Annotated in this window: 53 protein-coding genes and 1 tRNA gene (1 of these 54 cut by a window edge); 29 read left to right on the top strand and 25 right to left on the bottom strand. The window is 66.9% G+C overall.

Features of this window, described 5'->3' with window-relative positions:
• Nucleotides 1-297, top strand: partial view of an amino acid permease gene (locus AL3_RS16705; RefSeq protein ID WP_246168389.1) — the end only. 1,173 nt of this gene lie to the left of the window's left edge; the window shows 297 of its 1,470 coding nt (coding positions 1,174-1,470); its start codon lies off the left edge, out of view; it ends in the stop codon at nt 295-297.
• A 6-nt stretch (nt 298-303) separates the two neighbouring features.
• Here the strand turns inward: AL3_RS16705 and AL3_RS16700 are convergent, their stop codons facing one another.
• The 3 genes from AL3_RS16700 to AL3_RS16690 are packed head-to-tail and all read right to left on the bottom strand — an operon-like array spanning nt 304 to nt 3,993.
• On the bottom strand, nt 304-1,902 hold the full coding sequence (locus AL3_RS16700; RefSeq protein WP_083521846.1) for a sensor histidine kinase: 1,599 nt from the start codon (nt 1,900-1,902) through the stop codon (nt 304-306).
• Nucleotides 1,899-2,642, bottom strand: coding sequence for a response regulator transcription factor (locus AL3_RS16695; RefSeq protein ID WP_066303215.1), 744 nt, complete (start codon nt 2,640-2,642; stop codon nt 1,899-1,901). Before AL3_RS16695 ends, AL3_RS16700 begins: the two co-directional genes overlap by 4 nt.
• 46 nt (nt 2,643-2,688) lie before the next feature.
• Nucleotides 2,689-3,993, bottom strand: a complete 1,305-nt coding sequence (locus tag AL3_RS16690) for an MFS transporter (protein ID WP_246168388.1) — start codon at nt 3,991-3,993, stop codon at nt 2,689-2,691.
• A 150-nt stretch (nt 3,994-4,143) separates the two neighbouring features.
• On the opposite strand from AL3_RS16690, the gene AL3_RS16685 reads away from it, so the two are divergent.
• The 3 genes from AL3_RS16685 (at nt 4,144) to AL3_RS16675 (ending at nt 5,514) form a co-directional block, all read left to right on the top strand.
• On the top strand, nt 4,144-4,584 hold the full coding sequence (locus tag AL3_RS16685) for a hypothetical protein (protein ID WP_151723865.1): 441 nt from the start codon (nt 4,144-4,146) through the stop codon (nt 4,582-4,584).
• A gap of 103 nt (nt 4,585-4,687) precedes the next feature.
• The gene (locus AL3_RS16680) at nt 4,688-5,005 is read left to right on the top strand and encodes a hypothetical protein (RefSeq protein ID WP_066303192.1); all 318 of its coding nucleotides are present in this window, start codon (nt 4,688-4,690) and stop codon (nt 5,003-5,005) included.
• Between the two features lie 98 nt (nt 5,006-5,103).
• Nucleotides 5,104-5,514, top strand: a complete 411-nt coding sequence (locus tag AL3_RS16675) for a DUF1622 domain-containing protein (protein ID WP_066303190.1) — start codon at nt 5,104-5,106, stop codon at nt 5,512-5,514.
• On the opposite strand, the gene AL3_RS16670 is transcribed toward AL3_RS16675, so the two are convergent.
• Complete coding sequence (locus AL3_RS16670; RefSeq protein ID WP_066303188.1) at nt 5,468-5,974, bottom strand: hypothetical protein; 507 nt, start codon at nt 5,972-5,974, stop codon at nt 5,468-5,470. The two genes, AL3_RS16675 and AL3_RS16670, sit on opposite strands and share 47 nt — an antisense overlap.
• A gap of 203 nt (nt 5,975-6,177) precedes the next feature.
• On the opposite strand from AL3_RS16670, the gene AL3_RS18695 reads away from it, so the two are divergent.
• Both AL3_RS18695 and AL3_RS16660 read left to right on the top strand, forming a co-directional pair.
• Nucleotides 6,178-6,426: a PLDc N-terminal domain-containing protein gene (locus tag AL3_RS18695; RefSeq protein WP_161599334.1), complete on the top strand. Its 249-nt coding sequence runs from the start codon at nt 6,178-6,180 to the stop codon at nt 6,424-6,426.
• Between the two features lie 128 nt (nt 6,427-6,554).
• On the top strand, nt 6,555-7,823 hold the full coding sequence (locus AL3_RS16660; RefSeq protein WP_066303180.1) for an Nramp family divalent metal transporter: 1,269 nt from the start codon (nt 6,555-6,557) through the stop codon (nt 7,821-7,823).
• Between the two features lie 9 nt (nt 7,824-7,832).
• Here AL3_RS16660 and trxB read toward each other — a convergent pair whose 3' ends face one another.
• The 4 genes from trxB to AL3_RS16640 form a co-directional block, all read right to left on the bottom strand.
• Nucleotides 7,833-8,810 (bottom strand): thioredoxin-disulfide reductase, encoded by a 978-nt coding sequence (trxB, locus tag AL3_RS16655; RefSeq protein WP_066303178.1) that lies wholly within the window; start codon nt 8,808-8,810, stop codon nt 7,833-7,835.
• An 87-nt stretch (nt 8,811-8,897) separates the two neighbouring features.
• A complete protein-coding gene (locus AL3_RS16650) occupies nt 8,898-9,785 on the bottom strand; it encodes an ABC transporter permease (RefSeq protein WP_066303176.1) in 888 nt (295 codons plus the stop codon).
• Nucleotides 9,782-10,723, bottom strand: a complete 942-nt coding sequence (locus tag AL3_RS16645; RefSeq protein ID WP_066303174.1) for an ABC transporter ATP-binding protein — start codon at nt 10,721-10,723, stop codon at nt 9,782-9,784. The genes AL3_RS16650 and AL3_RS16645 overlap by 4 nt, the downstream gene beginning before the upstream one ends.
• 177 nt (nt 10,724-10,900) lie before the next feature.
• Nucleotides 10,901-13,252 (bottom strand): transglycosylase domain-containing protein, encoded by a 2,352-nt coding sequence (locus tag AL3_RS16640; protein ID WP_066303172.1) that lies wholly within the window; start codon nt 13,250-13,252, stop codon nt 10,901-10,903.
• Nucleotides 13,253-13,598: 346 nt separating this feature from the next.
• On the opposite strand from AL3_RS16640, the gene AL3_RS16635 reads away from it, so the two are divergent.
• From AL3_RS16635 to AL3_RS16625, 3 genes are read left to right on the top strand one after another with little or no spacing between them, the layout of a single operon-like run.
• Nucleotides 13,599-14,192, top strand: a complete 594-nt coding sequence (locus AL3_RS16635) for a hypothetical protein (RefSeq protein WP_151723864.1) — start codon at nt 13,599-13,601, stop codon at nt 14,190-14,192.
• Nucleotides 14,189-14,773 (top strand): hypothetical protein, encoded by a 585-nt coding sequence (locus tag AL3_RS16630; protein WP_066303168.1) that lies wholly within the window; start codon nt 14,189-14,191, stop codon nt 14,771-14,773. Before AL3_RS16635 ends, AL3_RS16630 begins: the two co-directional genes overlap by 4 nt.
• A 40-nt stretch (nt 14,774-14,813) precedes the next feature.
• On the top strand, nt 14,814-15,212 hold the full coding sequence (locus AL3_RS16625) for a VOC family protein (protein WP_066303165.1): 399 nt from the start codon (nt 14,814-14,816) through the stop codon (nt 15,210-15,212).
• 586 nt (nt 15,213-15,798) lie between these two features.
• Here the strand turns inward: AL3_RS16625 and AL3_RS16620 are convergent.
• Nucleotides 15,799-15,871, bottom strand: a tRNA-Ala gene (locus AL3_RS16620).
• Between the two features lie 214 nt (nt 15,872-16,085).
• Here AL3_RS16620 and AL3_RS16615 point away from each other — a divergent pair.
• Nucleotides 16,086-16,493, top strand: a complete 408-nt coding sequence (locus tag AL3_RS16615) for a four-helix bundle copper-binding protein (RefSeq protein WP_425481672.1) — start codon at nt 16,086-16,088, stop codon at nt 16,491-16,493.
• A gap of 10 nt (nt 16,494-16,503) precedes the next feature.
• On the top strand, nt 16,504-16,833 hold the full coding sequence (locus tag AL3_RS16610; RefSeq protein WP_151723863.1) for a hypothetical protein: 330 nt from the start codon (nt 16,504-16,506) through the stop codon (nt 16,831-16,833).
• Nucleotides 16,834-16,894: 61 nt separating this feature from the next.
• On the opposite strand, the gene AL3_RS16605 is transcribed toward AL3_RS16610, so the two are convergent.
• Complete coding sequence (locus AL3_RS16605) at nt 16,895-17,200, bottom strand: hypothetical protein (protein ID WP_066303159.1); 306 nt, start codon at nt 17,198-17,200, stop codon at nt 16,895-16,897.
• Nucleotides 17,197-17,718 (bottom strand): mycothiol transferase, encoded by a 522-nt coding sequence (locus tag AL3_RS16600; protein WP_066303157.1) that lies wholly within the window; start codon nt 17,716-17,718, stop codon nt 17,197-17,199. Before AL3_RS16600 ends, AL3_RS16605 begins: the two co-directional genes overlap by 4 nt.
• 209 nt (nt 17,719-17,927) lie before the next feature.
• Here AL3_RS16600 and AL3_RS18550 point away from each other — a divergent pair, with 209 nt between their 5' ends.
• From AL3_RS18550 to AL3_RS16560, 9 genes are all read left to right on the top strand, one after another.
• Nucleotides 17,928-18,080, top strand: a complete 153-nt coding sequence (locus AL3_RS18550; protein ID WP_157075274.1) for a hypothetical protein — start codon at nt 17,928-17,930, stop codon at nt 18,078-18,080.
• A 143-nt stretch (nt 18,081-18,223) separates the two neighbouring features.
• Nucleotides 18,224-19,156, top strand: a complete 933-nt coding sequence (locus tag AL3_RS16595; protein ID WP_066303153.1) for a metal ABC transporter substrate-binding protein — start codon at nt 18,224-18,226, stop codon at nt 19,154-19,156.
• On the top strand, nt 19,153-19,950 hold the full coding sequence (locus AL3_RS16590; protein WP_066303151.1) for a metal ABC transporter ATP-binding protein: 798 nt from the start codon (nt 19,153-19,155) through the stop codon (nt 19,948-19,950). Before AL3_RS16595 ends, AL3_RS16590 begins: the two co-directional genes overlap by 4 nt.
• Nucleotides 19,947-20,837, top strand: coding sequence for a metal ABC transporter permease (locus AL3_RS16585; protein ID WP_066303149.1), 891 nt, complete (start codon nt 19,947-19,949; stop codon nt 20,835-20,837). The genes AL3_RS16590 and AL3_RS16585 overlap by 4 nt, the downstream gene beginning before the upstream one ends.
• Entirely contained in the window at nt 20,834-21,547 is a 714-nt protein-coding gene (locus tag AL3_RS16580) for an IclR family transcriptional regulator (RefSeq protein WP_066303147.1), read from the top strand. The genes AL3_RS16585 and AL3_RS16580 overlap by 4 nt, the downstream gene beginning before the upstream one ends.
• 97 nt (nt 21,548-21,644) lie before the next feature.
• A complete protein-coding gene (locus AL3_RS16575; RefSeq protein ID WP_066303145.1) occupies nt 21,645-23,591 on the top strand; it encodes a heavy metal translocating P-type ATPase in 1,947 nt (648 codons plus the stop codon).
• A gap of 36 nt (nt 23,592-23,627) precedes the next feature.
• The gene (locus tag AL3_RS16570; protein WP_205054070.1) at nt 23,628-23,978 is read left to right on the top strand and encodes a nuclear transport factor 2 family protein; all 351 of its coding nucleotides are present in this window, start codon (nt 23,628-23,630) and stop codon (nt 23,976-23,978) included.
• A gap of 59 nt (nt 23,979-24,037) precedes the next feature.
• Nucleotides 24,038-24,724 carry an ABC transporter ATP-binding protein gene (locus AL3_RS16565; RefSeq protein ID WP_066303141.1) on the top strand — a complete coding sequence of 229 codons (687 nt, stop codon included), beginning with the start codon at nt 24,038-24,040 and terminating at the stop codon, nt 24,722-24,724.
• A gap of 2 nt (nt 24,725-24,726) precedes the next feature.
• The gene (locus AL3_RS16560) at nt 24,727-26,316 is read left to right on the top strand and encodes a DUF6297 family protein (RefSeq protein ID WP_066303139.1); all 1,590 of its coding nucleotides are present in this window, start codon (nt 24,727-24,729) and stop codon (nt 26,314-26,316) included.
• Nucleotides 26,317-26,396: 80 nt separating this feature from the next.
• Here the strand turns inward: AL3_RS16560 and AL3_RS16555 are convergent, their stop codons facing one another.
• The 8 genes from AL3_RS16555 to AL3_RS16520 form a co-directional block, all read right to left on the bottom strand.
• On the bottom strand, nt 26,397-27,896 hold the full coding sequence (locus AL3_RS16555) for an FGGY-family carbohydrate kinase (RefSeq protein WP_174522154.1): 1,500 nt from the start codon (nt 27,894-27,896) through the stop codon (nt 26,397-26,399).
• Between the two features lies 1 nt (nt 27,897).
• The gene (locus AL3_RS16550) at nt 27,898-29,532 is read right to left on the bottom strand and encodes a fucose isomerase (protein WP_066303137.1); all 1,635 of its coding nucleotides are present in this window, start codon (nt 29,530-29,532) and stop codon (nt 27,898-27,900) included.
• Between the two features lie 57 nt (nt 29,533-29,589).
• Nucleotides 29,590-30,450 carry a dihydrodipicolinate synthase family protein gene (locus AL3_RS16545; protein ID WP_066303135.1) on the bottom strand — a complete coding sequence of 287 codons (861 nt, stop codon included), beginning with the start codon at nt 30,448-30,450 and terminating at the stop codon, nt 29,590-29,592.
• Nucleotides 30,451-30,514: 64 nt separating this feature from the next.
• Nucleotides 30,515-31,663, bottom strand: a complete 1,149-nt coding sequence (locus tag AL3_RS16540; protein WP_066303134.1) for a sialidase family protein — start codon at nt 31,661-31,663, stop codon at nt 30,515-30,517.
• The gene (locus AL3_RS16535) at nt 31,660-33,261 is read right to left on the bottom strand and encodes a tripartite tricarboxylate transporter permease (protein ID WP_083521844.1); all 1,602 of its coding nucleotides are present in this window, start codon (nt 33,259-33,261) and stop codon (nt 31,660-31,662) included. The genes AL3_RS16540 and AL3_RS16535 overlap by 4 nt, the downstream gene beginning before the upstream one ends.
• Entirely contained in the window at nt 33,258-33,812 is a 555-nt protein-coding gene (locus tag AL3_RS16530; RefSeq protein WP_066303132.1) for a tripartite tricarboxylate transporter TctB family protein, read from the bottom strand. The genes AL3_RS16535 and AL3_RS16530 overlap by 4 nt, the downstream gene beginning before the upstream one ends.
• Before the next feature lie 2 nt (nt 33,813-33,814).
• Nucleotides 33,815-34,777, bottom strand: coding sequence for a tripartite tricarboxylate transporter substrate binding protein (locus AL3_RS16525; RefSeq protein ID WP_066303130.1), 963 nt, complete (start codon nt 34,775-34,777; stop codon nt 33,815-33,817).
• Nucleotides 34,778-34,824: 47 nt separating this feature from the next.
• On the bottom strand, nt 34,825-35,511 hold the full coding sequence (locus AL3_RS16520; RefSeq protein ID WP_151723861.1) for a GntR family transcriptional regulator: 687 nt from the start codon (nt 35,509-35,511) through the stop codon (nt 34,825-34,827).
• Nucleotides 35,512-35,713: 202 nt separating this feature from the next.
• On the opposite strand from AL3_RS16520, the gene AL3_RS16515 reads away from it, so the two are divergent.
• Together AL3_RS16515 and AL3_RS16510 are read left to right on the top strand one after the other, a co-directional pair.
• Complete coding sequence (locus AL3_RS16515) at nt 35,714-38,677, top strand: aminotransferase (RefSeq protein ID WP_066303127.1); 2,964 nt, start codon at nt 35,714-35,716, stop codon at nt 38,675-38,677.
• A 102-nt stretch (nt 38,678-38,779) separates the two neighbouring features.
• Complete coding sequence (locus AL3_RS16510; RefSeq protein ID WP_151723860.1) at nt 38,780-39,505, top strand: hypothetical protein; 726 nt, start codon at nt 38,780-38,782, stop codon at nt 39,503-39,505.
• A 28-nt stretch (nt 39,506-39,533) separates the two neighbouring features.
• On the opposite strand, the gene AL3_RS18545 is transcribed toward AL3_RS16510, so the two are convergent.
• On the bottom strand, nt 39,534-40,139 hold the full coding sequence (locus AL3_RS18545; protein ID WP_151723859.1) for a hypothetical protein: 606 nt from the start codon (nt 40,137-40,139) through the stop codon (nt 39,534-39,536).
• Nucleotides 40,140-40,488: 349 nt separating this feature from the next.
• Between AL3_RS18545 and bsh the strand changes: the two genes are divergently transcribed.
• Nucleotides 40,489-41,436, top strand: a complete 948-nt coding sequence (gene bsh / locus AL3_RS16500; RefSeq protein ID WP_066303120.1) for a choloylglycine hydrolase — start codon at nt 40,489-40,491, stop codon at nt 41,434-41,436.
• Nucleotides 41,437-41,712: 276 nt separating this feature from the next.
• A complete protein-coding gene (locus AL3_RS16495; protein WP_151723858.1) occupies nt 41,713-42,054 on the top strand; it encodes a hypothetical protein in 342 nt (113 codons plus the stop codon).
• Nucleotides 42,055-42,153: 99 nt separating this feature from the next.
• Here AL3_RS16495 and AL3_RS16490 read toward each other — a convergent pair whose 3' ends face one another.
• Nucleotides 42,154-43,233 carry an alkene reductase gene (locus tag AL3_RS16490; RefSeq protein ID WP_066303117.1) on the bottom strand — a complete coding sequence of 360 codons (1,080 nt, stop codon included), beginning with the start codon at nt 43,231-43,233 and terminating at the stop codon, nt 42,154-42,156.
• Between the two features lie 371 nt (nt 43,234-43,604).
• On the opposite strand from AL3_RS16490, the gene AL3_RS16485 reads away from it, so the two are divergent.
• Nucleotides 43,605-45,113 (top strand): NCS2 family permease, encoded by a 1,509-nt coding sequence (locus tag AL3_RS16485; protein ID WP_083521843.1) that lies wholly within the window; start codon nt 43,605-43,607, stop codon nt 45,111-45,113.
• A 53-nt stretch (nt 45,114-45,166) separates the two neighbouring features.
• Here the strand turns inward: AL3_RS16485 and xdhC are convergent, their stop codons facing one another.
• The 3 genes from xdhC to AL3_RS16470 are packed head-to-tail and all read right to left on the bottom strand — an operon-like array spanning nt 45,167 to nt 49,908.
• Nucleotides 45,167-45,976 carry a xanthine dehydrogenase accessory protein XdhC gene (gene xdhC / locus AL3_RS16480; protein ID WP_066303114.1) on the bottom strand — a complete coding sequence of 270 codons (810 nt, stop codon included), beginning with the start codon at nt 45,974-45,976 and terminating at the stop codon, nt 45,167-45,169.
• Between the two features lie 21 nt (nt 45,977-45,997).
• Complete coding sequence (gene xdhB, locus AL3_RS16475; protein WP_066303111.1) at nt 45,998-48,400, bottom strand: xanthine dehydrogenase molybdopterin binding subunit; 2,403 nt, start codon at nt 48,398-48,400, stop codon at nt 45,998-46,000.
• Complete coding sequence (locus AL3_RS16470; protein WP_246168387.1) at nt 48,397-49,908, bottom strand: xanthine dehydrogenase small subunit; 1,512 nt, start codon at nt 49,906-49,908, stop codon at nt 48,397-48,399. The genes xdhB and AL3_RS16470 overlap by 4 nt, the downstream gene beginning before the upstream one ends.
• Before the next feature lie 679 nt (nt 49,909-50,587).
• On the opposite strand from AL3_RS16470, the gene AL3_RS16460 reads away from it, so the two are divergent.
• Nucleotides 50,588-51,733, top strand: coding sequence for a baeRF2 domain-containing protein (locus AL3_RS16460; protein ID WP_066303108.1), 1,146 nt, complete (start codon nt 50,588-50,590; stop codon nt 51,731-51,733).
• 297 nt (nt 51,734-52,030) lie between these two features.
• On the opposite strand, the gene AL3_RS16455 is transcribed toward AL3_RS16460, so the two are convergent.
• Nucleotides 52,031-52,393 (bottom strand): iron chaperone, encoded by a 363-nt coding sequence (locus AL3_RS16455; RefSeq protein WP_066303106.1) that lies wholly within the window; start codon nt 52,391-52,393, stop codon nt 52,031-52,033.
• A gap of 262 nt (nt 52,394-52,655) precedes the next feature.
• Between AL3_RS16455 and AL3_RS16450 the strand changes: the two genes are divergently transcribed.
• The 3 genes from AL3_RS16450 to AL3_RS16440 all read left to right on the top strand — a co-directional run.
• Complete coding sequence (locus AL3_RS16450; RefSeq protein WP_083521841.1) at nt 52,656-53,594, top strand: ABC transporter ATP-binding protein; 939 nt, start codon at nt 52,656-52,658, stop codon at nt 53,592-53,594.
• 23 nt (nt 53,595-53,617) lie between these two features.
• The gene (locus AL3_RS16445) at nt 53,618-54,676 is read left to right on the top strand and encodes an iron-siderophore ABC transporter substrate-binding protein (RefSeq protein WP_066303102.1); all 1,059 of its coding nucleotides are present in this window, start codon (nt 53,618-53,620) and stop codon (nt 54,674-54,676) included.
• On the top strand, nt 54,673-56,590 hold a 1,918-nt coding region (locus AL3_RS16440; protein WP_255220904.1), incomplete at its 3' end, for an iron ABC transporter permease. The genes AL3_RS16445 and AL3_RS16440, both read left to right, overlap by 4 nt.

The following is a 56,590-nucleotide window of genomic DNA, read 5'->3' as shown; positions in this document are numbered from 1 at the left end:
CTCGCAGCATTCGTGGTGGTGTGCGTGGCCGTTATTGTCCTGCGGCGCACCCAGCCGGACGCGCCGCGGGAATTCAGGCTTCCGCTGATGCCGTGGGTCCCGGCGTTCGGCGTCCTGGCCTCCGGGTTCCTGATGCTGCAGCTGCACTGGGAGACCTGGGTCCGGTTCGGCGTCTGGCTGCTGGTCGGCATGGCCCTGTACTGGTTCTACGGACGCCGGCACTCCCTGCTGAATCCGGACAGCCCCCGGCACCGGACACCGGGACCGGCCGCCCCGGCTCCGGACACCGCCGGATAGCGCCGGCTACTGCCGCGGGCTGGACGCAGCGCGGTCCGGAACCGTGCCAGCAGGGAGCCGGACGGTGAAGACTGTGCGGCCCGGTTCGCTGTCCAGGCTGATGCTCCCATGGTGTGCGCTGACGATCGCAGCCACGATCGCCAGGCCCAGCCCGGAGGATGCTGCCCGCCCGCTGCGGGCTGCATCCGCACGGGTGAAGCGGGAAAAAATGTGCTCCTGGAAGGCTTCCGGAATGCCGGGGCCGTTGTCCGCCACTGTGATCACTGCCCCTCCCCCAGCGTCCGGGGCCAGCCTGGTGCTGATCGTGGTCCCGGGGTCAGTGTGCCGGCTGCCGTTGGTCAGCAGGTTGATCAGGACCTGCCGCAGCTGGCCGGGGTCCCCGTGCACAATCACGGGCTCTTCCGGCAGGGAAATGGTCCAGTTGTGGTCCTGCGCCGCCACCCGGGCATCGCTGACCGATTCAATCACCAGCTGGGTCAGGTCCACTTCCTCACGGACCTCCCCGCGGCCTTCATCCAGGCGGGCGAGCAGCAGCAGGTCCTCCACCAGCCCCGTCATACGGCGGGATTCCGCTTCCACCCGCCCCAGCGACTGCTGGCCGTTGGCGCTGAGGTCCTCCGTCAGGCGGACCATTTCGGTGTAACCGCGGATGGAGGTCAGCGGCGTCCGCAGCTCATGGCTGGCGTCCGCGACGAACTGCCGGACCTGCGTTTCACTGCGCTGGCGCACCGCCAGCGCGTGGGAGACGTTGTCCAGCATCCGGTTAACGGCCAGCCCCACACTGCCAACCTCGGTGGCCGGATGCGTCAGTTCTTCCGGCACCCGCTCCGGCAGGTCGACGTCGCCCGATTCCAGCGGCATGGTGGCCACCTGGGTGGCGAGGGCGGACACCTTCTCCAGGGGACGCAGCGCGCGCCGGATAATCAGATAACTGAGCACACCGGTGACGGCCAGGCCCACCGCCGAAACCCCGGCAATGGTCAGGCCCAGCGAGAAGAGCGTGTTGTTCTTTTCCGCGACCGGAAGTCCGGAGACAACCACGGTTCCAACCGTTCCCGGCTGGGGCTGCGCCACGAGCCGGTACTCGCCCACCGAAAGCGTCCGGGTGACCGGCTCGCGGACCGGGGGCACAGCCGCGATGATCTCCAGGTCGGATTCCGGCAGGGGTGCCCGGGAGCCGTCCGGCTGCACAACCGCGGCGCCAACCACGGCACCGTCCGTGACCCGGGCGCCCAGCATCCCAATCCGCCCCTGGCCCGGGGCATCCAGTGGATCCCGGTCCGGGTCCGGGAACCTGCCGTGCGGGAACTGGAAACCGGCGGCCCGGTCAGAGGCCCCGATCAGCGTCTGGTCCAGCTGCCGGGTCAGGTAGACGTTCATCACCGCGTGGCTGAAGAAGCCGATGGTCAGGCAGGTGAGAAGCAGCAGGGCCAGCGTCGCGGCGAGGAGCTTGCTGCGCAGCCGCCAGCCTTCCAGCCACCGCGCCCAGCGCGGCTGCCCCGGCTGGGACCCGGGTGCGCTGTGCGCTCCGGCGGCGGCCCGCGGTGCTGCCGGTCCCTGCCCATCTGCCGGTCCCTGCCTCCCGGAACTGCCCACACCGCTCATGTGGCCGGTTTTAGCACGTATCCGGCCCCGCGGACGGTATGGATCATCGGCGGACGGTCGACGTCGATCTTCTTGCGGAGGTAGGAGATGTACAGTTCCACGATGTTCGCCTGCCCGCCGAAGTCGTAATCCCAGACCCGGTCCAGGATCTGCGTCTTGCTGACCACGCGGCGCGGGTTCTCCATCAGGAAGCGGAGCAGTTCAAACTGGGTGGCCGTCAGCTGGATCTCGTCCCCGCCGCGGGTGACTTCCCGGGTATCCAGGTTGAGCACCAGGTCCCCCACCACCAGTTCGGAGGTGTCCGCCGAAGCAGCTCCGGAACGCTGGACCAGCCGGTGCAGGCGCAGCAGCACCTCCTGCAGGCTGAACGGTTTGGTCACATAATCGTCGCCGCCTGCGGCCAGGCCCGTGATCCTGTCCTCCACGGCGTCCTTGGCCGTCAGGAAGAGGGCAGGAACGTCCGGGTCGAAGCTGCGGATCTTGCCGAGCGCCTCAACGCCGTCGAACTCGGGAAGCATCACGTCCAGGACCAGGACGTCCGGACGGAACTCGCGCGCCTTCGCGACGGCGGAACGGCCGTCTCCGACGGTGGCGACCTCCCAGCCGGTCATCCGCAGGCCCATGCTGATCAGGTCGGCGAGGTTGGGTTCGTCGTCGACCACCAGGGCCCGGATGGGAGTGCCATCCGGGTGCATGAGCTTAGGCAGATTGGCTGCGAAGTTGTTCGGGGCCTCGGTCATGTAAGCCTTTCCATCGGGTCCGCGGAAACCTGCTTTGGGGGACAGCTTAGCCACCCGGCTGCGGCGGGCCGGGCGCAGCTGCGCCCGTGGCGCCGTTTCGATCATCCCCCGCCCGGCTTTCGGCATCCTTGTTCATTCCTGTGCGGGAACTGTGAGCCGGTGCTCCGCCCGCGCGGGGCGCGTCCATCCGGCGGTACCCCAGCCCGGTGGCGACGCACAGCAGGTAGGCGCCGCCGATGAACAGCCAGCCGTCCAGGAATCCGCCGGAGAACTCCAGCAGCAGGCCCATGGCCAGGGGCCCCAGCGCAAAGCCTGCATACATGCCCAGCGAGACCGCACCGGAGGCGGCACCGACGCGCTGCTTGGGCACTTCGCGGAGGACACCGGCCATCACCACCACGTTAACGCCCAGGACAGAGGCCCCGTGGAACAGCACCCCGGCCCAGAGCAGCACCGGCGCGCCGGTCTCTCCGGCTGCGAGGAGCAGGCCCGCTCCGCAGATTGCCCCGCCAGCCAGGACCAGCAGCAGAGTGGAGGCGCGGACGCCTTCGGCCATCCGCCGGCCCCACAGCACCCGGGAGGCCACCCCCACGATGCCCGCCACAGCCGCGGTGGCGCCGCCCATCAGCAGCGAGAAGCCGAGCTCCCGCTGGGCGAAGAGCGGCAGGTAGACGTTGGTGGCCTGCATACCCGCCCCGGAGAACAGGGCGAAGGCGGCGAGCAGCCAGACCGGCGCCGGGAACCGGCGGTCCACCGGTTCCCGGCTGGCCTTGTCCTGGGCCGGCCGGCGCGGTTCCTTCGGCAGCCGGTTCCAGGAGTAGAGCAGGAGCAGGCCCAGGACCGCGGCAGCTCCGACGGCGGCACCGCGCCAGCCGGCGAACAGTGCGGCAGCCGGAAAGAACAGGCTGGAAAAAAGCTGGCTGGCCTGCACACCGGACTGCTTAATGCCCATCCAGCCGGGGCGCTTGGCGGGTTCCACGGAGTGGATGATGATCCGGTTGGTGGTGGGGTTTGAAATGGCCTGCGCCGGCCCGGAGAACAGGACGGCGGCCAGCAGCCAGAGGTAGTTTCCCGAGACGGCCATAAAGATCAGGGCAAGTGCGGTGCCGCCGAAGATGATCAGCAGCTGGGAGCGGGCGCTGATGCGGTCGCTGAGCCGGCCCAGGGACATGGAGGACAGCGCCGCGCTGCAGAAGCAGGTGGCGGCCAGCAACCCAAACTGGGCCTCGCTGATCCCCAGGTCAGCCATGATCAGGGTGCTTGTGGCTGAGAGTCCGTAGTTCATGACCGGGCCGGCGCCCATGGCACATACCAGGACAAAAAGCAGGCCGGGGCCGGGGGTGGAGCGCAAGATTTTCCCTTCCTGGAACGACACACACCATTGTGGCCTGTGTATGCCAGTGTTACGGACCAAAAAGGACTAATATCAGCCTTAGGGTCCACCATCACCGGGCCCGCTTAGCTGGGGGAGTTCCAATTGGGCAGTGAGTCTCAGGCGCGCGTGCCTTCGCCACGCCGCCGCTCCGTAATGCTCTACCGCCGTGCCCGTACGGCCCTGATTCTGGTTGGGGTGTTCTGGCTGTGGCTGCTGTTCGGCAGCGCCGCGTTCGTTGCGTCCCTCTTCGACAGCCCGTTCTATGCAATGCTCGCGCTGTATGCGCTGGGTACCGTCACGTTGATTTCCCTGCTGATCGCTCCGGTGGCGCTGGCCTACCTGCTCATGAACCGCCAGCCGGCGCTCACGGCACCTGCCGCAGCAGACCGGCCGGTCCGGGGGATCCGTCCGGACCAGCCTGCCCAGCCGCCCAGATCTGCCGAGGCGGCGCGTTTCCCCCGCTCGGACCTGGCTCCGGTGATCCGGATGATTCCGCGCAAGGTCAAGGACGGCGGGACTGCCCTGGGCTCCCGTGCGGCCGCAAAATGGCGGGATCTGGCCTCCTAGTTACGGCTGCGATGTTCTGAGGCGGGATCCGCCGCCCCCGCACCCTTCTCCCGGCAGACGCCGGCCGGAAGCAATGTCAGTGCCGGCAGCGACAGTGGAGTGCATGAGAGCATCCACGCACCCCGCCCCGCACCCCCAGGCAGCTGTCTCCGGTCCACGCGTTGCCCACGCCACCTACCGGCGCGAACCCTATATCCGCTGCCGTATGGACGGTTTGGCGGTGGACGGCAAGGCCGCTGCCTGGACCCGCACCCATGTGCTTGTGCATTGGATCGACGACGACGCCCGGGCCCACAACCGCTGGGTCCCTGCTGCCGCCGTCGTGCGTATTCCCCGGGACGATTCTGCCTGGCGCGATCCGTACGACGATTTTGCCTTCTACTACGACACTTCACCCCAACCGGCGGCTCCGGCGCGCTAGCCCATTGACAGCCGGACCGGCACAGGGCTCAGTGGACTCAGCGGGCTCGCTGCGGGGTGCACCGGCATTCCAGGGGCGGAAGGGGCGGGTGCCTGGGTATGGATTTCCACAAACTCATCGAATCAGCCGGGGCGCTGGTGGACCTGGCGGGTGTCGCGGCGATCGTTGCCGGCGCGGTGGTGGCAACCATCATCGCCGGCACGGGCCTGCTCCAGCGCCGGTCCAGCGTGTATGAGGTCTACCGGCAGCAGCTGGGGCGGGCGATCCTGCTGGGATTGGAGCTGCTGGTAGCCGCGGACATCATCCGCACGGTGGCTGTTACCCCCACCTTCGAGTCCCTGGGGGTGCTGGCGGTGATTGTGCTGATCCGCACGTTCCTGAGCTATTCGCTGCAGCTGGAGGTCACCGGGAAACTGCCCTGGCAGAGCGGGCCGGCCGCTCCACTCAAGGAAGCCGCTCCGCTCAAGGAACCGGCAGCACCGGGGCGGAAGCCTGATCCTGCCGGGTAGCCGAAGTATCGCGGAAGGCCCGCACCAGGACCACCACCGAGATAAACAGGGTGGCGATGCCGAACGGATTGGCCAGCGCCGCCGAGTACCCCAGGACCTCCTCGCCGGCCAACCCGGACAGTATCGACCCGCTGCCGGGTGTGCCGAAATCCGGAACGAAGAAGCCGAAGGCAGCCGCCAGGAGGTAGTTGCCCAGCAGCAGGAGCGAGGTTTTGAGCGGGGCCCCGAAAGGGCGCCGGGCCTTGGCGTTGACGGTGATTTTCACGGCCGCGGTGAGCATCAGGACGGCGAGGACCGGTCCGGCGGTCAGGGCGAAGATCGGAACGAGCGAACCCTCCACACCGAACAGGATGCGCCCGGCAGTAATCCACAGCGGCATAACGATGGCCATGGGGATGCTGATGGCAGCCATCACAAGGGTGAAGCTGCGCGAAAACGCAGAGGGTGCAGGAGCGGGCATTCTTCAACTCTAGCCGGGCCCGGACTGGCCTCTCATGTGCAGGGATGATCCCCGGCGGCACCGAACTCATCTTCAAGGATGATGTGCAGCGCGGCATGGGAAACCTACGCTGGGAACCGTGCCGGCCGAACAGCGGTTTGGATCTTCCGGTTCTCTCCAGAGTCCCTCTCACCAGCCTTCCGTCGAAAGCGCCCGGTTCAATCATGCCCGTTGAGTTCCTGATGTGGATTCCAGCAGCCGCCCTGCTGCTGCTCCTCGTCCTCACGTTGACGGCCGGGGCGCTGTTCAGCCTCTACCGCACGGACTGGGCAGCCGGCGGAGTGCGGGCGCTCTGGTGCGCTGTGATTCTTCTGCTGCCGGTGGGCGGTGCCTTGGCCTGGCTGGCCGTGCTGCAGCGCCGCACCCGCTGCGAACCGGCGGTCAAGGACGGCAGCCCGGAGGCCGCTGGATAGCCCTGCCACAGTTTCGTCGACCGCGGTTCCGCGGCTGAAAAGTGACGGCAGCGACCAAACACTAAGATGTTGCGCACTCCTGCGTGAAACTCTTAGGCACGCCGAACTCACGGTGCTACGTTAGCCATATGCTCCCCAAAGCAGCACCCTCCGACACCGCTTCCCGGTCTGCCCGGGGCGCGGCGAAGACCCGCCTGCCCTGGCTGCTCGGCCCGGCGCTCGTGGCTGGTGTGGCGTATCTGGATCCGGGCAACGTGGCCAGCAACATGACCGCCGGAGCCCGTTTCGGCTATCTGCTGGTGTGGGTTGTCGTCGCCGGCAACACCATGGCCTGGCTGGTGCAGTACCTCTCCGCCAAGCTGGGGCTGGCCACCGGGCGGAGCCTGCCGGAACTGGTGGGGCAGCGGGTCAAATCCCCCACCGGCCGCCGGCTGTACTGGCTGCAGGCCGAGCTGGTGGCCATGGCCACCGACGTCGCGGAGGTGATCGGCGGCGCCGTCGCCCTCTGGCTGCTCTTTGACCTGCCGCTGCTGGCCGGCGGCATCATCACCGGCACCGTGTCGATGGCCGTCCTGGCCCTGCAGGGCAGCGGGCGGCACCGCGGCTTTGAATACGTGATCGTCTCGATGATGGCCATCATTGTCATCGGCTTCACCGCCGGTGTGTTTATCGCCCCACCGGATGCCGGAGCAGTCGCCGCAGGGCTGATGCCCCGGTTTGAGGGCGCCGAGTCCGTCCTGCTGGCCGCCTCCATCCTCGGTGCGACGGTGATGCCGCACGCCATCTATGCACACTCCGCACTCACCCGCGACCGGTTCCCCCAGCGGACGGAGCAGATGACCACGTCCACACTGATCCGGGCCACCCGCTGGGACGTCACGATTGCCCTGGCCGTTGCCGGCACCGTGAACCTGGCCATCCTGCTGCTGGCGGCAACCTCGCTGCAGGGCGTGGACGGCACGGACACCCTCGACGGCGCGCACGCGGCCATCGACGGCGCCCTTGGCGGCGGAATAGCGTTCCTCTTCGCGCTCGGGCTGCTGGCCTCCGGGCTGGCGTCCACCTCGGTCGGGGCCTACGCCGGCGCCGAAATCATGCAGGGCCTGCTGAAGATCCGGATCCCCATGCTGCTCCGCCGGCTGGTCACCCTACTGCCGGCGCTGGGCATTCTTGCAGCGGGCATTGATCCCACCTGGGCCCTGGTACTGAGTCAGGTGGTGCTCTCCTTCGGCATTCCGTTCGCACTGGTGCCGCTGCTGTGGCTGACCTCCAGCGCAGATCTGATGGGCATTCACCGGAACCGCTGGTGGACCACCGCCCTGGGCGCCGTCGTCGCGCTCCTGCTCATCACACTGAACATTGCCCTGCTCGTCCTGACCTTCAGCGGCGCGGCCTAGACCCGCAGGTCAGCCGTCCAGCGCTCCCTCCACCAGTGCGGTGGCAATGGCATCGGCGTCCTGGACAGCCGCCAGATAGCGTTCCGCGTCCAGGGCTGCGGAACAGCCGGTCCCGGCGGCTGTGATGGCCTGGCGGTAGCGGTGGTCCACGGCGTCGCCGCAGGCGAAGACGCCGTCCACGTTCGTCTGGGTGGTGGGTGCGGCCACGCGGATGTAGCCGGCGTCGTCCAGGTCGATCTGCCCGTGCAGCAGTTCCGTGCGCGGGACGTGTCCGATTGCCACGAAGACTCCCCCGACGGCCAGCTCACGGGTTTCGCCTGTGACGGTGTCCGCCAGGGTCAGCCCGGTGACCTTGTCCCCGCCCTGGATCGCGGTGACCTCGCTGTTCCAGGCAAAGCTGATCTTTTCGTGGCATTTGGCCCGCTGGGCCATGATCCGGGAGGCCCTGAGCTCACTGCGGCGGACCACCACCGTCACGTTCCTGGCGAAGCGGGTCAGGAAGAGCGCCTCCTCCATGGCCGAGTCTCCCCCGCCCACCACCGCCACCTCCTGGTTTCGGAAGAAGAAGCCGTCGCAGGTGGCGCACCAGGAAATCCCCCGGCCGTTCAGCTTCTTTTCCTCCGCCAGCCCCAGCTCCTTGTAGGCGGAGCCGGTGGCGAGGATAACGGTGCGGGCCTTCCAGGTGGTTCCGCCGCCGGTGACCACCCGCTTGGTGTGGCCGGACAGGTCCACCGAGACGACGTCGTCGTACTCCACCACCGCACCGAACTTTTCTGCCTGCCGTTTGAGTGCCTCCATGAGGTCCGGGCCCTGGATCCCGTCAGGGAATCCAGGGAAGTTCTCCACCTCGGTGGTGTTCATCAGTGCGCCGCCGGCGGTCACGGAACCGGCCAGGACCCGGGGTGCCAGGCCGGCGCGGGCGGCGTAGACGGCAGCGGTGTAGCCCGCGGGACCGGAGCCGATAATCAGGACGGAATCGGTTGTCATGGCTGCTCCTTGAGGATGGCCAGGCGTAGGGCCGGTTCCTCCAGTGTGGAACCGCCGGCCCCGCACTGCCAGAGGCCCTCGGGAACCTTAGGCCTGCACGTGGATACGGCGGCGGATCCGCACCGTTGCCAGCAGCGTGAAGATCACGGCCATCGCAGCGAGGCTGAACAGCACATACCCGGTGCCCACCTGCCAGTCGCCGACCTGCGCGGTGATGCCGAAGACCTCCTGCAGTTCCGCCGTCGCGGCCGGCTGGTCCCCGGTCATGGCGGGCAGCGTGTCAGCGGTCATCTCCTGCCGGAGCAGCATGGAGGACTGCATAAACGGCAGCGCGCTGACGAAGGTGCGCACACCCTCCGGGAAGTTGCCCACGGGGATGTAGGAGCCGGCCAGGAACCCTAGGACCGTGCCCACGATCGTGGACAGCGCGGAGTAGGCCCCGGCCGTGCGGATAAAGGAGACCACGAACGCGCTCAAGGCCGCGAAGGCGACGCAGGAAAGCACCAGGTACCCGGACATCCGCAGCAGCTGCCCGGCCCCCAGGCTCACCCCGCTGACCGTGTAGAGGTAGACCAGGCTCACGATCAGCACCAGGGCGGTCATGATCACCGAAATCAGGGTGGCGGAGAGCAGATAGCCGAGAATCAGCTTGCCGCGCTGGATCGGCGAGACCAGGAAGTCGCGGAACCGGCCCGACCCGGAATCCTCCACGAACACGTTCATGGCGCCCAGCGCCGTCGTAATGGAGGTGATGCCCAGGATTCCGGCGAACATCCAGCTGTCCACATAGGCCTTGATCTCCCCGCTGGTGGCCTGCGGAAAGGACTGGCCGAGCCCCTCGGTCTGCAGGTTGCCCAGGAACAGGGTGTAGAGCAGGAACACCACCAGCGCCGAAAGCAGGGAGAAGAAAACACCCAGGCGGTCGCGGAAGAAGAGCCGGAGATTCCGGGCGGTGAGGTCCATGATGGCGTTCATTCCTGGACTCCTTCCAGGGCTGGGGTCCGGCCGGTCAGGGCCAGGAAAACGTCGTCCATGGTGCCGTGCCTGAACTCGAAGTCCCGGACGGCGGCGCCGTGCCGGGCCAGGATCAGGCGGGCAGTCTCCGCCGTCTCCACGCCCAGGCGCACGACGGCGCCGTCCACGGATTTGATCCTGCCGCCCAGTTCCGCGGCCAGGGCTTCCAGACCGGGCAGATCGGCTGTGGTGATGGTGAGGATGCTGGAGCTGTGCCGGGCCCGGAGTTCGGCGGGAGTGCCGTCGGCGATGATGCGCCCCGCGTCGATGATGCAGACACGGTCTGCTTCCTCGGTTTCCTCCATGTAGTGCGTGGTGAGGAAAACGGTGAGTCCGTGGCGGTCGCGCAGTTCGTGGATGGTGGACCAGACGATCGCGCGGCTGGCCGGGTCCAGGCCGGCCGTCGGTTCGTCCAGGAAGATGATCGGCGGTGCGTGCAGCAGGGCACGGGCAATGTCCACGCGGCGCCGCTGGCCGCCGGAATAGGTTCCGTAGCGGCGGTCCAGGAAATCCCCCAGGTCAATCAGCGCGGACAGTTCGTTGATCCGGTCTTCGTTGGCGGCGCGGTCGGAGGAGTAGAAGCGGGCCCGCACGCGCAGGTTTTCCCGGCCCGTCAGCAGCGGGTCCAGGATCGATTCCTGGAAAACGACGCCGATGTTCCGGCGCACGCCTTCCCCGGCCGTCCGCACGTTGTGCCCGGCTACCTCGGCCGTGCCCGCTTCGAACGGGTTAACGGTGGTCAGGCAGCCGATGGTGGTCGACTTGCCCGCGCCGTTGGTGCCCAGGAACGCGAAAACGCTGCCCTGTTCCACCTCGAAGGAAATGTCGTCCACGGCGGTGGTGGAGCCGTATTTTTTGGTCAATCTCCGGACGGAGATGGCCGGCGGGTTTACAGTCAAAGCGCTCTTCCTGGGTCAGCGGCCTGCCGGTCCCCCCGGAAGGAACGGAGAGCGGATGAGCTGCCCCGATAGGGACAATCTAGCTGAGCCTGAAGACTGAAAGGCCCCTCCCGTCATTTATGTCGGGAGGGGCCTTTCAGATGGTCAAGAACCCATTTGTGGGCTGGGGCGCGGGTGCTACCCCGCCCCGGGTGCCGGTGCAGCTTCGGACTCGCTCGGCGTGGTTGAGGGGGTTGCGGACGGAGTCGGCGCCTGGGTGGGCGACGGCTCCTGTGCAGGAGCGGTCGGCGTCGGGTTAATCGTCGGCCGGGGCGTTGCCGTGGCCGACGGCGTCGCGTCCTTTTCCTCGTCCTTCTCATCGTCTGATTCAGACGGGCTGGGGCTCGGGCTCGGATTGGTCAGCAGATTGCTCGGCGGGTTCGCGAACGGTTCACCCGAGTGCAGGTCTCCGACCTGCTGCATGAACTTGGCCCAGGACGGAGCAGCGATCAGCGAACCGTCAATTTCGGGATAGAGCCGGCCGCCGATCTCCAGTCCGGACAGCGACGCGGTGCCGGCCTTCCAGTTGCCGATCCAGCTGGCCGTGGCCATCCCGGAGTTGTAGCCGATAAACCAGGTCTGTGACCGGCTGTCATTGGTACCGGTTTTGCCGGCCATGGGCTGGTTGCCGTAGTTCAGCAGCGAACCGGACCCCGACTTCATCACTTCCTGCGTCGCATAGTTCACGGCGCGGGCGGTTTCCTTGCTGATGACCTGATCGCACTCGGGTTCGGGAACCTCGTATGTGTCGCCGTTGGCGGCTGTGACCGAGACGAGCGCGCGCGGCTCGCACACGTTGCCTTCGGCGGCGAATCCTGCGAAAGCCTGGGCCATGGCCATCGGAGAGACGTCTTCCACACCGCCAAGCAGCGCCGACGGGTTCACGGTCAGCGCTTCCTCTTGACCGGAGGCGCTCTTGCCGTTGTGGATGCCCATGGATTCGGCGATGTTCATGATCCGGCACAGGTCCAGCTGCTTGGCAGAGGACATGGTGATGGTGTTCAGCGACTGGGCGAGGCCGCGCAGCACGGTGGCGTCACCGTAGTTGGTATCGCCGTAGTTCTGCGGGGTGTATCCCTCCGAGCCCACCACGAAGTTGCCGCCGTCCAGGCAGCTGGCTGTCCAGCGGTCGCCGGCCGGATAGGTCTTCTTCCGGCCGTCCAGCTGGGTGTTCAGCGACTTTCCGGCGTCGGCCCAGGCCGCCACCGTGAAGGGTTTGAACGTCGAGCCGGGCTGGAATCCGCCCACCCCGCCGAGGCTCTTCTCCGGATCACCGTCCTGGTACTGGTCCACGTTGAAGTTCAGCACGGAGTCACCGGGATTCTCCCCCGGGTTGTACCGGGTGTTCTGCGCCATGGAGAGGATGTTTCCGGTGCCCGGCTCCAGGCTGATCATCGAATGGCCAACCTGTCCGTCAGTGGTGTCCGGGTTGGCGGTCTCGTTGACGGCATCCTGCGCCGCCTGCTGGACCTGCGGATCCAGGGTGGTTTTGATGGTCAGGCCGGACCGGTAGAGCACGGATCTGCGCTCGTCGTCCGTGTTTCCGAACTCTTCGCTGTTCAGGACCAGGTTCTCCACGTACGCGCAGAAGTAGGGAGCCTGCTCGGCGCCGACGCAGCCGTTCAGGGTGGGGGTGATGTTCAGGTCCAGGCCGGTGGCAACAGCGGCGTCGTACTGGGCCTGGTCGATCTTGCCGTGCTCCAGCATGGTGCCGAGCACCAGGTTGCGCCGTTCCAGTGCCGCATCCGGATTCGACTGCGGATCATACATACTCGGCCCGTTCACCAGGCCAGCGAGGAGTGCGCTCTCCTGGATGTTCAGGTCCTTGGCGTCTTTGTTGAAAAGGTACTTCGACGCCGCCTGGACACCGTAGGTGTTGCCGGTGAACTGCACGATGTTGAAGTAGCCCTCGAGGATGTCGTCCTTGGACATCTCATTTTCCACGGCGATGGCCAGCCGGATCTCCCGGATCTTGTCCGAAATACCCTTGCTGCCGCTGTAGGTGGCTTCCTCGCCGCGTTCGTTGGCGGAGTTGATCAGTACGTTGGTGACCAGCTGCTGCGTGATGGTGGAGGCACCGCGGTTGGTTCCGCTGGAAATGTTGCTGGCCAGGGCGCCCATGATGCCCTCGACATCGACGCCGCCGTGTTCGTAAAACCGGTAGTCCTCGATGGCCAGAAGCGCGTCCACCATATGGGGAGAGACCTGATCGAAGGTGATCGGCTGGCGGTTCTCCTCGTAGAGGGTCGCGATGAGTGAATCATCGGAAGCCAGGATCCGGGTGGGCGTCGCCAGGGTGGCCCGCTCCAGTTCTGCCGGCAGTCCATCGAAGAACTTGATGGAGGCCGAGGCCGCCGAACCTGTCCCCGCGGCCATGGGAACGAACAGCCCGGCAACGAGCACGCCGCAGAGCACACTGACTCCCAGGAAGGAAAGCAGTCGTCCGAAGGTGGTTGCCGTGGTGAACACGGAAGATTTACGTGCAGCCATGATAAGGGAGCATAACCCAGGAACCTTTGATTTTTAGATTGATTGGCGGCCCAATACTGTGCATTACCGTTGCACCCAAGCGGGCATAGAGGATAATTCGCCGGCAGCGAAAGTGACCGGTTTCATGCTCCGGTCCTGGCACCCGGGGTTTTTGCTGTGTCCCAACTAATCTTCCGGACCCCATCCCCCGCGGGGGTCTGCCGCTGCTAGACTCCTGCACACTTCCTTGTGACGCCCGGGAGCGGCGGCGGACAGCAGCGAACCCCCTACCGGTTCTACTGCCGGACCTGCTGACTTGGACACCGGCGTCCAGTGAAGCCCGGAGCTACACCGGACTAGGAGAATCATGGCTCGATTACTCCAGGATCTGCGCCGCCTGCGAAAGACAGTCGACGGCCGGCTCAAAACGCCGCCGCCACCGCACGGCAACCATGAAGAAATCCATGCCCGCCTGGTTACCGCGATGAACTCCGCGAAGGCCGCGGGGCGGACGCTGGACGAACAGGAACGGGTGGCCGTGGAAGCCTCCGCTCATTTCGCGTCAGTTGCCGAGGCCTACCGGCTGCGCAGGGAAGCCGTGGAATCGGTGATGGCCGGGCCCACCAACGCCTCGCAGGCCGCACTGACCCTGGCCGCCACGGCCCGCCGGATGCACAGCCTGGCGATGGACCGGGAGTCCACGGCCGGCGCCCATCTCACCGATATCCGTTCCCGGCTCGAACGGGTGCAGCAGCTGATCTCCGATCTGGTGAAGGCTCAGGCACAGCTGCGGCTGGCGGTCACCGTGGAACAGAGCCGGACCCGGCTGGACGGACTGGGCGGTTCTGCAACCCCTGGCCTGCACAGCTCCGGGAACTCATTTGACGAAGAACTGCGTGAGGCCACCCGGCTGGCGCGGGAAGCAGAAGCCCTGGCAGAGCTGAAAGGCGGATGGGAATGAGTGAAGAATCGAGCGTGCGTGTTGGAGTGCCATTCACCCCGCCGCGTTCTTATTCGGAAAAGGCCGTCAGCCGGCTCATTTTCACCGCTGCGGCCTTCGTGATCTTCGGCGGGTTCAACGTCATCGCCGTGCTGCTGGCCATTCTCCTGGTGGTTTACCCCCTCCTGATCGCCAGGGAGAGACTCGTCCTGCGCCCGCGCCGGGAGGAGACGGAAACCGCCGCACTGAACGACGCCGTCGCCCAGTTCTTCCCCGGCGCACCGCAGGTGCGGCGCGAGCAGTGGCGGGCGCTGATGACCGCACGGAAGGGGAAAACGTTCCGTTTCCCGGACGACGTCGGCGGCGAGCTGCGGATGGTTCGCACCGGCCGGGCGGCGCTGGCAGGTCATGCTGCCCTTGCCGGGCAGCCGGTGCGGGCGCGCAGCCCCAAGCGGACGGAGATAGAGGTGACCTGCCGGTACGGGGACATCGGGCTGACGGACTTCGACACCATCATGACTGCCTCGGGACGTGACCCCAACATCGCCCGGGCCATCGCGGAGGTACGCCGGGGCTACCGGCACGGGCGGGAGTCTGCGTAACCCGGCTCATCGGGGCGAGCGGTCCACCTATATTGGGGCCATGACACTGAAACTCGGATTCATCGGCATCGTCACCCAGGACATGGCGGCCTCCCTGGCCTTTTACCGCGCTCTCGGCGTGGACATCGCTGCTGGTCAGGACGAGGCTCCGCACGTCGACGCCCAGCTCAGCGGCGGTACAACCCTCGCCTGGGACACTGTCCAGACGATCCGCGGCTTCGACGCCGGCTACGCACTTCCCTCCGGCGGGCACCGGATCGCGCTGGCCTTCGACAAAGGGACTCCGGCCGGCGTCGATCAGGCCTACGCCGAGTTGACCGCTGCCGGCTATGCCGGTCACGTTGATCCGTGGGACGCGCACTGGGGCCAGCGCTATGCGACGATCCTGGACCCCGACGGCAACTCCATCGACCTTTTCGCTGCGCTCGACGCCGGCTGAGCCGCAGGATGAGCCGGGCATGCCCGTTAGGTCGGCCCGCCTGAACCGCAGGATAAGCCGAGCCTGCCCGTTAGGCCGGCCCGTCCGCCTCTGAACGCTCCGGGACGACCGTCGCTGAAACTCCGCGGGATTCCCCCTTGGGCGACACGGGTTCCCACTCTTTGTAGCCTCGTGGGGCCAATGTGGTCACACCAGCCACAGGAGCGAACAAACAGTGGGAACGCGTGTTCGCCGGGTCCCGACCCCGCGCCGGATCCGGGACCTGCGGGGCTGGGTGGACCACTGAGGCTGGAGGGACCGGGCTGACGATCGACCCTGGGGAGGACTGCAATTAAGGGACCGGGGCTGACCAGCCCCGGATGGCCAAGGGTGGAGGGGCCGAGGGAAGGCGGCTTTAATAATCCATGCGAGCCCTGCGAGCAGGGATTTTCGTTGCCGCCGTCCCGGACCCTCCGGCCCCGGGACCCCCCGGAAACCAGGACACCAGGACACCAGGACACCAGGACACCAGGACACCAGGACACCAGGACACCAGGACACCAGGACAAAGAAAAACACCCCGGTCCGAAGACCGGGGTGCCAACTGTGGAGCTTAGGGGAATCGAACCCCTGACCTTTTCATTGCGAACGAAACGCTCTACCAACTGAGCTAAAGCCCCGTGCCCGGCACCGAAGCGCCGGATATACATCGGATAACAGCCTTGTCAGGCTACGCCGATTCTATGCACTCGCCTAGGTTGGGGGCAAAATCTGCCGGTGTGGTTGAGGCCCCCCGAACTGCTTGGCTAGGCTCGGAGGAGTGCGCGGCCGGGTGCAGCGGGGGTGCGGATACCCGCCCGGCGCTGCCGCCCGGAACCTATTAAGGAGCACACCGTGAGCCAGATCAAAGACATGCTGACCTCTCATCCGGCAGGCAATTCCAACGTCGACATGGAAGCTCTGGCTGCCTGTATCGAGGCCTGCTTCGACTGTGTGCAGACCTGCACCGCCTGCGCCGATGCCTGTCTGAGCGAAGACATGCTCGGAGACATGGTCAGCTGCATCCGCACCGATCTGGACTGCGCCGAGGTCTGCGCGGCCACCGGAAAGGTCCTGTCCCGGGCGGGCAAGGACTATGCCTCCACAGTTGAGCTCATCCGGGCGTGCGCTGCCGCCTGCCGCCGCAGCGCCGAAGAATGCGAACAGCACGCGGCCGCCCACGACCACTGCCGGATCTGTGCCCAGGCCTGCCACCGCTGCGCGGCCGCCTGCGACGCGGTGCTGCTGACGATTTCCGCTTAGGTTCCGTTACATGAGCAAGGAATACCGTGACGTAGTGGTCCTGCACGCCTCCAACGACCCCGGCGACGTGCAGCGCGCCCTGGCGGCAGCGGCCACGCTGGGTGCCGGTCAGCCGCAGACCGGCATCCGGGTGATCGTGAACGGCGCCGCACTGGACGGCCTCACGGGCACTGATCCAGTGGTCCTGCCGGCGAACACCGAAGTGGAAGCCTGCCTGGTCGGGATGGGTAAACGCGGCATCACCGTGGACCAGCTCCGGCCAGCCGTGCTGACCGTTCCTGCCGCGGTTGTTGCGCTGGCCCAGGCCCAGTTCACCGGCGCAGCCTACATCCGTATCTGAGGACGACGGCGAGCGCCGGTCAGTTCCGCGAGCGCCGCCCGTTGCCTCGTATTCCCGCAGGCTATTTCCGCCGGCGCAGGCCCCGCACCAGAATCCAGACGATCGGTGTCATCACCGCAATCAGCGTGACGGGGTTCGGCCGGAACACCGCGGGGCCTCCCTCGCGGCCCGCGTAAACACCCAGTGGAACCACCAGTCCCCCGGCTCCTCCGCCGCCGTCGCCGTCGGCATCTCCGCCGCCGCCGAAACCGGCCTGCACCAGCGCCACCGGCACCAGGGTTTCACCGCCGACCTGCACGGGCCCGCCGTAGGCCTTGCTGACGGCGGTGGTACGGAAGGTCTCGGCGAGGTCCGCAAGTATGTTCATGGCTCCATACTTCCGCCCGCGAGCATGCCGCGGATGTAGGCTGCCTGTCCGGCGTGTTCCAGGCAGTCGGCCAGGGAGCTGACCAGCCGGACCCCCAGAGTCACGGGCGGATCCCAGGAGGTGTCCACCACCTGGTCCAGGTCCGAGGGTGTCAGCCCCGAGACGAAGGCGATGGTCCGCGCGTTCACGGCGTCGTAATATCCCTGCAGCACCTCCGCGGACTGCACCTGGACCTTAGCCACTTCCTCGGAGGTGTGCCCGTAACCGGTGTCCTCCACCATCAGCGGCAGCCCCACCCGGTTTGCCCATCCCTCCGCCGTCCAGGCCTGCTGGTGCCCTGCCATGGGCGCGATTTGGGCATCCTCGACCCGCGCCAGGTGCCAGATCAGCCACGCAATCGAGTTTCCCTTCGGGTACGGCCGGTGGTTCAGCTGTTCCACGGGCAGGCCATGAAGGACCCGCCGAATGGTCCCGGGCAGGCGCCCGTACGCGTCAATGAGCAGGTCGCTCGATTCCATGGCACTCCACTTCGGATCACTGGACGACGACGGCGGCCGCCGGATGGATTCTTACCCTGCGGACATCGTTCCACCGCAGGGGAAGAAAAACACCACGCACCCGTTCCAAGCGGCAGAAGCGGTCCTAGACTTTTTCGATGGAGTGGATTGACGAACGTCCCGCCTGGCTCCCTCCCATCCCTCCCCCGCACCGTGGGCGGATACGGATCGTGGCGGGGATTCTGCTGGTCATCGGTGTGCTGATCACTGTCCTGGTAACCGCTTTCCTCGGCGGAATCATTTCCATGTACCTTTTCTGGCCACTGGCCGGGGGGATGCTCCTCCTCATTTCCGGGCTCCTGAGCCGCCGCCGGCTCCCCTGACCGCTGCCAGTCCCAGTCGCCTGCTGAGTCCACCGCTTGCTGACCACAGCGTCTGCTGAACCCAACGTCTGCGAACCCACGGTTTCGTAAAGTTCGGCATGCCGAACTTGTTTAATCAGCGTGCCGAACTTAGGGTTCTGCACATGCCCTTTCCTTCCCTGCCCCGCCGGCTGGCAGCGTTGCCCGCCGCCGCACTGCTGCTCGCCCTCTCCGCCTGTGCCGGCGCCTCCGGCTCCGCCGAAAGTGCCGGGGACAAACCCGTGGTCCTGACCACCTTCACCGTGCTGGCGGACATGGCCCGCAATGTCGCGGGCGACCATCTCCAGGTCGAATCGATCACCAAGGCCGGCGCGGAGATCCACGGCTACGAGCCCACCCCGGGCGATATCCGCCGCGCCGCGGGGGCGGACCTCATCCTGGACAACGGCATGAACCTCGAGGCATGGTTCGAGCAGTTCACGGCAGACCTCGACGTTCCGCGGATCACCGTCAGCGACGGCGTGGAGCCCATCAGCATCACCGAAGATGCCTACGCAGGACTGCCGAATCCGCACGCCTGGATGTCTCCCCTGAACGCCATGGTGTACGTGGACAACATGGCGGATGCCTTCGCCGGCCTCGACCCGGACAACGCCGGAGCATTCCGGGCCAACGCCGAAACCTATAAGGCCGAGCTGCAGGACATCCAGGACCAGCTGCTCGCGGACCTCGGGGCGCTGCCGGCGAACCAGCGGGCGCTGGTTACCTGTGAAGGAGCCTTCTCCTACCTCGCCCGCGACGCCGGCCTCACCGAACGCTACATCTGGGCCGTCAACGCCGAACAGCAGGCCACCCCGCAGCAGATCACCGCCGTGATCGGGTTCGTCACGGAAAACAGCGTCCCGGCAGCGTTCTGTGAATCCACCGTCTCGGACGCCCCGATGCAGCAGGCCCTGGAGGCAACCGATGCGGAGTTCGGCGGCACCCTCTACGTCGACTCGCTCTCCGAGGCCGGCGGCCCGGTTCCCACCTACCTGGATCTGATTCGCCACGACACCCGCACCATCGTCGCCGCCCTCACCGGGAGCGCTTCATGAAGCCGGCCGCCCGCCCAGCGGCACCGGCTCTGGAACTGGAGGCGGTGACGGTCCGGTATGACGACGTCACAGCCCTCGACGGCGTCAGCCTCGCCGTCGATCCGGGCCGGGTCTGCGGCCTGGTGGGGATGAACGGCTCCGGCAAGTCCACGCTCTTCAAAGTGCTGATGGGCCTGCTCAAACCCGCTGCAGGAGAAGTCCGGATCGCCGGGATGCCGCCCGCGAAGGCCCGGAAAGCCGGTCTGGTGGCCTACGTCCCGCAGAGCGAAGAGGTGGACTGGAGCTTCCCGCTCTCCGTCCGGGACGTGGTGATGACCGGCCGCTACGGACACATGGGGCCCAGCCGCCGTCCGCGTGCGGCGGACCGGGAAGCGGTCCATGACGCCCTGGCACGGGTGGAGCTGCAGGACCTCGCGGACCGGCAGATCGGCCGGCTCTCCGGTGGGCAGAAAAAGCGGACGTTCGTGGCCCGCGGAATCGCCCAGGGCGCCTCGGTGCTGCTGCTGGACGAGCCGTTCGCCGGCGTCGACAAACGTTCCGAAGCCACCATCACCGCCCTGCTGCGCCAGCTCGCCGCTGAAGGCCGCACCATCCTGGTCTCCACCCACGATCTGCACGCCCTGCCCCGGCTGGCCGATGAAGCAGTGCTGCTGATGCGCCGGGTCCTGGCCCAAGGGACCCCGGAGGAGGTGCTGCAGCCGGAGCAGCTGGCCCGGGCGTTCGGGCTCAATGTGATGGCGGGCGCCGGCACGGATGCCGCCACGGCCGCCGCCGCGGACGGGAGCCGGCTATGATCGATCTGCTGCTGGAACCGCTGGCCTACGATTTTATGGTCCGTGCCCTGGCCACGGCCGTGATCGCCGCCGTCGTCTGCGGGGTGCTCTCCTGCTGGCTGGTGCTGATCGGCTGGTCGCTGATGGGCGACGCCGTCTCCCACGCCGTGCTGCCCGGCGTGGTGCTGGCCTACATCGCCGGAGTGCCGTTCGCCGTCGGCGCCGTGGTCTTCGGCTTCCTGGCCGTAGGGCTGATCGGCCTGGTCCGGGATACCTCCCGGGTGAAGGAGGACGCCGCGATCGGCATCGTGTTCACCACGCTTTTCGCCGCCGGCCTGGTGCTGATCTCGGTGACGCCCAGTCAGACGGACCTGAATCACATCATCTTCGGCAACCTCCTCGGCGTCAGCTCGGGCGACCTGCTGCAGATCGGCATCCTCGCCGCCCTGACCCTGGCGGTGCTGCTGTTCAAGCGCCGCGATTTCACCCTGTACGCTTTCGACCCCACCCATGCCCACGCCGTCGGGCTGAATCCGCGGCTGCTGGGCGCGGCGCTGCTGGGGCTGCTGGCGCTGACCGCCGTCGTCGCGCTCCAGGCCGTGGGCGTGGTCCTGGTGGTGGCGATGCTGATCATCCCCGGTTCCACCGCGTATCTGCTGACCGACCGGTTCCCGCGGATGCTGGTCATTGCCCCGCTGATGGCAGCGGCGTGCGCCGTGGCGGGGATCTACGCCAGCTACTACCTGGACACCGCGACCGGTGCCATGGTGGTGCTGGCCCAGGGCTGCGCGTTCGCTCTAGCGTACCTGTTCAGTCCGCGCCAGGGTGTGGTGGGCCGTGCGCTGGCGGCCCGACGCCGGAGCCGGGCAGCCGCCGGGCAGGCGACTGAGCCTATGATTGGCGCATGACTTCTGCGTCCACGGGTGCCGGTTCCCAGTCCCAAACCCTCTCCCGCGGCCTTCAGGCGCTGGAACTGCTGGCGGACTCGGAGGCACCCTTGAGCATCGCTGAACTCTCGGCCGGGCTGGGCGTGCACCGCTCGATTGCGTATCGGATCCTGCGCACCCTGGAAGCGCATTCGCTGGTGATGCGCGACGACGCGGGCCGGGTCTCCGCCGCTCCGGGACTGGCCGCGCTGGCCCGGGGAGTCTCCCGCGACCTGCAGTCCGCGGCGCTGCCGGAGCTGACCATCGTGGCGAACGAGCTGTCCATGACGGCGTTCATCGCAGTGTGGGACCAGCACGACTGCGTCACCCTGGTCACCGTGGAACCCCGGCACAGCCGGGCCGCGCTGATCCAGCGGCCCGGCACCCGGCATTCGTTCACGGCCGGCGCGCCCGGGATCGCCATCCAGTCAGCGGTCACCGAGGAGCACTGGAACCGGCTCGCACCGGGCCAGCCCTACCGGCCCGAAGCCCGGCTCGCCCGCGGGCGGGGCTACGCCACCAGCTTCGGCGAGGTGATTGACGGTGTTGGAGCCGTCGCCGCACCGATCCAGGTGCCCGGCCAGCTGCCGGCGTCGCTCTCCGTGGTGTATTTCGGCTCCGGGAAGGACGAGGCAGGCATTGGCGCCCGGCTGATGGAGAGCGTCCGGCTGATCGAAGCGCAGCTGCGCTGAGCCGAACCCGGGCCGTGGCCTGAATCCTTGCCTGGCGCGCAGTTAGGCAAGCTTTCTCTTGCTGGAAAAGCCGTGCGCGGAGGCATACAACAAAGGCATGGTCATCAACCGTCTGTCTGTCAGCCGGGCACTCCGGCGTTATCCGATAGTCGCCGCCACCGTGGTGGTGATCACCGCCGTCCTGCTCCTCCTCGGGACCGGCGCGGAGACGGCCGCTGCATGGATTGCCAGCCTCTTTACCCTCGGCGTGGTGGGGCTGACGGGTGTGGGCATGGTCCGGGACATCCTGCGCGGACACTGGGGCCTGGACATCCTGGCCGTCGTCGCCATGCTCGCCACCGTGGCTGTCGGCGAGTACATTGCGGCGCTGATCATTGTCCTGATGCTCTCCGGCGGAGAAGCGCTGGAGGACTACGCGGCAGGGCGCGCCAAGCGCGAGCTGAATGCCCTGCTGGACCGTGCTCCGAATGTCGCCCACCGCCTGCCTTCCGGCGCGGATACCGGCGATCCGGACCCCGGCGCCCACAACCACGCCCAGGGGCTGGCGGAGGACATTCCAGCCACAGAGGTCGCCGTGGGGGATATCCTGCTGGTCAAACCGGCCGAAGTGGTGCCGGTGGACGGCATCCTGCTCTCCGAGGCCGCGTCCTTTGACGAATCCTCACTGACCGGTGAGTCGATGCCCGTGGCCCGGACCGAGGGCGGGACCGTGATGAGCGGTTCGGTCAACGGCACCCACGCGATCCGGATCCAGGCCACTGCGACGACGGCGGACAGCCAGTACCAGCGCATCGTGGCCCTGGTGCAGGAAGCGTCGGAGTCCAAGGCTCCGGTGGTGCGGCTGGCCGACCGGTACGCCGTGCCGTTCACGGCGGTGTCCCTGCTGATCGCCGGAATTGCCTGGGCGGTGTCCGGGGATCCGGTCCGGTTCGCCGAAGTCCTGGTGCTGGCAACACCCTGCCCGCTGCTGATCGCGGCCCCGGTTGCCTTTATGGGCGGGATGAGCCGGGCGGCCGGCAGCGGCATCATCGTCAAGGGCGGCGCGGTGCTGGAGCAGCTGGCCCGGGCGAAGAGTGCGGCCTTCGACAAGACCGGCACCCTGACCTACGGCCGGCCGGAGCTGGTGGCGGTGAACCCGGAACCCGGTTTCACCGCAGACGGGCTCCTGGCCCTGGCCGCGTCAGCTGAACAGTATTCTTCCCACGTCCTCGCGGCGTCCGTGCTGACTGCAGCCGAGCAGCGCGGGCTGCAGCCGGTTCCCGCCGACACCGCCCAGGAAGTGGCCACCAACGGCGTCGAAGCGCTCATCGGCGGCCGTACGGTGCGGGTCGGCAAGCGCCGGTTCGTTGCCGAAGTGGACCCACAGACCCGGCCGGTGGACCTCTCCCCCGGCCAGATGGGTGTCTACCTCAGCGTGGACGGCCGGTTCGCCGGCACCCTGGTCATGAGCGACACCGCCCGGGATAACGCCGCGGCGACCCTGGACGGGCTGCGCAGCCTCGGCATCACTGACACCGTGATGCTCACCGGCGACGGACTGGCCACGGCCCAGAGCATGGCGGCCGCGGTCGGAATCACGGAGGTCCAGGCCGAGCTGCTGCCCCAGGACAAGGTCGCCGCCGTCGCGGCGCTGCCGCACCGCCCGGTGATCATGGTGGGCGACGGCGTCAACGACGCCCCGGTGCTCGCGGCGGCCGACGTCGGCATCGCCATGGGCGCGCGTGGTTCCACGGCCGCAAGCGAGTCCGCCGACGTCGTGATTGTCGCTGACGATATTTCCAAGGTCGCCGCTGCCGTGGACATCAGCCAGCGGACCCTGCGGGTGGCGCTGGGCAGCATCTGGCTCGGAATCGCGCTGAGCATTGTGCTGATGCTCGTGGCCGCCTTCGGATTCATTCCTGCCGTCGCCGGCGCCCTGACCCAGGAGCTCGTGGACCTGGTGGCGATACTCAACGCGCTGCGGGCGCTGCATGGCCGGAAGCTGTTCCAGCGGACGGCGAAAAGGACTACTGTACAGACGGCTGCAGTCTCAGGTTCCGGCTGATCCGGAACCTCCCCGACCCGCAGGAGGGGGTCTCCCGTGAGCATTCAGGAGGAACAGGTCCAGCGCTACATGGACGGTTTCCGCCACCGCGACCACCAGGCGATTCTCGCCTGCCTGACCGACGACGTCGTCTGGCGCATCCACGGTGCGCGCACCACCCGGGGCAAACCGGAGTTCGACGCCGAGATTGGCGCTCCCGGGTTCGAAGGCAGCCCGGACCTCAGTATTGAGCGCATGATCAGCTCCGGGAACACCACGGTGATAACCGGTTCAGGCCACAGCAGCCATCCAAACGTGGGGCCGGTCCATTTCAACTACTGCGACGTCCTGACCTTCCGGGACGGCCTGATCAGCGAGGTTGACTCCTACATGGTGGCGGTTCCCTGACCCTGCCGCGGTAGACCCGGCCGGCGGTGAGCGATTCGGCCGTCCGCTAGATTGAAGGCATGACTGCTGCGGGGGCTGTGCTCGAAATTTCGGATCTCAGCGTGGGGTACGGCGGCGCTCCTGTCTGCGGATCCATCACCGCAGCAGCCGGCGCCGGCGAGGTCCTGGGCGTGGTGGGCTTCAACGGCGCAGGCAAGTCGACCGCCGCCCGCACCATCGCGGGCAAGCAGCCAATGCTCGACGGCGAGGTGCGGGTGCATGGGCTGCCGGTCAACGAAGACGGTATCCCGTTCCGCCGGCAGGTTGCCGCGCTTTTCGACGAGGACGCCTTCTTTCCCTCCCTCTCCCTGCGGGAACACCTTCAGCTGGTGGCCCGCGGACACTCGGTTCCGGATCCCGATGCCGCGGTGGAGGCAGAGCTGGAGTTCTTCGCCCTGGTGGACAGGGCTGATGCCGTTCCGGCCGCTGTTTCCTCCGGGCAGCGGCGCCGGCTGCTGCTGGCCTCCGCCCTGATCCGCCCCTCCTCGCTGCTGATCCTGGACGAACCGGAGCAGCGCCTGGACCCGGTGATGCGCGAACGCTTGGGCAAACGGATCAAGGCCTACGCCGCCGAAGGCGGGACCGTCCTGCTGGTCACGCATGATCCGGCCCTGCTCCTGGCCACGGCCGACCGCTGCCTGCTTATTGACGACGACGTGCGGGAGATCGCCCCGGAGCGCGCCGCCGCGGAAATCGCCGGACGCTGACCGTGGCGCAGGACGCCGCCGTTGGGACGGACCCCACCGCCTTCAACCCGGTCCGGTTTACCCGCCAGGTTTCACGGAGCAACACCCGCGGCCGCACCCGGATCCGCGATGTCCTCATCGACGCCTACTCAGCCCTGCTGGCGGCGGGAACGGTCGGCGCCCTGACAGCCGGACTCGTGCTGGCACTCCGGGAGCAGGTGTCCACAGTCTGGAATGGCGGGGATGCCGGGCGCACCCTGACGGAGGCACCGTGGATTGACCTGCCCGACGGCGCCGCATCCATCGTCCTGGTCTTCGCGGCCCTGGTGGCGGTGCTGGGTATGGCCCGGAAGTTTGGCCCGGCCGCTGTGGCTCCGGCCGAAGGGTACTGGTGGCTCAGCCTGCCCGTGGACCGGCGTCCGATGATTGCCGGGCGGCTGGTCCGCCGCCTGCTCCTGGTGGGGGCCGGTGCAGCCGTGCTCTATTTACCCATCGGTTTCATCACCAACCTCGATGCGGGGCCGGCGGATCAGCTGGGCGGTGCCGCCGTCTTCGGACTGGCAGCACTCTGCGCGGTGCTGGCCGCGGCAGTGCGGCAGGCAGGGCTCGGCCCCCGGCCTCTGGGACCGGATGCGGGATCGGCGGTTCTGGGCGCTGCGGCTGGACCGCTTCCCGGCCTGGTGTTGCTCGCAGCCCTGAGCTTCCTGCCCGGGTTGGCTGCTGCGGGCGTGATCTGGGCGGGGGCCGCCGCCCTGGCCGCCGCCGTCGGGCTGGGTCTTTTGGTCTTTCCCCGGCTGGACCGGATCCCGAGCCGGGAGCTGATCCGCGGCGGAGGCGTTTCCGGTCATGCCGGTGCTGCGCTTTTCCTGATGGATCCCAACGAACTGGGCCGGGCCCTCACCTCCGCACCCGGCACCGGCACCGGCACCAAACGGTCCCACCGGGCGCACCGCTGGTATGCGCAAGGATCGCGGACGCCGTTCGGTGCGCTGCTGCGTGCCGACACCACAGCGTTCCTGCGTACTCCCGGGCTCTGGGGCCGGCCGCTGCTGCTGCTGGCCCTCTGCACCGCGCTGCTCCTCACCGGCGGCAGCCAGCCGGTGCTGCTCCAGCTGGCCCTGGTTGCGGTGGCCATTTGTGCAGCCGTGCCGGCAATGGGCGCGCTGGCGCGGCAGACCGCGATCACCCCCGGGCTGGATATGCTGCTCCCGCTCTCCCCCGCCGTGGTGCGGCTGAGCCGGCTTGCGCTGCCGGCAGCGGCGTCGGCGGTGTGGGCCGGGACGTTTTGTGCCGCCCTGGTGCTGCTGGGCGCGGGCAGTCCGGCCCTGATCGCCCTGGGCGCACTGGCCGGGCTGGGCTTCGGGGCTGCTGCGGTGCGGGGCGCCTACCGCCCCCAGCCCGATTGGACCGCTCCGCCCGCAGAGACCGTTTTCGGCCCGGTGCCAACCGCCCAGGCCGGATCCATGATCCGCGGGCTGGACACTACACTGCTGGCGCTGGTGCCGCTGCTGCTGGGCCTGTTCCTGGGCTACGCTCCGGGCGTGCTGCTGCTGGCCCAGGCGGGCGTTTCCGCGGTATGCGTTCTTGTGGTGATGTACTCCAACCCCAAGTAGGGTGCTCGAACCCGGCACATCGCATGCCGGGTTCGAGCCGCCTGAAGCAGCTGTGCCGCTGGCTCAGCTCATCCGCTGGATCAGCTCATCCGCTGGGCCTCTGCCAGCCGGTGCTGGACGTTCCGCGAAGCGTCGTAGAGCTCGCGGTACAGGCTGTACAGGGCGTTATAGCGTTCGCGCAGGGACGGATCGGGGCGGATGACCTCGCTCGGCGGGTTCCAGTCCGAGATCCGGACGGAATCTTTCGCCGTGATCTGTGCGGCCAGGAAGGCCGCGCCGTAACTCGCGCCGATCGTCCGGGCGGGGATCACCTGTTCGCGTCCGGTCACATCGGACACGATCTGGGTCCAAAGTCCGCCCTGCGTTCCGCCGCCCACCGCCACGATCCGGGTGATGTCGCCGCCGGCGGCTTCCATCGCCTCGATGTTGTGGCGCACGCCCATCGCCGTCGCTTCCAGTGCCGCCCGGTACAGGTCTCCGCGGGTCGTGGACAGGGTGAGCCCGGCGATAACACCGCGGGCGTCCGGATCCGCGATCGGCGTCCTTTCACCCGCGAAGTACGGGAGCATCAGGATGCCGTGCGCGCCGGGACCGGATTCCTGGGCCTCGGAGAGCAGCTGCGGATACTCCGGGGAGCCGAAGATTTCCCGCAGCCAGCCGGTGATAGCCCCTGAGGTGGCCATCCCGCCGGCCAGGCACCGGGTGCCTTCGTAGGCACCGAGGGTGCCCCACAGTTCGGGAACGTCGATCCGTTCCGTGACCGTGTGCACCAGGAACATGGTGGTTCCGTACATCAGCATCAGGTCCCCGGGCCCGGTGGCGCCGACGCTCACTGCCTCGGTCCAGGCGTCGATCGTCCCGATGCACACCGGAACGCCGGCCGGAAGGCCCGTCGCCCGGGAGGCTGCCGCCGTCACCTGTCCGACGACGTCGCCGGGCCAGAGCAGCGGCGGCAGGTCCAGGTCCGGTGCGATCCGCTCGGTCCAGGGTTTGTACCAAACGAGGGCGTCCGAATCGTAGAGCGGGGTGCACTGGCTGGCGGAGTGGTGGTCAAGCCCGTACTCCCCGGTCAGGTGGTAGGCCAGCCACGACGCCGGCATGTACAGCCGCCGGGCCGCGGCGAAGACCTCCGTTTCGTGGACGGCCAGCCACTCCAGCTTCGGGCCCACCGCCTGGGTGGAGAGCGTTGACCCGCAGCGGCCCAGGATTTCCGCGTCGCCGCCAAGCTCCGCGGTGAGTGCGGTGATCTCCGCCGTGGCCCGGGTGTCCACCCCGTACAGGATGGCCGGACGCAGCGGCGTCGAGTGCTCGTCGGTGACGAGGACGCAGGGACCCATTCCGCTGACCCCTACACCGACGATTGTCACGGCATCTGTCACCAGCGCAGCAGTGATGCTGCGGAACTCCTCCCACCACACTGCTGCATCCATCTCGACCCAGCCGGGGTGCGGCCGGTCGACCCGGTGTTCCCTGGTCTCGGAGGCCAGGACGTTGCCTTCGAGATCCACCAGGACACCCTTGCTGCTGCTGGTTCCGATGTCGACGCCGAGCACAGCTTTGCGGGGGAAGGAGCCGAACACGTTACAGCGCCACTTCGCCGCACAGGTGCACGTGCACGCCCAGCTCGTGGAACAGGGCAGCCTTGGCGGCCAGTCCCTTGTCCGCGGTCTCCGCGTCCGGGGCGTAGACCACCTGGACGTGGTTGGCCTTGTGCCGGGCCATCAGCTGGTCGCGGGATACTCCGTGCAGCACGGCGTGCATGATCGGCCACTGTTTGTCCGTGGCGTTGAGCCGGCGCTGGGTTTCTTCCTCTGGCAGGGCAACCACGTGGCCCCGGCCGAGGTCCACGTGCAGTTCGTCGTCCATGATGAAGACGCGTGACCAGACGATCTCGCCGGGCTTGGACGTGCCGGAGAGCGTGGACCCGCCTCGGGGGAAGAACACCGCGGGCTGGCGGTGGCCGAACGATTTGTCGTAGCCGCCGTTGTGGGATGCCGGGACCGCGCCGGAGATCTCGAAAACCCAGACGAACTCGCCGTCGTACTCTTCGCCCCAGCGGATGTCGTGGAGGGTGTTCGCCGGGTCCAGGCCCATGGCGGTCCAGATCCGGTTGGTGACCAGGGCGTCAACTGCCACGCCCTCGTCAACCTCGTTGAAGTGCGGGAGAGCAGCATCCCGGTACAGCTCACGGGAACCGTCGCGGGAGAGGACCGGCGGCCGGGAGACGTTATTAAGCAGGCCTTCCACCAGGTCGGAGGCCGGGGCCATGTCCTTGAGTCCCTGCTGGTACTGGATGCCGATGGCGTCGGCGCCGAAGTCGTCGGCGATGCGGACGGCGGCCACGTACATTTTGAGCTGTTCGTGCACCTGATCCTCAGTGAGGTCCTCGGCGTCGTCGGGCCCAAAGTGGAAGGTGAAGCCGGCGTCGTCGAGCCACTGCCGGATTTCCTTCGCTTCCCCATCCGTCACCTGGCGCATTTCGGCGAGCAGCGCCGACTGGGAGAGCCGTTCCTTGTAGATGCCGAGCGGGTTCAGCAGCTCGTCATCGATGATGGCGTTGTACATACCCATGCAGCCTTCATCGAACACGCCGATGATCGCTTTTTCGTCCCGGAGCTGCCGGGCCAGCGCGGCACCCAGCCGGGTTTCCTCCGAATCCGGCAGGGCGGGCAGGTCGCGGACATGGCTGAGGTCGTGGTTGATGGTGCCGATGCGGAGCCATTCCTCCACCTTGCCGATGGCCCAGTCGTCACTGAAGTCCTTGCTCCACAGCGAGGAGTACGGCACACCGGCTTTGGTGAGGGAGCCCGTGAGGTTCAGCAGGCCCACCAGTCCGGGGAAGTCCCCGGCCCAGTTGGCGACCACCAGGATAGGGCCGCGGTGCGAGCGCAGGCCGGCGAGGACATGGTGGCTGTACTGCCAGACGGCGTCGACCACCACCAGCGGCGCCTCTGCGGGGATGTTGCGGAAAACGTCCATGCCGGCGCGCTGGCTGTCGATGAATCCGTGGCCGGTCTCCGGATTAGTTCCGTGGGCGCGCTCGACGGTGAATCCAAAGCGCCCGACGGCGGCGGCGAAGTCCGCCTCGAGCTGCTGCTGGGTGCCCCAGCCGGCGAGGTTCGCGCTCAGCCGCAGGTCGCCGCTGGCGACGGTATAAACGGTCTTTTCCTTCAGGGCAGGCAGATGCTGTTCAGCTGGGAAGGTGTACGTGCTCATTGCTTCTCCTTGTGATCGGAATCGAGTCGATCAGGTGATGGTGCGAAGTAAAAAGGTCTAGGCGTGGCTGGCGGCGGCGGCGGACAGCTCTGTGGCCAGGGCTCCGTCGATCGCGGCCATCGGCATGCGGCTGCGCCAGCTGCCGGGAACGTTCACCGCGACGGCGGCCTTCAATCGGATGATGGAGGGACCGGCGAGGGAGACCAGGTTCTCCACGGTGTCCTGGAGTGCCTTCGTTTCCTCTGCTCCGGAGGCGTCGACGGCGCGCGCCAGCGCGGCGAAGGTCGCTGGGAACGCGGCCGAGACGCCGGAAACAACGCCGCTGCCTCCGCTGGCCATCACAAACGGCAGGGTGGCGTCATTGCCGGAGTAGAGCTCCTGGCCGGGCACCAGGCACTTGGCGTAGGCCTCGAGTTCCTCACTGGCGGCACCGGAGAGCTTCACTCCGCGGACACCGGGCAGCTGCATGATCCGTTCAAAGACGGCCACGCCGACAGTGATCCCGGTCCGTTCCGGGAACAGGTACACATAGTGGTCGACGCCGGGAAGCGCGGCGGTCACGGCCTGGTAGAACCCGTAAACGGCGTCGTCGTCAGCGGGCAGGTAGTACGGATTCAGGGTCGCCATCCGGCTGATGCCCAGGCGCTGGGCCGTATGGCCGAGCCGGATGACCTGCTGGGGGCTGGCGTGCCCGATGTGGGCAATGACCCGGTCCGCACCGAAGGCCACGATGGCCCGGCGGAACGTTTCGAGCCGCTCGTCGTCGTCCAGCGCCGGGAATTCCCCGGTGGTCCCGGCGACGAGGACACCGTGGACGTGCGGCTCAACGCGGGCCAGCAGCGCCTCGTACGCGGACCAGTCCACAGCCCCGTCGTCAGTGAAGGGAAGCGGGAGGGCGCTGATGATCTGTGCGGTCATGGGGTCGAGCCTTTCGGTGGTGCGGAGATCGGTGCAGATGGTGCGGTGTCAATAAAGTGCGGGTTCATAAAAGTGCCGCTGCGCGGGCCGCAGCGAGCCGGAGGGCGGCAAGGGGGAGAGCGGCGCTGACGATCCCCCGCCGCTGCCAGGTGTAGGTAACAATCAGCTGGTCACCGTGCAGGGTGGCCGAGGGATAGGAGTATTCGCCGCGCCCGTCGGTGATCACCCCGGTGTCCCGGGGTTCGAATCCGGCAGCTCGGGTTCCGGATTCGGTCTGCGGGCTGGAGGCAGCGGGGAAAATGCCCTCCAGCGGAGTGCGGCCGTCCTCCAGGACCAGCGCCGGCGGTCCCCACCGGGTTCCGTCCACGGAGAAGGACACTGCCAGCGGGCAGCGCGGGCCCCAGCTTTCGGCGACCGGGTTGTGGACGCAGGCCAGGAGGTCCTCGCCGATGGCGGCGACGGTCAGGCCGCTGTTGTTGTTCGGGAGGTTCGTCGGCTGCGCCGGAGAGAAGGTCCTGCCGCCGTCAGTGGATTCCGCGGCATAGGCAAATCCTTCGCTGGAGCGCATCAGCGCACCGACGGTGTCTCCCTTCGTCCACAGCGAGGGCTGGATCACGCCGGCGCCGGACAGCCGGGCCCGGTCAACGGGGATGGGGGCCTTGACCCAGGTGGCGCCGCCGTCATCCGAGCGGTCGGCGAAGCAGTCCCAGACGGCGCCGCCCGGCAGCCAGCGCTCCTCGGAGCCCGGTGCCAGCCAGCCGCCGTCGGGCAGCAGGACCGGCGGGTTCTTCACCGGTCCGCGCCCGCCGCTGTCCCCGGGAACCAGCTCCCGGGCGCCGCTCCAGGTGCGCCCGGCGTCCCGGCTTACCCGGAACCAGGTCTGCCAGGCCGAGATCGCGGGGCCGCGTTTGTAGAAGAGCCAGACGCTGCCGTCCGGGCTTGCTGCCAGGACCGGGTTCCAGTGCGCTTCGGTGCCTTCCCCCGCCACCGGCCGGGGCTCCTGCCAGCGGCCGGTATGGTCAGCCGCGGCGAGCCAGATCCGGTTGTCCGGCGTGCCTTCGGCCGTGCCGGCGAACCAGGCGCAGAGCAGCCGGCCGTCCACGGACAGAACGGAGGAGGCATGGCACTGCTGCGCCGGGGTGTCCGACGGCGGGAGCACCCAGCGGCGGTCGACGCCGGTGGTGATTCCCGGGTGCCCCACTGCCGCCGTCATTTACTGCCGCTTCGATCCGCCTCGGCGTCCTGCGCGGTGCCGGTGCCGGTCCCGGAACCGGAGTCGTACCCGGCTTCGCGTGCCGTGCGGTCAACCAGCTGATCCTCGAGCGATCCCGAGGCCTTCCCGGAGCGGGCCGCCCGGGCCTTTCCGATAATCGGAATGGCGATGGACACCGCGGCGAGGATCAGCAGGGTGAGGGAAATCGGGTGCGTGAAGAAGACGGTCGGGCCGTCGATCAGCAGGGACCGGCGGAGGTTGGATTCCGCCAGCGGTCCCAGCAGCAGGCCCAAAACCACCGGGCCGGCCGGGAACCCGGTGCGCTTCATGATCAGGCCGATGACGCCGGAGACGAGCATCACGATGACGGTGTACACGTTGTTGGTCACCGTGTACGTGCCGACCAGGCAGAAACTGAGGATCGCGGACCAGACGTAGTGGTTGGGCAGGTCCATCAGCCGGACCATGCCGCGCATCCGGACCAGGCTCACACCGAAGGAGACGATCGTCGCCAGGATCATGATGGCTGCGATGGAGACCACCAGGTCCGGCCGGTTGGTGAAGAGCTGGGGGCCGGGCTGCAGTCCCCAGATCACCATGGAGCCGATCATCACCGCCATCACCGAGTCGCCCGGAATACCCAGGGCCATGGTGGTGGTCAGCGATCCGCCGAGCGTGGCGCTCGAGGCGCTGTCCGCGGCGGAGATACCCTCGATGGACCCCTTGCCGAATTTTTCCTTTTCCTTCGACATACCGCGGGCCCGGTCCCAGCCGATGAGGCCGGCGATGTCGCCGCCGGCAGCGGGAACGACGCCGACGAAGGCGCCGATGCCGGTGCCCAGGGCGGTGGGCTTAGCCACCTGCCGGTACTCCGCCTTGGTGGGCCAGACCCGGCCCAGCGAGGAAATCGGCTTGACCTTCGTTTCGCGGTAGGTGAGGAGCTGGTCGAACAGTTCAGCAATGCCGAACAGGCCAATGATCACGGCAATGAAGTCGAGTCCGCCGGTCAGGTCGTTCAGGCCGAAGGTGAACCGCTGATCGCCCGTGATGGGGTCCCGGCCGATCGTTGCGATGGTGAGCCCGATCAGTCCGGCGAGAACACCCTTGACCAGCGACTTGGAGGAAATGGAAATCATGATGGTCAGACCGAATACCACCAGCGCGAACATCTCGGGCGGACCGAATTTCAGTGCCAGCTGCGCCACCGGCTGCGCGGCCAGGATGAAAAGGACCATGGAGGCCAGGATGCCGACGGTGGAGACCATGGAGGACATCACCAGCGCCAGCCCGGCTTTGCCCTGTTTGGCCATGGGATAACCGTCGAAGGTGGTGGCGATGGCTGCCGGGGTGCCCGGTGTGTTCACCAGGATCGAGGGGATGCGGTCCCCGTAGTTGGCGCCGACGTAAATGCTGAGCAGGACGGCGAGGCCCTGTACCGGTTCCAGGGTGAGGGTGAATCCGGAGGCCAGGGCGACGGCCATGGAACCGGTGATGCCGGGAAAAACACCAACCATGGTGCCGATGGCCAGGCCGACCAGCAGGCAGATCAGGGTGGTCGGATCCAGCACCGCTTCCATGCCGATTGAGAACGTGTTCATAGAGGCACCTTGAGCAGGAGGTGGAAGAGGACGTAGATACCCGCGGTGGCGAGGATGGGGTAAACGGCGAGCGCCCGGACAGTCCGGCCGCCGGCAATGGCGGTGACGGCCGAGATGAGCAGCGGCGCGACGTAGATGAAGCCGACAATGGGCCAGAGCACGATGAACGCGACGGTGGCGGCGAGCGTCACCAGGAGCCGTACCCATCCGGTGCGGGTGGCGCCGTCCAGGTCGCTCCGGTCGGCGGTACGCCCAAACAGGGCCATCACCAGCAGGAGGGCGGAGAAGCCGAAGCCGGCTGCACCGAGCAGCTCCGGCCAGGTGCGGGGGCCGACGCCTGGCGTTTCGATGCGCACGTCGATGTTCTTCGCCAGGAGGTACACCGCGGCGGTGACGGCGGCAACCACCAGGGCAGCGCCGATTTCCAGCGGGCGGGAGTTGCGGGCCGGTTCGCCGGCGTCAGCGGGCTGGGCGGAGACCTCCGGGTGCGGAGCCTGAACCGCAGGCTCCGCACCCGGATCGCTCCGCCTCTGGGGAGAGGCGGATTTCATGGTTACTTCGCCAGGAGCTTTCCGAAGCGCTCGTACTCGGAGTTGATGAAGTCGGTGAATTCCTTCGGGGACTTGTAGACCGGCAGGGCGCCGCCCTTGGAGATGGTCTCCACGAAGGTCTCCGACTGCGCCGAGGTTTCGATCGCCTTGGTCAGGGCTTCGCGGACCTCGTCGGGCAGGCCGGCGGGTGCGTAGACGCCGCCCCAGCCGCCGAACTGGAGGTCGTAGCCCAGCTCTGATGCGGTCGGGACGTCCGGGAGCATCGGGTGGCGCTCGTTGTGCAGGACGGCCAGCGCCCGCACCTGGCCGGCGTCGTGGGCTGCCGAGGTCTCCGAGGTGCCGCCGACGGCGCCGTCAACCTGGTTGCCGATGACGGCTGCGACTGCGGGAGCGCCGCCGTCGAACGGCACCGGCACTACCTGCGTGCCGGCGGCGTCTGCCATACCCAGTTCTGCGGCTTCCCAGATCGAGCCGGGGCCGGAGTTTGCCATGTTGAGGGGCTTCTCCTTGCCTGCCTCGATCAGGTCCTCCAGGGTTTTGTAGGGGCTGTCCGCGGGTACGGAAACCACGCCGGGAGAGAGCATGATCTGGCCCAGGAAGTCGTAGTTCGCCGGGTCGATGTCGAAGCCCTGATGGCCCAGCATCGAGATTTCCACGGGCACGAAGCCGATCGTGTAGCCGTCCGTATCGGAGTCGGCAATGTACTGCATGGCGGTCGAGCCGGAGGCGCCGGGACGGTTCTCAACCACAACCGAAACACCCAGTTCCTTCTCCAGCTCAGCGGCGAGTGCACGCGAGGTGAGGTCCGAGCCGCCGCCGGCAGCTGCCTGCACAATGAAGGTGATGTCCTTCTCGGGGAACCCTGCTGCGTCGTCGCTGGCGCTGCTGCTGCTGCCGCAGGCGGTGAGGCCGATGGCTGAAGCGGCGAGAACGCCGATGATGAGGTGCGAACGTGATTTTTCCATTATCAACTTCCTTGTTGGTGGATGCGGGGAGGTGCTGCGTAGGGCTTTTAGTCGTTCCCGAGCCTGCTGAACGCGTTCGAGAGCCTGGTCCGTGAACCCTGCAGGTGTTCACGGAGCATCTCTTCGGCACGGTTTAGGTCCCCGGCCATCACGGTGGTGAACAGGTCAACGTGGTCCTGGCACGTGGGGCCGAGGTCCCGGTCTTCGGCGTTGGTCAGCTCGAGCATGACGGCGAAGGTCGGTTCGTACTGCTGCCAGATGCTCTCCAGCCTTTTGCTCCCGGCGACGCCGTAGAAGGCGGAGTGGAAGGCGAGGTCCGCCCGGGCGAAGGCCAGCGGGTCTCCCGCGGCGGCGCGTTCTTTCATGGCAGAGAGGTGCTTGACCACGGAGGCCCAGATCTCGCCGTCGGGCACCTTGGCTGCCAGTCGGAGCGCCTGGATCTCGAGGAGCTCGCGGATCATGTACAGCTCGTCGACGTCGGTGGACGTGAGGCCGATCGCGAAGACTCCCCTGCGCCTGCTCTCGACGAGGCCTTCTGCTTCCAGCTGCCGCAGGGCGTCCCGGATCGGCCCGCGGCTGACGTCGAACATCTCCGACAGCTGGGACTCGACCAGGTGGGTGCCCCGCGCTATCTCGCCGGCGATGACGGCGTGGCGGAGCCGGGACAGGACCAGCTCGCCCAGCGCCTGCATGGGAGGCAGCGGGAGGTTTTTCGGAAGCAGTGCGTTAGCCATGGGACCCTTCTTTTCGCTAACCGATTACGGTTAACCGTTGACCAAGTAAGCCACATCACATCGGGAGCTGTCAACGGTTTTGCCGGAGCCCCAGCGAAAAGCGCGGTTTATGACGGCAGGTTGAGCTCTTTCCCCGCGCTGGCTGCTGCACTATTTCCTTAGTGGCTTCTTTTTCGAAAAACTCCATGGAAGTTAGTGACACATGCCTGCACTGATAGAACCCGCCGGATTGCCCCGCCCGAACGTTTCTCCTGCCCTGGCCGCGGAATGGGCGGCAGAGTATTTTGCCGCGGATGCCACGGCGGTGAAAGAGCTGGGCAGCCAGCAGGACCGGAACTTCCTGCTCACCACCGCCGACGGGCGCCGCCGCCTGCTGAAAATCAGTAATCCGGAGTTTTCCCGGACGGAGATCGAAGCGCAGAACGCGGCAATGCAGCGCCTCACCTCTGCCGGGTTTTCCACGCCGCTGCCGCTGGAATCGGTGGCCGGGCAATTCGTGGAATTGCCGGTGCTGGACGGAAAGGACCATTGCCTGCGGCTGCTGACCTTTGTGGAGGGCACCCCGGTCATTGACCGGGAATATCTCAGTCCGTCGCTGCGGACCGACCTCGGGAGCTGGCTGGGCCGGACCAGCCGGGCGCTGGCGGGCTTCGAGCATCCGGGGCTGTCACGGTCCCTGCAGTGGGATCTGCGGGCCGGTGAAGAAGTGGTGACTGCGCTGGTGTCCTTTGTCCGCGTTGATTGGAAGCGGGAGCTGCTGGCTGCCACGCTGAAGCGGGTCACCGCGGCGCTGGGTCCGCTGAAGGACCTTCTGCCCGTCCAAGCCGTGCATGGGGACATGACCGATGACAACGTGGTTTATGCGCCCACCGCCGAGGGCGTTCCGGAGCTCGCGGGGATCATCGATTTCAGCGATGCCATGTACAGCTGGCGGGTCAGCGAACTCGCCGTTGCCTGCGCGTCGCTGTTCCACCACGATCTGTCCCCCGGCAGCAGCGGCAATCCGCTCACCGTCCTGCCGATGATCCGGGCCTTCCATGAGCAGGCCCCGCTGTCCGACGCCGAGATCCAGGCTCTGTGGCCGCTGATCGTCCTGCGCGGCGCGGTGCTGGCGGTCAGCGGCGAGCACCAGACCACGATCGACGCCGGCAACGACTATGCCTCTTCGGCACTGGACCGGGAGTGGACCATGTTCGAGATACCGGCACGCTATGACTGGAACGCGGCGGAGGCAGCCATCCGGCAGACTCTGGGCGTCGCCCGGGGCGCCGCCGCAGCGGCTCAAGCCGCGTGGCCTCGCCTGCTGCCGGATCTCGGCACCCCGGCCGCCGTGGACTTCGGGTGGGACAGCGAAGACTTCACCAACGGGTCCTGGCTGAACGGCGCCGCCGAAGAGGAGCGGATCCTCGCCCAGGCCACCACCGGCGGTTCCCCTGCCGTGACCCGTTTTGGCGAAGCCCGCCTCACCCGCGCCGCCGCGCACGGCACAGGCGAACCTGCGAACGTGGCTCTCGGCGTCGAGGTCCACACCCCGCAGCCCCTGGCCCTCCACGCGCCGTTCGCCGGGTCCGTCACCATCTCCGGCGCCCCGAACGGCACGCTCCGGCTGGAAGGCGGGGACTTCGCCGTCGTCCTCTCCGGTGCCGTGCTGGATCCCTCGGTCAGCAGCGGCCAGGCCGTGCGGGAAGGCCAGCGGATCGGGCAGACCGGGCCGGAGGGACTCTGGGTCTGGCTCCTGGCATCGGGCACTTACCCCACGGCCGGGGTTCCGCCGCGGTTTGTCCGGACCTCTGAGTTCCCCGGCTACGCGGCCACGCACCTCGATCCCGCGCAGGTGCTGGGAGGGACCCCGGCGGAGGCACCGCCGTCGTCCGTCACCGGGACTGACAGTGTTCTGGAGCGGCGGAACCGTTCCTTCGCCGCGCTGCAGGCGCACTACTATAACGCGCCGCCGCGGATTGAACGCGGCTGGAAAGAGCACCTCATTGACACCTCCGGGCGGCACTATCTGGACATGGTCAACAACGTCACGGCGCTGGGGCACGGGCATCCCGGAGTGGCGGAGGCCGCAGCGAAGCAGTGGCGGCTGCTGAATACCAACTCGCGGTTCCACTACGAAGCCGTGGCTGAGCTGTCCGAGCGGCTGCTGGCCCGGGTGCCGGATTCCCTGGACACCGTGTTTCTGGTCAACAGCGGGTCGGAGGCGGTGGAGCTGGCCCTGCGGCTGGGGAAGGCGTTCACCGGCCGGGAGGATGTGCTGTGTGTGCAGGAGTCCTACCACGGCTGGTCCCTTGGTGCCGATGCAGTGTCCACCTCGGTCTCGGACAATCCGCGGGCGGCTCAGACGCGGCCGGACTGGGTGCACGTTGCGGATGCCCCGAACGCCTACCGCGGTACGCACCGCGGTGAGGGTGCGGGCGCGGCCTATGCCCGCGATGCGGCGGCGCTGCTGGAGGAACTGCACGACGCCGGCACCCCGGTGGGTATGTACATCGCCGAGCCGCGGAACGGCAATGCCGGTTCCATCGGCAGCCCGCCGGGTTACCTGGACGCGGTGTATGCAGCGGTGCGGGCGCAGGGCGGTTTGTGCATTTCCGACGAAGTCCAGATGGGCTACGGGCGGCTCGGCAGGTATTTCTGGGGTTTTGAGGAGCACGGTGTGGTGCCGGACATCATCACGATGGCCAAGGCGATGGGTAACGGCCACCCGCTCGGCGCGGTGATCACCCGGCGGGAGATTGCCGAGGCGCTCTCCTCCCAGGGATCGTTCTTCTCCTCCGGCGGCGGCAGCACGCTCAGCAGCCGGATCGGAGTCACGGTGCTGGACGTGATTGCGAAGGAGCAGCTGCAGGAGAACGCGGGCGCCGTTGGAAAGGTCCTCATGGAGGGATTCCGGTCGCTGATGGAGCGGCATGCACTGATTGGCGCGGTGCATGGCATGGGGCTGTATCAGGGAGTGGAGTTCGTCCGGAGCCGGGAGACGCTGGAGCCGGCCGCGGAGGAAACCCGGGCGGTCTGCGACCGGATGCGTGAGCTCGGTGTGATCGTGCTGCCTACCGGCGACCGGCAGAACATCCTCAAAGTGAAGCCGCCGCTCTGCTTCACTGCGGAGAGCGCCCGGTTCTTCCTTGAGACACTGGACCGGGTGCTGACGGACGGGTGGTGAGCGGCATGCGGGAAACCCTTGACAACCCGTTCGCCCCGGGGCTGTCCTACCAATAAGACCACCGTTCGAGCAGGTTCCGTTCCGTTCGAGCAAGGACAGATTATGCCTGGGACATATGTCGTTGAAGCAGCACACGATCCAGTGGTTTTCTCGGAAAGCCCAGACTCTCCGGCCGCTGAGTTCCTAGTGGAGGAAAGGCCGCGGTCCATCCGGGACCTTTACCGCCTGGGGATCATCCACCCCGCAATTCCAGAGGATGATCTGCACGACATCCAACGCAGCCTGGAACATTCCGTGGTGCCCGATGTGGTTTTCTCCGAGGGAAACCACGGTGTGGTGGCCTCACGCGATGCCGAGGGCACTGCCACCATTCCGCGCGAAGTGGTGCTGATGCGGGAAGCGGTCAGCCGGGCGGCGTCGATGCTGATTGCCCGGGGCCACCCGCCCGCCCTGGCTAGGCTGACTGCCGAAAAAGGCGCGCGGTTCATTTCTCCGGTCCGCGACGTTTTTCCGGTGTGGCGGGAGGTCAGGTTTCCGAACCTGGATCTGGAGGTGCGCGGCCTGCTGTTCCTCAAGCGGTCGATCAATGCGCTGACTGCCGTGAACGTGCGGTTCCACGAGCACGGCTGGATCTTCCCGGAAAGCAGCCACTTCCTCCTCACCTGCAACGAGATGACCGGTGTTCCCCGGAAACCCTGGGAGGTCCCGCTGGTGATCGAGGAGATGAGCAGGCCCGGCCCGCATCCACCCATAGCGGGCTACACGGACCGCCTCGCTGTGTCCGAGATTTTTGCCCGGGCGGAGGCGGTCACGGCCACCTGGCGCTGAACCTGCGCAGACCCAAACCATCAGAGGCTCACTCTGGGACAGGAGACCCATCATGGGCGGAATCGACAAGCGGGGCACGGACGGCGGAGAAGGTGCGCCCGGTGCCGTCGGGGGTGAGGGGCCGGCGGGCCAGGAGGGGTTCGACGCCGTGTGCAGCGGCTGGTTCTTCGTCGGAGACACTGGCGCCACACGGGGCGGGCGCGGCGGCGACGGCGGTCCGGGCGGCCCGGGTGCGGATGGTTTGCCGGGCGGTAAAGGCGGCACCGTTGAGCTGCATGTACGGGTCCTTGGCAGCGATGTAGCCGTTGACGCGTCCGGCGGCAATGGAGGTAAGGGCGGCAACGGAGGCAAAGGCGGAAAGGGCGGAGCAGGCGGCAAGGGCGGCGACGGAAACGACTGTGAGCCCGGTGCGTACGGCGGTGGGGGCGGGAACGGCGCCCAGGGCGGCGTCGGAGGCAAGGGTGGTGATGCCGGCGCGGCCGGCGACATCCTGGTCTTCTACGTTTCGGACCAAAGCGGCGGCCAGAGCATCTTCAAGTCGAAGTCGGGGGATCCCGGAAAGGGCGGAGACCCGGGCCCGGGAGGAGATGCGGGGATCACCGGCGCCAACGGCGAGCGAGGCGACTTCAGCCACGCCACCACCGATCCCGGCCAGCCGTCAATCCCCGGAGTGGCAGGGCCCAGTGGCGCTCCCGGAGCCAAGGGCACACCGCGCGATGACAAGGATAAGGTCAAGTTCCAGCAGGTCACGGAGGTTTAGCACCGGGCTCCCCGGGATGAGGCCGGCCCGCACGGAAAGACGTGTGCGGAGGCCGGGTTTGCCGCGCATGCTGCCGCTGGTGCGGGGTCCGGGCCTACCCTGAACAGGGCAGGGAGGTTCCGGACCGGTCAGCCGGCTCCGTTAGTTCCCGGAAGTGTCCCTGGCAGGGGGCCACCGTACAGGCGAAGCCATTCAGCGCTTCGCCGGAAAAGGGAGCATCAACATGTGCACAGGCATCAGGTTCTCGGACGGCAGCGGCAATCTCTATCTCGCACGCAACCTCGACTGGACGGCCGGCTACGGGGAGCGGGTGGTGGTTACTCCCACCGGATACGCCGCGAGGTCGCCGTTCAGCGCGGTGCCAAGGATCCAGCACGCCGTCATCGGCATGGGCATCGTGGAGGAGGACACACCGCTCTATTTCGACTGCGGCAATGACGCAGGCCTGGCCGTCGCCGGGCTCAACTTCCCAGGGTACGCGGACTACGCTCCGGAACCGGTCGACGGTGCGACGAACGTCGCAGCGTATGAATTCCCACTCTGGGTGGCGTCCCAGTTCGCGAGTGTTGACGAGGTAGAGGCCGCGCTTGGCAGCGTCGTCATCGTGGACAAACCGATCAATGAGAAGTATCCGAGCTCTCTGCTGCACTGGATCATCGGTGACTCGAAACGCGCCATCGTTGTGGAGTACACCAGCGACGGTATGCACGTTTTTGATAACGACGTCGATGTCCTGGCCAACCAGCCCGGCTTTACCTGGCACCACGAGAACCTGCGCAACTACCTCAACACGTCGCCGGACTTCCCCGAGAAGGTGGTGCTCGGCCGGGCAAATCTGGTCCCGTTCGGTTCAGGGTCGCTGATGCGGGGAATCCCCGGCGACTACTACTCGCCGTCGCGGTTCGTGCGGGCTGCCTACGTCAACACGCATTACCCGGATAAAACGACCGAGGAGGCGAACGTCAGCCGCGCGTTCCATACCCTGCAGCAGGTCGCGATGGTGGAGGGCTGCGCGGCCATGGGCTCGGGTGAGTTTGAGAAGACCATCTACACCGGGCTCTTCTCCTCCCGGACGATGACCTACTACTGGAACACCTACGAGGACCCTGCGGTCCAGCGCGTCGCGATGGCTGACCATGCGGCCGGCGGAACGGAGCTTGTCGTCGTCTAAGCCCGCTGCCCTGACGTGCTGTGCTGCCGTGGCGCCGCGCAGGAAAGTCCCAAAGTGGCGGGTTTTTCCCAAGTCGGAGGGACACTGTCCTTCCTCCGGGCCCGCTTTCGGCTGCTGTAGGGTGGCCCGAACATAGGTCGTCGTTGACCGGCCGCAGTCACCCCCAGGACCAGCAGCTGGACCGCGAAACAACTGGGAGGCTGTATGCGCGCGAAAGTCCTGTCCGTCCTTGGTGTCAGTGCCTTGCTGCTGTGCGGCTGCACGCAGGCTGCCTCGGTGCCTGAACAAGTGTGGGTGACGCCGGTACCGGATGATCTTCGAATTCCCGCCCATCCGGCGGATGAGAATTTCTTGGGAAGCGTATCCGGGTCCGGCTCAAGCTCAGTTAGGTTCGGTCAGGCTGCCCCTGCCGTCGCCGTCTACCTGGCTTGCCAGTCCGATGGCGAACTCGTTGTAAACGTCGCCAATACCGGCAAGACTTCTGTCCCCTGCGGCACCCAGGAGGAACCAACCCGCACGGTTTTTGAGCTGGATTCCACTATCGTCAAGCTCTTCATCGACATTGATTCCGTAGACGGGCCGGTCTTCGGCCTGGTTGTCACGGATGCCGGCAGCTGACCTGGCCGCACGCGGGGTTGAACCGCCAACGGCGGCTCTCCGCCTGCCGCGGAAGGCCGCCGTCGTCAGTTGCGAAAGCAGTGGGCTGGGAAAGCCCGGTTAGGAAACCGGGGCCAGCTCCGGGTAGTCCGTGTAGCCGGCCGCGCCGTCGGTGTAGAAAGTCAGGGGATCCGGGGCGTTGAGCTCCAGGTCTTCCTGCCAGCGGCGGGCCAGGTCCGGGTTGGCGATGGCCGGGCGGCCGACGACGACGGCGTCGGCCAGGTCTTCCTGAAGGAGGGCGATGGCGTCGTCGCGGGTGGTCATCACGCCGAAGCCGGTGTTCAGCAGTACCGGGCCGGCGAAGCGGCGGCGCAGTTCCTGGACCAGGTCATCGGCCGGATCCTTGTGCAGGATGCTCAGGTACAGAGGCTTCAGCGGCGCGATGCCGTCTACCAGGGCGGTGTACGTTGCGAGCACGTCCTCGCGGTCGGTTTCCAGGACGCCCTGAATGTTGTGCTCCGGGGAAATCCGGATGCCGACGTGGTCAGCGCCGATCGCCTCGGCCACCGAACGGAAGGCCTCCACGACAATGCGCGCCCGGTTTTCCGGGGATCCGCCGTAGGAGTCGGTGCGCGTGTTGGAGACCGGCGAGAGGAATTCCTGCAGCAGGTAACCGTTGGCACCGTGCAGTTCAACGCCGTCGAACCCTGCCTTCATCGCGTTCACGGCCGCGGACGTGAATTCCTGCACGACGCCGGGGATTTCGGCTTCGGTCAGGGCGTGCGGCACAGGGTAGGGCTGCTTGCCCTCGTAGGTGTGGGCCATACCCTCGAGCGCGATGGCGCTGGGGGCGACGGCGCCGCGTCCACCGTTGATGTTCTCGTGGGCCACACGGCCGGAGTGCATCAGCTGGGCCACAATCCGGCCGCCGGCGGCGTGCACGGCGTCGGTGACCTTCTTCCAGCCGGCAACGTGCTCGTCGGTGACCAGACCCGGCATCCGGGTGTTGCCCTGGCCGGTGAAGGACGGGTAGATGCCTTCACTGACAATGAGGCCCAGCGATGCCCGCTGGCGGTAGTAGTCGATCATCATGTCAGTGGGCACGCCGAACAGATCGGCGCGCATACGGGTCAGCGGGGCCATTACCAGGCGGTTGGGCAGTTCCATGGCGCCGAGGGTCAGCGGGGTATAGAGGTTCACTAAGGGGTTCTTTCTGTCGCTTGCCCCAGGGCGGATGGTGTCCTGGGCTGAAGTTCGTATAGTCAGCGCAACCGGGGAGGAGGCCGCCGGTATTCCACGAAGCGGGGGACGTCACATCCACAGCCCGCTGGTCAACGCCTCCGGACGCCCGAGGGGATACCGTGTCGTGGAAAAGACTTCTCAAAAAAGTAGTGTTGTAGATCACATTCCGGTGCTACAGTTCGAGTCGATGCCAACGGCGGGCACCCCTCACGGGCTGCTATCTACCAGGCGGACCTGCAATCACAAATCATCGCAGCAGTCTGGCCTCACGCCCTTTTGCCGTTGGCGGTGGCCGTTGGAGATGCTGCCTCTGCTAGGGAGGTACGGCCGTGGCACTCACTACCCGGGACAATGACCCCCATGAAGGTCAAAACGTAACGGATGTTGCAGCGCGTCCGCGCAAAAGCAACCGTTTTTCGTCACTAGACAGCTTCTTCCAGATCACTGAACGCGGCTCCACCAAGGGGCGCGAAGTCCGCGGCGGCCTCGTAACGTTCATCACGATGGCTTACATCGTGATCCTGAATCCACTCATCCTTGGCGGATTCAGTGCAGAGTCGGCAGCCACCGACATCGAGGGAGGGTGGCTCGCTGCTGCCCAGGTCGGCGCTGTCACGGCTTTGACAGCCGGGGTAATGACCATCATCTTCGGCATGTTCGCGAATCTGCCCTTCGGGATCGCGGCGGGTCTGGGAATCAACTCCTTCCTCGCCGTCTCAGTGATCGGGGATGTCACCTGGGCAGAAGCCATGGGGCTGGTGGTTATCAACGGCCTCCTGATCGTCCTCCTCGCCGTCACGGGTGCGCGGACAGCGATTTTCAACGCAGTACCCCCGCAGCTCAAGGCAGCCATCACGGTAGGCATCGGCCTGTTCATCGCTTTCATCGGATTCGTTGATTCCGGTTTCGTCAGCAGGACCCCGGGAGGCCCTCCTGTTCAGCTGGGGGACAACGGCTCCGTCACCACGTTCCCCACTGTGGTCTTCCTTATTGGTGTACTCACCATCGGAATTCTCATGGCGCGGCGGGTCAAGGGCGGGCTGTTGATCGGCATGGTCTCCACCACCATCATCGCCATCATCCTCGAAGCCTTCCTGGACCTCGGATTCAGCGGCCCCGATAACCCGGGTGGCTGGCACCTGAACGCACCTGTCATTCCAGGCAGTATTTTCTCGGTACCGGATTTCAGTCTCATCGGAGCGTTCAATTTCGGGGCCTTTGAAAGAATCGGTGTCCTCGCGGCAACCATGCTGGTCTTCACCCTTGTGTTCACCAACTTTTTCGACGCCATGGGCACCATGACCGGTCTTTCGAAAAGCGCGGGACTTGCTGACAAGCAGGGCAACTTTCCGCGCCTGAAGTCAGCCCTGATCATCGAGGGCGTCGGGGCCGTCGCCGGTGGAGGAACCTCGAGCTCTTCCAACACGGTCTACATTGATTCCGCCGCCGGCATTGGCGAGGGCGCCAGGACCGGGCTCGCGTCGGTGGTCACCGGGATCCTGTTCCTCGCCGCGACGTTCCTCACGCCCCTCACGGCAGTCGTCCCGCTGGAGGTGGCTGCGTCGGCCCTGGTGGTGGTCGGCGCGATGATGGTCGCACAGATCCGCGAGATCGATTTCCAGGACTTCTCGGTGGCCCTACCGGCTTTCCTCACCATCGTGACCATGCCGTTGACCTATTCGATTGCCAACGGCATCGGCATCGGTTTTATCACCTGGGTGCTGGTGCGGGCAGGGTCGGGCAAGTTCAAGGAGATTCACCCGCTGATGTGGGTGGTCTCTGCAGGGTTCCTCGTCTATTTCGCCCGGGGCCCGGTCACCATCTGGCTTGGGGGCTGACCGGACAGCTGGCAGGGTGGGCCACCGGGCCCACCCTGCCAGGGCAGAATCTACTAAGCCACTACCGGGCTGGCCTGCAGCCTCATCAGCAGACCCGCAGCAACGCTGACGGCGATCACAGCCGGGGCCTTGCCGGTGATATCGGGCAACCCAATGGGGCAAATGATGCGGTCGACGACGTCCTCCGGATGCCCCTCTGCGAGCAGCCTCTGACGGAACCTCGACCACTTGGCCCGCGAGCCAATCAGCCCCACCGATCCCAGGCACCCGTGGCGCAGCGCGGCGTCGCACAGCAGGAAGTCTTCGGCATGGTCATGGCTCATGATGAACACGTGCGAGCCTTTCGGCAATTCACCCAACACTGAATCCGGCACGGGGCTGTGCACCGGATGGACGTCTGCGGGTCCCCTCATGATTTCGCCGAGCCGGGCAGTGCTCAGCTGATCAGCCCGGCTGTCCACCAAGTACAGGCTGATGGACAGCCGGGAGAGGATCCGGGCCAGTTCGTACCCAACGTGTCCCACTCCGAACACCGCAACTGCGGGACGGGGTGCAAAAGGTTCGAGGAGAACCTCGACGACGCCTCCACAGCACTGGCGTCCATGCAGCGTTACCGCACGTTCGCTAAGGCCGAAGCTGAGTCGTTCGGGGGCGGTGATCCCGGACTGGATCATTGCGCGGGCGCGTTCGATCGCCGTCGCCTCCAGGTTGCCGCCCCCAATGCTGTCCCAGGTCTCCTCGGAACCGATGAGCATCTTCGCCCCTGCCTCCCGGGGAGCATGACCGCGGACGTCTATTACGGTGGCGAGGACTCCCGCCGAGCCCTCTGCACGCAACCGCTGCATCGCGGCCAACCAATCCATGTCAGGCCACCTCGATCGGCATCAATGAGTGGGCGCGGCCCGGAGTTCGGGCACTACCTGCGGAGTCTCAGGCGCCTTGCCGTCTGATTCGGTGCCGGCGTCCCCGGCTTCGGTGATGGCCCAGTAAACGGCTTCAGGGGTTGCCGGGCTGGGAAGTCTGACTTCCCGGTTGCCGGGCCCGAAGGTGGCGATGGCCTCGCGCAGCGCTTCGCGGACGCTGAAGGCAAGCATAAAGGGGGGTTCACCCACCGCTTTGGACCCGTAGACGACCCCGCTTTCCGTGGCCTTCTCGAAGAGGTGGACGTTAAACTCCTCCGGCATTTCCGAGAAACTGGGGATCTTGTAAGTGCTGGCCGACTGCGTGGTGATCCGGCCCCGGTGTGGTCCGTCGGAGAGATCCCAGCGCATCTCCTCGAGCGTCAGCCATCCTGCACCCTGGACGAAGCCTCCCTCGATCTGCCCGACGTCGATCATCGGCGACAGGCTGTCCCCGACGTCGTGGACTATGTCGGTGCGCACCTGGCGGTACGCTCCGGTGAACCCGTCCACCTCCACCTCGCTGACCGAGGCCCCGTAGCTGAAGTATTTAAAGGGCTCCCCCTGCATGCGGGCTCCGTCCCAATGCAGCCCTTCCGTCCGGTAATAGCCCGCAGCCCACAGCGAAACCCGCTGGAAGTAGGCGTCGCGCACCAGCTCAGCGAACGGGATGCCCTCGTCATGGAAACCGATTCCGGTGACCATCCCATTCGCGAACCGGACGTCGTCGGGGTGGATGTTCAGCCGCCGTGCCGCTACTTCCGCCAGACGAGCGCTGATTTGCTCGCAGGCATTCTTGATGGCGCCGCCGTTAAGATCCGCTCCGGAGCTGGCTGCCGTTGCCGACGTGTTGGGGACCTTGTCCGTGCGTGTCGGTGCAAGCCGGACAATGTCCAACGGCACGCCGAGGGCGGTGGCGGCCACCTGGCGCATCTTGGTATGCAGTCCCTGCCCCATTTCCGTACCACCGTGGTTGATCAGGACCGAACCGTCCTTATAGATGTGCACCAGAGCGCCGGCCTGGTTAAACGCTGTCAGGTTGAAGGAAATCCCGAACTTGACCGGCGTTATGCCGAGCGCCCTGCGGGTATGCGGATGTGCTGCGTTAAAGGCGGCGATGTCCTCGCGGCGGCGCACGACGTCGGCGCGTTCGCCCAGCTCCTGCCAGATTTCGGTGAGCCGCTCAGCGTGGCGGACAGGCTGCCCGTACGGTGTGCTCTGCCCGGGAACGTACAGGTTGCGGCGGCGCAGCTCGCTCGGGTCCAGCCCCAGCAGGGGCGCGCAGCGGCCCAGGAGATCCTCAATGACCAGCATGCCCTGGGGGCCGCCGAAACCACGGAAGGCCGTCTGGGACGTTTTGTTGGTCTTGGCCACCCGGCCGTGGACCTCAACGTTGGGTATCCAGTAGGCGTTGTCGATGTGGCAAAGGGCCCGCTGCAGCACCGGTTCGGACAGATCAAGGCTCCAGCCGCCGTCGCTGGTCAGCGTCGCCCTGAGCGCCAGGAGCCGGCCGTCGTCGTCGAAACCGACTTCCCAGCGGGCATGGAATGGGTGGCGTTTGCCGGACATGGTGATGTCCTGTGTGCGGTTCAACCGCAGCCGCACCGGGCGGCCGGTGAGGCGAGCCCCCAACGCGGCAACAGCCGCGTAGCCGTGGGGCTGCATTTCTTTCCCGCCGAACCCGCCGCCCATACGCAGGCACTGCACCGTAACCTCGGAACTGGCCAGCCCAAGCACGTGGGCGACGATCTCCTGGGTTTCGGTGGGGTGCTGCGTGCTGCAGTGCACGAACACCTGGCCGCCCTCATCAATGTAGACAAACGAGGCATGGGTTTCCAGATAAAAGTGTTCCTGCCCGCCGAACTCGAGCTCGCCGCTGAACCGGTGAGGGGCGTCGTCCAATGCCTGGCCGGCCGCGCCGCGGGAGACGGTGGGCTGGTTGCCCTGGAAGCTCTCGGCCTCCATAGCCTCGGTAAGGGTCAGCAGGGACGGGAGCGGTTCATAGTCCACCTCCACTGCTTCCGCACCAAGGCGGGCAGCTTCCAGGGAATCGCCCAATACCCAGCACACGGCCTGCCCGTAGAACATAACCTCACTGGGGAAAAGCGGTTCGTCGTGCTTGGTGCCGGAATCGTTGACTCCGGGCACATCCTCCGCCGTGAGGACCCGCACGACGCCGGGAACCAGCAGGGCAGGCTCAGTCCGGAGGGCGTTGACCAGGGCATGTGCGTGCGGGGCCTGCACCGGCCAGGCGTGCAGTACATTCTGGCTCCGGACAATGAGGTCATCGGTATAGAGCGCGGCGCCGGTGACATGCAGGGTGGCGCTTTCATGCGAAACCGGCACCCCCACCACGGGATTGACCGGCCGGTCAGCGAGGGATTTCATTTGGCTGCCTCCAGAGCGGGAGCGGAATGGGTCTGCGCGTAAAACCGCAGGACGGACTGCCTCAACATGGCGGAGCGGTAGAGGGCGCTGGCCCGCATGTCATCAATCGGGGTGCCTTCCGTGGCCATCACCGCGGCGGCAGCAGCAGCCGTTTTGGCGTTCCACGGCTGACCCACCAGAACCTCTTCGGTCCGCAGCGCGCGGATCGGGGTGGCAGCCACCCCGCCGAGGCCGATCCGGACCGAAGAGATAATGCCGCCGTCGCGCTGCATGGCAAAACCTGCTGAGACGCTGGAAATATCGTCGAAACGCCGTTTGGAGATTTTATAGAAAGCGGTGGTTTCAGCGAGCGGGAGTGGAATACGGATGGCACGAAGAATCTCATCCGGCTTTTTCACACTTTGCCTGTACCCGGTGAAGTACTCGGCCAACGCCACTTCCCGCTCCCCGGCTACGGAAGCCAACACCACGGACGCGTTCAGCGCCAAAAGCGCCGGCGCCGAATCACCGATCGGCGAGCCGGTGGCCAGGTTGCCTCCGAAACTTGCGGAATTGCGGATCAACCGGGAGGCGAACTGCGGGAACAGGTGGCTGAGCATCTCCACCTTTCCCCCGAGCCCGCGTTCGACCTCCGAGAGGGTCAAGGCAGCGCCAATCTCGATCCGGTCGGCACCGATCTCGAGGGTCCGCAGCACCTTCAGGCGGTCAACGGCCAGGATCAGCGGGGGCCGGGTGTGCCGGAGGTTGATCTCCACCCCTGCATCGGTAGCCCCACAAACAAGCTTTGCCTTCGGATTCTCCGCGAGGCGGTCGAGGAGCTCGTCCAGGCTGCCGGGTCGAATAAACGCAACGTCACCCGTGGCCTGTGTTGTTTTGTGAACCGTTGCTTTGGCTGCGGGTGCCGCCCTGTCCTGCCGGAGCAGCAGCGGGTCGGTTTCCTGCGGCGCGCCAAGCGCGTACGCAGCATCACGGATCGGCCGGTACCCGGTGCAGCGGCAGAGGTTTCCGCTCAAGGCATGGAGGTCAAAGCCGTTGGGGCCGCATTCATGATCGGCAGCGTGCTCCGCTCCGACGGCGTCGGTCCCGGTTTCGCTGCCGCTTTCCTTAGCGGCCACGGATGGGGACCGTTCCGGACGATAATATTCGGATGCCATGGAGCAGATGAATCCGGGAGTGCAGTACCCGCACTGGGAGCCGCCCCGGTCAGCCATTTCCCGTTGGACCGGATGCAGATCTTCGACGAGGCCAACGCCCGGTGCCTTGCCAAGTCCCTCCGCGGTGACAACCTCCTGGCCATCGAAAGCCAGGGCTGGAGGCAGACAGGCGTTGACGGAGGTCCAGCGGCTTCGCCCACTTCCGTCGGGCCGGTTTACCAGCACGGCGCACGCGCCGCATTCTCCCTCGGCACAGCCTTCCTTGGACGCGGTCAGCCCCTCGTCCCGCAGCCAGTCAAGCAGGTTGGTGTGCGGACCTGCTCCGCAGCCCAACACCTGGCCGTTGACAGTCACTTGGATTTCTTCCACACTGCTCACCCCTCAATGTTCCGCCCGAGTTTAGATAAAAGAGCTACCGGTGGACAGGTAGTTCTTCGCCCCCCTCGAGTGCTGCATGTTCTCCGTGCCTCGTCCGTAGGATGCTTCCGCAGACTGTAGTGGGAAGCACCCAGCAACGGCTGTTCGCCGCCGGTCGCTAAAAATTGGCTTTTCTACTTCTGCTTCAGGGCCGGCTGGACGCCTGCGGAGCCTGCGATGCTGGGGGCTGTCCGCCCCTGGACCGGAGGGCGTCGTCCGCCTCTTTCCGTATCAGCAAATCAAAGTCGCTCAAAGTCATGATGGGTGTCAGCTTCCCTGGTTTTCTTCGCAGCAGCGCTGAACACCATTGACCATCGGTCGGTCCGACTTGTTTCGATGTTTCTGCATTACGAAAGTTTGATTCCGCGCTCAGTGTAACCCGGGTCACATGAAGACTGTCAAGCATCCCAGCGGATGGCTCGGTGCGATCCGCTTCGGCGCCCGCCGCAGTTCAATCAGCATGGTGGCGATGGACCCCAGGGGGCCGCGAAGAGGAAGTCCACCGCGGGGCTGTTCCATAGACACGCCGCCCCTATAAATGGTCCAGACGCCGGTGCTAGCGTGGATCACGGATTGAACCACTGCAGGGCTGCGGCCGTGCAGGAAGGAGATCGACATGACCCGGCAACTCCACGAGTTTGCAGACCTCTACCGGCGCAAGGGGCCCTGGTGCGTCGCATACGTAGATGCTTCAGCGGGTACCACGGACAGCTTGGAAGCCGCCGAGGTCCGCCCGGGCGACGTCAGGAAGGCTCTCGCCAAACAGGGCGCCCCGCCCCAGGACCAGGAAGCCGCGGAAACCGCGGTGCTCCCCGCGGACGGATATCCCTCCCCGGTCTCACGGTTCCTCCTTGTCCAGCAGGGGACGGTGGCGTTAAACGAGGTGCTGCCCGGCCCGCTTGTGGTGCCGGAACGCGTCTCGGTGGACCCCATTCCGGACCTGCTGCCGCTGCTCAAGCACCGTCCCGAGGAACTCCCCTACATCGTTGCCGAAGCCTCGCGGGAAGATGCGGAGATCCGGCTGGAGTATGCCGGCCGCGGCCGTCCCGCCGCCGTCCGGGACGTGGAGGGGGAAACAGAGGACATCACAAAGCTCCCGGCAGGCGGCTGGTCGCAGGACAAATTCCAGCGGCAGACCGAACAGATCTGGCGGCGCAACGCGGATCAGGTCGCCGAGGAGATCGACCGGATTGCGGACAGCAGCGGAGCCAGGCTGATCGTGCTGGCCGGGGATGTCCGGGCTCGGGGCCTGGTACGGGACCAGCTCTCCGAAGCCCACCAGAAGCTCGTCAGCATGATCGATTCGCACCCGCGCACGGCCGGAAATGACAACGGCCACTTCGAGGACGAGGTCCAGGAACGCATTGCCCTGCTGTGGGCTGCTGAGCAGGAGCAGATCATGGACCGCCTGGCCCAGCAGGAAGGGCAGGCCAATCCGGAATCTGCCACCGGTTTCGGTGAGGTCCTGACCGCCCTCCAACAGGCCCAGGTGGACGTCATGATCATGAACGACGGCGCTTTGGCCGAACGCCATCTGCTCGCCCTCGGCGGCGAACCGTGGGTGGCCAGTACCCAGGAACAGTCCCTCGGCGCAGAGATCCTTGGCAAGGTTCCGGCCCCGGCGGCCTTGGTCCGGGCGGCTGCCCTGACTGATGCCAGCCTCCTGCTGGTGCCCGATGGCGTGCTCCCCCACGGCGTCGGCGTCGGTGCCCTGCTCCGCTGGCCCACCGGCCCCGAGGCTCCGGGAAGAAAGGTCCCCTAAGCTGCTGCGCGGCGGGTGAGTCTACCTGTGTGTCGCCGTGTCCCTCCGCTTCGGGAAAACCCACCCGTTGTGTTACCCGTTCCCCTCCGCTTCGGGAAAAACCCACCGTTGTGTGGCACTGTTTCCCTCCGAATTGGGAAAACCCTGCCGTAATGGGATTTCCCTCCTGAGCGCACCGGAGGAAAATCCCCTAAAGGTCGATTTGACCCAAAACGGAGGGTTTTAGAGGGTACATTCGCAGCAGGGCAATCAGACGTACCAGTGCCAGCGCACTACTGATCCTTCGAAACCCGGCCTCTACTGCCGGTTGGCGTCAATATCATGCACATGTACGCGGACAAGGTCTTCGACCAGACGGCTGGGCAGGGGCTTGTCCAGCGTGAATTGGATCGAGTGTTCGGTGGTCTTGTAGCCCTCGAGCTGGTCCTTAAGCTCCTCGATCGCCCATGACGAGGGATAAAAACTCATGTGCTTCTGGGAAGCGGTGAAGTACACCAGTGCCCGGTTCTTGTATTTGAGCGTCGGCATCCCGTAGCTCATGGACTCTTCGGTGTCCGGCACGAGCTGGGTGACGACGGTGCGGATCCGCTCGAGTTCCGCCCGGTATGCGGGGTCGAGCGCACCGAGATATTCGGCGACGCTCTTCGCTTTGTCAGCCATGACACGAGTGTAGCGCTGGGCTTCACGAGCGGTCCGGCGCATCGCCAGGCCTGGCCGGCCGTCTGCGGCTCAATCCGTCGGGCCAGGTCAGATGAAATTATGCGCCGTGTGACGTGCACGCAGCCCCAAATTGCGTCCGCCCAACGCAGCTTCTATTGTTGCTTAGGCAAGGCAAGCCTAACCTCCAGTCGGCGGTCACAGCGGCCCGGCCCCGCGATACCTGATTAACCCTCCGATTGTCCCTTCTGCCCTTAGGTTTCCCATGCCCCGGAGAAATGCCCCTCGCCCCGAGATGGATGGCATCTCCGGCGAACTGCAGGCGGGTGCGAAGCCGGCGACGGCGCTGGCCGGCGAGCAGGTGCGCCTGGGGTACGGGAAAGACGCGGTGGTCCACGGCGTCTCCCTGACGTTCCAGCCCGGACAGGTCACCGCTCTGGTTGGCCCCAATGGCAGCGGAAAGTCGACGCTGCTGCGGTCGATGGCCCGGCTGCACCGCCTGGACGGCGGGCGGATCACGCTGCACGGAGCCGACGGCGGCGGAACCAACGGCCCCCAGTCAGACGGCGGCAGCGAACGGGCAGCAGCCGCACTGACCTCCCGTGAGTTTGCCCGCGAGGTCACACTCTTTTCGCAGTCCCGGCCGGCACCCCAGGGGCTGACCGTCAGTGAAGTCGTGGCCTTTGGACGCCACCCGTACCGGCACCGGTTTGCCGGGCTCTCCGCTGAAGATCACCGCGTGATCAACCGGGCCATGGCTGCCACGGGTGTCGATGACATGTCCGGCCGGTCCGTCAGCGAGCTGTCCGGCGGAGAAGTCCAGCGCGTGTGGCTGGCCGCCTGCCTGGCCCAGGAGACCGGCGTCGTGCTCCTGGACGAACCCACCAACCATCTGGACCTGCGCTATCAGATCGAGATCCTCGATCTGGTCCGCGACCTGGCGGACGATGCCGGCGTCGCCGTCGGAATCGTCCTGCATGACCTGGACCAGGCCGCCCGCGTGGCCGATCACCTGCTGTTGATGTCCGCCGGCCACATTCATGCCGCCGGCGATCCGCTGGATGTGCTCACCGAGGAGAACATCGGCGCGGTGTACGGCGTCCGTGTTGAGGTCAGCTTCGAGCCGGGCACCAACCGCATCCGCATTGACCCCGTGGGCCGGCATGCCGCCCGCGGCCGGTCCGCCGTCAAAGCTTCATCCTAACCACCCACCCGAGAGGCACCCTCATGACCCGACTCCGCCCAATGGCAGCCGCAGCATCGATGCTGGTTGCCGCTGCGCTGACCCTGACCGCGTGCGGCACCACCGATCTGGAGGACGCGGCGGACGGAGCCACTGCCGCCACCTCGGAGGCCTGCGCTGCCGACACCACCACGACGGCGACCGGCCCGGTCTCGCTCACGGACGGCGTCGGCCGCACGGTGGAGCTGGAAAAGCCGGCCGAGCGCATCGCGGTCCTGGAATGGCAGCAGATCGAAGATGCCCTCACGCTGTGCGTCACGCCGGTCGCCGTCTCTGACGCTGAAGGCTACGGCACCTATGTGAGCGCCGAGACCATCCCGGAGGGCGTCGCCGATGTGGGCACGCGCGGGGAGCCGGACCTGGACACGCTGTACGCGGCGGACCCCGACCTGATCATCGTGGAGGCCTTCAGCGCCGACGACGAACTGATCGCCCAGCTTGAGGAACGCGGCGTTCCCGTGCTCGCCACGCTTGGCGCCGACGGCGCCGATCCCATCGGGAACATGAAGAACGTTTTCTCCATGATCGCCGAGGCCACCGGACGCACCGACCGGGCGGACCAGGTCATCAGCGAGTTCGATAATCACCTGGCCGAAGCCAAGGACAAGGTGAAGTCTGCCGGCCTGCCCACCACCGACTTCCTCTTCTTCGACGGCTGGATCGAAGGCGGCAACGTCACCATCCGCCCGTACGGACAGGGCGCACTCTTCACCGCGCTGGGCGAAGAACTGGGCCTGACCTCCGCCTGGACGGACGAAATCGACGCCAAGTACGGCAGCGGCGGCGTGGATCCGGCCTACGGGCTGGGCCAGACCGACATCGAAGGCCTCACTGCGGTGGGCAACGCGAACCTCTTCTACTCCAACGATGAAGAAGCCGGCAGCTACGTCTCCGAACTGGAAAAGAACCCGATCTGGACCGCGCTTCCGGCCGTCAAGGAAGGCCGCGCCGTCGCGTTCCCCGCAGGCGTCTGGGGCGCCGGCGGACCGCTGTCCAACCAGCAGGCGATCGACGCCTACGTTGACGCCATGCTGACGGAGTGAGCGCACCGCTCCACACGCGGGACCTCACCGCTCCGCAGGCCCGCCCGGGCCTGTGGAGCGGCTTGCGTACCGCCTTGCAGCACTTCCTCCAACTCACCGGCGGCGGGCTCGCAGTACTCGGGATCCTGCTGCTGGCGGTTGTTTTGGTGGGCGCCTGGCATCTGACCCAGGGCACCTCCGGGGCCGGACTGATGGATCTGTGGCGCCTATTCGGCGGCGCGCAGGAGACCGTCGGCGGTGTGCCGATCGCCGATGTGCTGGTCGGCTCGCGGCTGCCGCGGCTCTTCGCCGGCATCGCTGTGGGCTTCGCCCTCGGTGTGGCCGGGGCGCTGCTGCAGTCGGTGACCCGCAACGCGCTGGCGTCCCCGGATACCCTCGCCGTGACCGCCGGCTCCTACTTCGCGCTTACCGCCGTCGCTGCCTTCGGGCTGTCCGTGCCGCTGTGGGCGTCCGGAACCGTCGCCTTTGCGGGCGGGGCGCTGGCCGCCGCCGTCGTCCTGGGCCTGGCTGGACGCTCGGTGGGCTCCGGGACCACCCGGCTGATCCTGGCGGGCTCCGCCATTGCCATGGCACTGGACGCCGCGACGGCGATGCTGCTGATCCTGTTCAAAGACAACACCACCGGCCTGTTCGCCTGGGGCAGCGGGTCCCTGGCCCAGCTGAACCTCGACGCCTCGGTGCGTGCCGCCCCCGTGATCATCGCGATGCTCTGCGTGGCGCTGCTGCTCTGCCGCCGCCTCGATGTGCTCAAACTCGGCGACGACACCGCGTCTTCCCTGGGTGTGCCGGTCGCCTCGACCCGCGTGTTCGCGGTGCTCTGCGCGGTGCTGCTGACAAGCATCTCCGTCACCCTGGCCGGCCCCATTGCCTTTGTGGGGCTCGGCGCTCCGGTGCTGGCCCGGCTGCTCGCCTCGCGGGCACCGGTGCTGCGCCGGCATCATTTCCTGCTGCCGGCGTCCGGGCTGCTGGGTGCACTGCTGATCCTCCTGGCGGACGCGGTGCTGCGGGGGATCCTCGGCGCGGAGGGTGCCAGCTCGATTCCCACCGGCGTCCCGACGGCGCTGCTCGGCGCCGTCCTGATTGTGGTGCTGGCGATGCGGATGCGGGATTCCGGTCCCGTCGCGATGCCCCCGCAGGGACGGCTCGGTGTGCGGACCCGCCGCCGCTTCCTGATCGCCCTCGCTGTCTCCGGCCTGCTGCTCCTGGGCGCTGTCCTGGTGGGCCTGCTCGCCGGGAGCCTGTGGCTGCGCACCGGGGACCTGGCGCTGTGGCTGAACGGCTCTGCTCCGGACCTGATTGGCCGCGCCCTGGATGACCGCCTGCCCCGGGTGGCCGCGGCAGTGCTGGCCGGAGCTGCCCTGGGCCTGGCCGGATGCGTGGTGCAGGGCACCGTCCGCAACCCGCTGGCTGAACCCGGAATCCTGGGCATCACCGCCGGCGCCGGCCTCGGCGCGGTCACCGTGGTGACTTCCAACCTGGGCGGCGGACGCCCGATGCTCATCGCCATGGCCGTGCTGATGGGCCTGGCCACCTTCGCGCTGATCGCCCTGCTGGCCTGGCGCGGCGGGCTGCTCCCCGACCGCTTTGTGCTTGTTGGCATTGGCTGCGGCTACGGGTTGACGTCGCTGACCACCCTCCTGCTGCTGCGCGCCGACCCGTGGAACACCCCGCGCATCCTCACCTGGCTCTCCGGCACCACCTACGGACGGACACTGCCCGACGTCGTTCCGGTGGCCGTGGCACTGCTGCTGGCACTGCCGCTGGTGTTCGGTTTGCGGCGCCGGCTGGATCTGCTCGCCGTCGACGACGACACCCCGCGCATTCTGGGCGTCCGGCTGGAGCGTTCCCGCCTGCTCCTGCTCGGTACCGCGGCCGTGCTGGCGTCACTGAGTGTCGTGGCCATTGGCGCGGTTG

Source organism: Arthrobacter luteolus NBRC 107841 (assembly GCF_001552075.1).
GTDB lineage: Bacteria > Actinomycetota > Actinomycetes > Actinomycetales > Micrococcaceae > Arthrobacter_B > Arthrobacter_B luteolus.
Note: the sequence above shows the minus strand (reverse complement) of the source record. Positions and strands in the feature narration are given on the sequence as shown.

Excerpts from the sequence above, each read along its gene's own strand:
- AL3_RS16625 (WP_066303165.1), top strand. The coding sequence starts at position 14,814 with ATGACACTGAAACTCGGATTCATCGGCATCGTCACCCAGGACATGGCG.
- AL3_RS16515 (WP_066303127.1), top strand. The coding sequence starts at position 35,714 with ATGCCTGCACTGATAGAACCCGCCGGATTGCCCCGCCCGAACGTTTCT.
- AL3_RS16580 (WP_066303147.1), top strand. The coding sequence starts at position 20,834 with ATGACTTCTGCGTCCACGGGTGCCGGTTCCCAGTCCCAAACCCTCTCC.
- AL3_RS16605 (WP_066303159.1), bottom strand. The coding sequence starts at position 17,200 with ATGAACATACTTGCGGACCTCGCCGAGACCTTCCGTACCACCGCCGTC.
- AL3_RS16595 (WP_066303153.1), top strand. The coding sequence starts at position 18,224 with ATGCCCTTTCCTTCCCTGCCCCGCCGGCTGGCAGCGTTGCCCGCCGCC.
- AL3_RS16545 (WP_066303135.1), bottom strand. The coding sequence starts at position 30,450 with ATGACCGCACAGATCATCAGCGCCCTCCCGCTTCCCTTCACTGACGAC.
- AL3_RS16650 (WP_066303176.1), bottom strand. The coding sequence starts at position 9,785 with ATGAACGCCATCATGGACCTCACCGCCCGGAATCTCCGGCTCTTCTTC.
- AL3_RS16660 (WP_066303180.1), top strand. The coding sequence starts at position 6,555 with ATGCTCCCCAAAGCAGCACCCTCCGACACCGCTTCCCGGTCTGCCCGG.
- AL3_RS16565 (WP_066303141.1), top strand. The coding sequence starts at position 24,038 with ATGACTGCTGCGGGGGCTGTGCTCGAAATTTCGGATCTCAGCGTGGGG.
- AL3_RS16675 (WP_066303190.1), top strand. The coding sequence starts at position 5,104 with ATGGATTTCCACAAACTCATCGAATCAGCCGGGGCGCTGGTGGACCTG.
- AL3_RS16585 (WP_066303149.1), top strand. The coding sequence starts at position 19,947 with ATGATCGATCTGCTGCTGGAACCGCTGGCCTACGATTTTATGGTCCGT.
- xdhB (WP_066303111.1), bottom strand. The coding sequence starts at position 48,400 with ATGAAATCCCTCGCTGACCGGCCGGTCAATCCCGTGGTGGGGGTGCCG.
- AL3_RS16680 (WP_066303192.1), top strand. The coding sequence starts at position 4,688 with ATGAGAGCATCCACGCACCCCGCCCCGCACCCCCAGGCAGCTGTCTCC.
- AL3_RS16445 (WP_066303102.1), top strand. The coding sequence starts at position 53,618 with ATGACCCGACTCCGCCCAATGGCAGCCGCAGCATCGATGCTGGTTGCC.
- AL3_RS16695 (WP_066303215.1), bottom strand. The coding sequence starts at position 2,642 with ATGACCGAGGCCCCGAACAACTTCGCAGCCAATCTGCCTAAGCTCATG.
- AL3_RS16610 (WP_151723863.1), top strand. The coding sequence starts at position 16,504 with ATGAGCAAGGAATACCGTGACGTAGTGGTCCTGCACGCCTCCAACGAC.
- AL3_RS16535 (WP_083521844.1), bottom strand. The coding sequence starts at position 33,261 with ATGAACACGTTCTCAATCGGCATGGAAGCGGTGCTGGATCCGACCACC.
- bsh (WP_066303120.1), top strand. The coding sequence starts at position 40,489 with ATGTGCACAGGCATCAGGTTCTCGGACGGCAGCGGCAATCTCTATCTC.
- AL3_RS16635 (WP_151723864.1), top strand. The coding sequence starts at position 13,599 with ATGGCTCGATTACTCCAGGATCTGCGCCGCCTGCGAAAGACAGTCGAC.
- AL3_RS16510 (WP_151723860.1), top strand. The coding sequence starts at position 38,780 with ATGCCTGGGACATATGTCGTTGAAGCAGCACACGATCCAGTGGTTTTC.
- trxB (WP_066303178.1), bottom strand. The coding sequence starts at position 8,810 with ATGACAACCGATTCCGTCCTGATTATCGGCTCCGGTCCCGCGGGCTAC.
- AL3_RS16670 (WP_066303188.1), bottom strand. The coding sequence starts at position 5,974 with ATGCCCGCTCCTGCACCCTCTGCGTTTTCGCGCAGCTTCACCCTTGTG.
- AL3_RS16600 (WP_066303157.1), bottom strand. The coding sequence starts at position 17,718 with ATGGAATCGAGCGACCTGCTCATTGACGCGTACGGGCGCCTGCCCGGG.
- AL3_RS16455 (WP_066303106.1), bottom strand. The coding sequence starts at position 52,393 with ATGGCTGACAAAGCGAAGAGCGTCGCCGAATATCTCGGTGCGCTCGAC.
- AL3_RS16575 (WP_066303145.1), top strand. The coding sequence starts at position 21,645 with ATGGTCATCAACCGTCTGTCTGTCAGCCGGGCACTCCGGCGTTATCCG.
- AL3_RS16460 (WP_066303108.1), top strand. The coding sequence starts at position 50,588 with ATGACCCGGCAACTCCACGAGTTTGCAGACCTCTACCGGCGCAAGGGG.
- AL3_RS16530 (WP_066303132.1), bottom strand. The coding sequence starts at position 33,812 with ATGAAATCCGCCTCTCCCCAGAGGCGGAGCGATCCGGGTGCGGAGCCT.
- AL3_RS18695 (WP_161599334.1), top strand. The coding sequence starts at position 6,178 with ATGCCCGTTGAGTTCCTGATGTGGATTCCAGCAGCCGCCCTGCTGCTG.
- AL3_RS16630 (WP_066303168.1), top strand. The coding sequence starts at position 14,189 with ATGAGTGAAGAATCGAGCGTGCGTGTTGGAGTGCCATTCACCCCGCCG.
- AL3_RS16540 (WP_066303134.1), bottom strand. The coding sequence starts at position 31,663 with ATGACGGCGGCAGTGGGGCACCCGGGAATCACCACCGGCGTCGACCGC.
- AL3_RS16450 (WP_083521841.1), top strand. The coding sequence starts at position 52,656 with ATGCCCCGGAGAAATGCCCCTCGCCCCGAGATGGATGGCATCTCCGGC.
- AL3_RS16590 (WP_066303151.1), top strand. The coding sequence starts at position 19,153 with ATGAAGCCGGCCGCCCGCCCAGCGGCACCGGCTCTGGAACTGGAGGCG.
- AL3_RS16700 (WP_083521846.1), bottom strand. The coding sequence starts at position 1,902 with ATGAGCGGTGTGGGCAGTTCCGGGAGGCAGGGACCGGCAGATGGGCAG.
- xdhC (WP_066303114.1), bottom strand. The coding sequence starts at position 45,976 with ATGGATTGGTTGGCCGCGATGCAGCGGTTGCGTGCAGAGGGCTCGGCG.
- AL3_RS16520 (WP_151723861.1), bottom strand. The coding sequence starts at position 35,511 with ATGGCTAACGCACTGCTTCCGAAAAACCTCCCGCTGCCTCCCATGCAG.
- AL3_RS16550 (WP_066303137.1), bottom strand. The coding sequence starts at position 29,532 with ATGAGCACGTACACCTTCCCAGCTGAACAGCATCTGCCTGCCCTGAAG.
- AL3_RS16640 (WP_066303172.1), bottom strand. The coding sequence starts at position 13,252 with ATGGCTGCACGTAAATCTTCCGTGTTCACCACGGCAACCACCTTCGGA.
- AL3_RS16525 (WP_066303130.1), bottom strand. The coding sequence starts at position 34,777 with ATGGAAAAATCACGTTCGCACCTCATCATCGGCGTTCTCGCCGCTTCA.